Genomic DNA, 41,512 nt, shown 5'->3' with positions numbered 1-41,512 from the left:
AAGGCCTGGAGCAACGCCTGGCCGATGCCGCCGCCGCCCACCACCAGGGCATCCCCGTGCCAGTGTCCGAGGCCCTGGGGGCTTCAGGGGCTCCAGCTGCCGGGGCCGGCGTCGCCATGGGCTGGGCCACAAGGGGAATGGCTCATGATGGCTCGATGTCACTGCGCATCGGTATCTACGGGCAGGGCGCTTGGGGCCGAGCCCTGGGCCAGGTGTTCGGGCAGGGAGGCCACAGGATCAGCACCTGGTCACGCCGCGCTGGCGGCGAGCCTTCCCAGTTGCTGCCACACCAGGATGTGATCGTCTGCGCCATCGCCATGGCCGGTGTGCCGGAACTCTCCCAACGGCTTTCCCCCGTCTGGCCTTCCGGGCTGCCGCTGATCAGCTGCACCAAGGGCCTGAACCTGCAGCAACTCCTCAGCGCTTCCCAGCTCTGGCAGGGCGCGATCCCCAGCCTCTCCAGCCTGGTGCTGAGTGGCCCCAACCTGGCCGGTGAACTGGAGGGGGGGCTGCCGGCGGCCAGCGTGCTGGCTTCGCTCCACTCCGATCTGGCCCAGTCGCTGCAGCAGGAACTCAGCAGTGATCAACTGCGGCTGTACACCAACAACGATCCGATCGGCACCGAGCTCTCCGGCGCCCTCAAGAACGTGATGGCCGTGGCGGCCGGTGTCTGTGATGGGCTAGGGCTCGGAGCCAATGCCAAGGCTTCCCTGCTCACCCGTGGGCTGGCCGAGATGGGCCGCCTCAGTCAGCAGCTGGGCGGTGATCCCGACACTCTCTACGGACTGGCCGGACTGGGAGATCTGCTGGCCACGGCCAACAGCCGCCTCAGCCGCAACTACCGCTTCGGTCTGCACCTGGCGGAGGGACTCTCCGCCGAGGAGGCGATCCGGGCTATCGGTGCCACGGTGGAGGGCCCCTCTACGGCCGTCGCCGCCCTGGCCCTGGCCGAGCAGGGTGGGGTTCGCTTGCCGATCTGTGCCCAGGTGGTGGCCCTGATCGAGGGGCGCATCTCCCCGCCAGAGGCGGTGCGCGCCCTGATGGAGCGCGATCTCAAGACGGAGGAACGATGAGCAACGGCGAGCTGCCGGCGGCACTGATCACGGCGTTCGCCGAGCGTCCGCTCCAGGGCAACGGTGCCGCGGTGGTGGCCCTGGAGCAGCCGGCTTCCGCCCCCTGGATGCAGGCGGTGGCTGCCCAGCTGCGGCAGTCAGAGACTGCTTTCCTGCTGCCGCTCAGCCGGCTCGGATCTGGAGATGACGCCGCAGACGAGTGGGCCCTGCGTTGGTTCACGCCCCGCTGCGAAGTTCCCCTCTGCGGCCACGCCACCCTGGCCTCCGCCCTGGCCCTTGGCCACTGGGGACTGCTGACACCAGGCGCCTCCACCCGGCTGCACAGCCGCTCAGGGCCGCTGCTGGTGAGCCTGGGACAGACCGGTGCGGGCCGCGCCCAGCTGGTGCTCCCTTCAGGGGGTCTGGAGCCCTCACCCCTGCCCTCTGAGCTGGCTCCATCGCTGGGGGGCACCCCTCTGCGCAGCTGGCGGTCGGCCCTGGGCTACTGGGTGGCCCTGCTGCCGCCGGAGTTCCCCTTGGCCGGCCTCGATGGGGACGCTCTGGCGCAGGAGTTGCCGGCTGAGCTGCGCCAGGGCCTGGTGCTGATGCAGCCCTTGGTGGCTAGCGGCCACTGCCCCACGGTGCAGGGGCTGCCGGCCGACTATCAGTTGCGTTTCCTGGCACCGGGCCTCGGCATCAGTGAAGATCCGGTCACTGGATCGGCCCATGCTCTTGTGGCCCCGTGGTGGTGTGATCAGCTGGGGCGCGAGCGGGTGGTGGGCTGGCAACCCTCCCCCCAGGCGGGAGGGATGGTGTGCGAACGGCTGTCATCAGGCATGATCCGCCTGTCGGGTTCGGGTCAACTGCTGTGGGATGGCCGCTTGAGCGCTGGTGTCGACGCTGGACAAGACGGAGACTGGAGCTGCTGTCTGCTGCCAGGCCCGGGCTGAACCGTGTCCTCGTCACCGCGCCCCTGAGCGTGGTGGCCGTTGGCCTTGGCTTCTTTGCCCAGCAGGCCTTCACCGAGCCCCGCTCCAGCCTCGATGCCAAGGTGATGGACGCGCTGTTGCCGGCCACCGCCGCCGATGACCCCGACCGCCAGGCCGAGGCGCGGCAGCTCCAGGAGATTCAGGCCCGTCGCGCCGACACGGCCATCCCCTCATCCCCCTCCGGGACTCCCGTCAGCGGCGACCTGGCTCTGGCGGAACCGGCCGCTGGCCGGCCCGTTCCGCTGGAGGCGCGGGTGGCCCTGCTGCGCCAGGCCGGACGGCCCACGCTCTCGGGCACAGGCCCCTGGCAACTGCTGGACGGCGATGGCCGGGTGCTGCTCCGCGGTGGCGCCGGTGAGTCCGTGGACTGGAGTCGTCAGAGCAGTGCTGATCTCTGGCTTGAGAGCACCAGCGGCCAGGCGTTGCTGGTCAACGGATTGCCCTATGAGGGCCGGCTGCGCCTGCTGCGGGAGGGAGGAGGCATCACGCCGATCAACCATCTGCCTCTGGAGCGCTACATCGCCTCGGTGGTGGGCGCCGAAATGCCCAGTTCCTGGTCGATGGAGGCGCTCAAGGCCCAGGCGGTGGCAGCGCGCTCCTACGCCCTGGCCCATCTGGCCCGCCCCGCCAACCGCTACTGGCATCTGGGCGACACGACCCGCTGGCAGGCCTACCGGGGTCTGGAGTCGGTCTCGGCCCGGACCCGGGAGGCCACCGAAAGCACCAATGGCCTCATCCTCAGCTACCAGGGGGGCATCGTCGAGAGCCTCTACGCCGCCAACTCCCAGATCACCCTGGAGGCCCATGGGCATCTGGGGGCCAGCATGAGCCAGGAGGGTGCCCAGCAGCTGGCCAGTCAGGGCCAGCGCTACAACCAGATCCTCGGTCACTACTACCAGGGGGCATCCCTGGCACGGTTGCAGATCGGTGGAGCGAGCTGAGCGCTTCTGGGCTGAAGCGCTCGAGCGCAGCCGTCATGCTCTAGGGAGCGGCAACCTCGTTCCCCTTGAGACGGAGTTGATTCCCCCCCAGGGCTGGGAACCCTTTCAACTGCGCCGCCTGCTCTCCGCCACCCCGAAGCACCTGCGGGCCCAGGGGCCCAAGCCCAACCCCTTTCGCCCCTGGGATCCGCAGCTGCAGGTGTGCCTGCTGGGAAGGCGTCATCTGCTGCTGCTCAACAAATACCCCGTCCAGGCGGGCCATGTCCTGCTGATTACCCAGGGCTATGAGCCCCAGTCGGGCTGGCTCGAGGGCGGTGACTGGTCGGCCGTGGCCCGGGTGGATGCCGACACCAGCGGGCTCTGGTTCTTCAACAGTTGCGCCGAGGCCGGGGCCAGTCAGCCCCACCGCCACCTCCAATTACTTCCGCGCCATGGCGACCAGGTGGCCTGCCCTCTGGATCGGCTGGTGCGGGCCCAGCTGGCCGGAGTGGGTCGACCCTGGCCCTGGGCCTACAGGCTCAGCCCCCGCAAGCCCGGCGATGGGGCCGAAGCCCTGGCGTCGATCTACCACGCCCACGCCCTGTCCCTCGGTCTGGGTGACCCCGGCAGCGACCCCAGGCCACTCCATCCCTACAACCTGATCTTCACGGATCACTGGTTCCTCACGGTGCGGCGGGTGCGGGAGCACGTGGCGGGTTTCAGCGTGAATGCCCTCGGGTTCGCCGGCTACCTGCTGCTCAGCGAACGCTCGGAGTTGGCCTGGCTGCAACGCGAGGGCCCCTGGGCCCTGCTGCAGGCGGTGGCGGCGAGGGGCTGAGGCCTGAGTTCGATCATTCCGTGGTTTCACGGTTGCCGGAACCTGCTGGCTGGTCCGTATCTGGAAAGGGGGCAGCGACCCGGCGTCGTGGCTTCTTGATCTGACACCAACTACATCCACCTTTCTAAATTCCGATGACCAGCACTTCCCTGCTTCAACCCCGCTCCAGCCGGCCTGCCTTGAGCCGACGTCTGCGCCAGCGCAACGACAGGGTGGCCCGACACCTGGAGCTGGTGCGACCGATCGCCCACCACTACAGCTCGCTCTGCCGCGAGGGTCGCGACGACCTCACCCAGGTGGGCCTTCTGGGCCTGCTCAGGGCGGCCGAGTTGTTCCAGAGCGATCAGGGCACCCCGTTCGAGGCCTTTGCTCGCCATCACATCCGCGGGGCCATCCTTCACTACCTGCGCGACCAGGCGCCTGTGATCCGGTTGCCCCGACGTCAGCGAGAGTTGGAGGACCGCCTGCGCCGGCTGCAGCAGAGCCAGGCCGGTGCAGCTGCCGAAGGCTGCCACCGCCAGGAAGCCCTGGCCAACTCCAGCCTCCACCAGCTGCTGGGCCTGAGTGAGGCCCAGTGGCAGCGCTTCGAGCAGCTGCGTCAGCTGGGCAGGCTGGTGAGCCTGGACGGGGAAGAGGAAAAGCTCGCCGCCGCCGAACCGGAACCGGAGGACGGTCCCGGAGGCTGCGAGGCCGGTGAGCGGATCATGGCGCTGTTGGCCCAGCTGGAGCATCGCCAGCGCACAGTCGTCAAGGAGGTGGTGCTGGCGGGCCAGAGCCTCAGGGGCACGGCCCGCAAGATGCAGGTCAGCCCGATGACCGTTCATCGCCTGCTCGCCCGGGCGCTGGACACCTTGAGGCAGCGCCTGGAAGGGGAGGGATTGGGCTTCAGCCCTGCTCCTGGCCCCCATCACGGGCCATCTGCTTCTCCAGCGTGCTGATCGCGGCATTCACCGCCGCCAGTTGCCGCTCGACCCCGTCCCGCCAATAGGTGAGCATGTGCAGCTTGCGCTCCTGATGCTGACGGCGACTGGAGGCGGGGTCGCAGCCGGACGCACCGAAACAGGGCAAGGGAGGAAACATGAGAAAATGTCACGTGTACGGACGGTTCTAGCGAGCGGTCCACCCCTGATGCGCCGTCACCTCATCGCTGGGGCCACGGCGCAGGTGCCAGCGAGACCTCCCTCCAGTCAAGGGCCCTGCCCAAGCGGCTTCGGGAGCGACCACCGCAAAACCGCAACACCGTCCCAATTGAGATTTAGAGTGAGAGCATTAGGTCCCATTGGTCTCGCTGTGGTTGCCACCCTGTCCGGGGCGGCAGGCGCGGTTCTGGAGGCACCCGTTGCTCGGGCCTCCTACGTGCAGCTGATGGCTGGACAGGCTGCGCGTCCACTGCAGGGGCGTTTTAACGCCGTGCCGGTGCTCCACTCGAACCAGCCGGAAGAGGTGTTCGGCCCTGGCATCCTGGTGAACACGGCACCCGGATCAGCAGTGGCCCGGGAAACCGGCCAGAGCCTGCGCAACGCCACCTTCACCTTCAACGGTGAATTCGGTCTGCACATGCACCACAAGTATTACCCCGAGGATGCCACCCGCCTTGGCTATGGCTTGGTGCGCGGGCAGCTCACCCTGGCCACGATCGTGATGAACCCCGGCTCCAGGCCGGTCACGCTCGAATTCGACCGCGGTGCCGTGCGCAACAGTTTCGAGGCTCCCTATCTGGCCAATCACCTGATGGGGGTCAAGCCACTGGGCCCCAGGCCCTGGAACACGGGGCCAGGCGATGCCACAGCGGTGATCATGCTGCGCAACCAGCGCGACTCGAAGCTGCCTGATCGTTTCACCATCCCAGCCAACAGCCGGGCCGTTCTGTTCAACACCCAGCTTCCTGCCCGGGGCATTGCTAACGGCCTGCTCAGCGGCCGCAGTGATGGTCCATTTCAGATGGCTGTGGTGGCAGCGGAGGATCCCCGCAGCGAAGCCGATCTGCTCGCGGTTCTCGATCAGGGGGTACTGGCCCCGGGCCGCACCTACCTGAGCATGCTGCCCCAGATCCAGAACCGGCAGGTGTTCTCCCGGGTCGGTGGTGTGGCTCTCGGAGATTCCTTCCAGGCCAGCATCAGCCACGACCTGAACCAGGCCCCTTTGCATGTGCCCTTCACCAGCACCAACCGTCACCACTTCGGCACCGGTGAGATCCAGGTGAATACCCTCGCCAGCCGCATGATCGATTCCTCCCTCGACAACGTGGGCACCTATGGCGTTCGCTTCGACGTCGAGCTGAATCTGAAGGGTTCAGGCCCCTACGAACTGGTCTTCAGCCACCCCACGGCCAATGGCCGTCAGTTCACGGCGTTTCGCGGATCGATCGGGATTGAAACCGACGAGGGTTATGGCGAAGTTCATGTGGGTATGCGCTCCGGTGAAAGCCTTTCCCTCAGCCAGTTGAACCTGCGTCCCGGGGTCAACAACCGCGTCAAGGTGAGCATGGTTTATCCGGCGGATGCCACCCCTGGTCATCTGCTCAGCGTGGTGCCGGCCTATCAGCTCGCCCAGCTGCGTGAGCGCGAGCGCCAGGTTGAGATTGCCCGCGCTGCCGCTGCCGAGGCGGCAGCAGCGGCCAAGCGCAAGACCACTCCTGCAGCGGCCCCGCCGGCGGTAGCTGGTGCTCAGAGAGCTCCGGCTCCGGCTCCGGCCGCGGCAGCCCCCCGTAGTCCCGCCAAACCCGCCAGCGCCCGGCCCACTCCGCCCCCACCGCTGCCGAGGCCGGCGATCCTACCGGCCTGGTTGCCACCCCTCCCTCCGCTGAGGCTTTTGAACCAGGCGCCTGCAGGCTCCCCCACTGTGGCGGAAGTGCCCGTGCGCACATCCACCCCAGCCTCCCCCCAGGAGACTCAGATTCTGCGGGATCGCTACAACGAGGCCGCCGATGCCCAGCAACGCTTTCTCAGGCAGTTGATGGGCCGTTAAGCCCGACCTGATCAGGTTGCCGTGCCTCCCGACGACACGAAAGCGGATCGCAAAAGAATTCAGCTGATCCTGCCCGTCGCCCAGGTGGAGCAGATCGATGAGCTGTGCAAACAGCTGGGCCACCGCAGCCGTGGGGCCCTGCTTGAGCATCTCCTCGATGATCTCTTCCCCAGCACCGATGGTCTGGAGGAGGAGCGGGACGAGGATGAGACCGGGGATGAGGAGGAGCTGGATGCCTGCCGGGCCATGGTGCTGGTCACGGGCCAGGCAGGCGAGCTGCTCTCACTCGACGCAGCGGATCAAGAGCCTGAGCACTCTGATGAGCCTTCGCCAGAGCTGCTGGCCAGATCCCCCCGTCGCGAGCAGCCCCAGGAGCCGCGAGAAGCCACGGGTTCAACTGGGATCGATCTGCCTGGCTTCGTGCGGCAGTCGTCGGCGCGCCTGAGACGCAGCCTGCATCCCCGGACCGCCGCAGCCGGCGAACCGCTGCCCTCTGTGGAGGCCGCCGAACTGGATCAGGCGTTGCTCGCCGCCGATGAGCATTGGCTCAACCTCTACGGCACAGCGGCGAATGAGGCGGTGCTGGAGGCCGCCATGCTCTGGCTGGCCCGTGACATCTGGGCCCAGTCGGATCAGTCGGAGGGACGGCCCTTCACCTGGGCCCTGATGGAGCAGTGGATCAGCGGCTTCGTGAGTGGCTGGCCCCCGGGACCGCCCAGGTTCAACCGCGTGATCGTGGTCGCTGGCTTGCTGGAGGATCCTTTCAGCACCGGCACACTCACCCTGCGGGTGCCCACCTTGATTCGCCGTTTTGTGCATCGCTTCCGCCGGCGTCGTCAGGGAACCTCTTTCCAGACCCTGGAGCACACGATGACGCTGCAGGGGGCGTTGAAGGTGCTGGCCCTGCCCACGGCGCCGGGTCACCAGCTGAGCCTCAACCAGATCCGGGAGGCCTACAGAGAACAGGCCATGAGCCACCACCCCGATTCAGGAGGCAGTGCCGACGCGATGCGCCGCCTCAATGAGGCTTACCAGTTGCTGAAGGAGCTTTACCGCCGGCCGGCCTGAACGGGATCGATCCGGATGTTGCACTTGTCTCGCCTTGGACCTCCAAGTAGTCCAGATAACTGTCTTAACTGAGGGGAAAGAGACTATTTCTGAGTATCAATGAGAGGGGTGAGTCAAGCCCTTGTCCTGGTGCTCGTTCGCCTCCTGATCATCCCCAGGTCGCCAGACACTCGATCGGTGTGGTCCGGTCTCTTCTGCTGCAGGTCCTGTCCAACCACGCTTGGACAGGGAGTCCAGGGCCCTCTGCACCGCTCAAAAGCCAGTGATAGCAGTGCCTGATAATCCTGCGTACCTGCTGTAGACACAGGTACGCCATCGATTCTGTTTGTCAGCACCCTCACATTGCCCTGGGGTAGTGCCGAAATCACGTCTTTCGAGGCAGTCAGGCCTGCGTCTTGACTGTTTTGAATGCGAGGCAAGACCAGACCTGGCTTTGGTCTTGACCTGGATGAAGGAGTCCAGCTCAAGACGCGAGATGGGTCCTGAATTGAGTCCTGGATGACGCTCGTGAGTGGGGGGCCTCGGCTGGGTCATGGCTTGAGCGGGGAATTCGGGAGATCGGTGCCTCTTTCCCCGCCGCTCCAGGCCTGGCAAGGCGATCCATGGCTGGCTCAACGATGGCAGCGGCAGCCCAAGCGCCTAGGTCGCCCAGCCCCCTGAGGCCATCTCGCTTCGGTGACTGCAACAGTCAAGGATGCGTCTCGTAGTAAGACCTAAAACTGGTCTCATTCGAGATGGCCTCGACGAGGATCAAGGCATCGCTGCGGCTCAACTGAGAGTGCTGCTCGGGCTGGCGTTCGTGGCCCTGGCCTGGTTGCTCAGGTCGATCTCAGAAGCTCTGGAGCCCATGGGATTTCCGCGCCATAAAGACAGGTGCATGCATCCTGTCTATCTTGTCTGAGCCCGACTATTAGACTCGATATTGGACCACGATGAGACATCTGGGCTGCATTGAGCGACTCATCCGTCTCCTGGGAGGCCGGGCACTTCGGTCTCGTTCTGCAGGACTTGGCTTTAAACCCTTTGGGTGACGGTGTCCCGCAGTTTCGTCCTGCTTGCCTTCAAAAAATCCGTACTAGAAAGCGGGGAAAGATCCTGCTCCTGGATCTTCAAAGCAAAAGGTGAAGCCTTGAAACCGAACGCTGAGCGTGGGCTTGGCGCAGGCTCAGCCTGGGGTTTGCATGCCCTGGATCAGGTAGTCGAAGTAAGGGGCCGTACTGGCGGAATCATCGGTACCGAGCAGGGCCAGGGAGGCCTCCTTGAGGGCGCGCATGCTCTCGACCATGCCAGCCATGGGCACGCCGAGGCTGTTGTACATCTCGCGGGCCCCGTTGAGCCCGATTTCCTGGATCTTCTCGGTGCTGCCGGCCAGCACCCCGTAGGTGACCAGGCGCAGATACCAGCTGAAATCGCGAAGGCACTGGGCCCGTTGCTTCTGGCCATAGGCATTGCCGCCCTGGGCCACGTATTCCGGCTTACGGGTGAAGAGGAGGCGCGCGGCCTCATCGACGATCTTTTTCTCGTTCTCCGCCAAGGCTCGGGCCACGCGGATGCGCTGGGCACCGCCGGAGAGGTACTGCGCCATCGAGCGGAGCTCTCCGCCGCTGGGATACCGCAGCTGATCATCGGCTTGGAGGATCAGATCCCGAACGACGCTCATCGAGGACACCAGGCGCCTGACCACTTTATCGATCCGGCAACCCTCTTGCAGGAGGACGTCTTCAGATGTAACGCCCCTTTGCATCTAGGGTTTGCTTAACGTCCAAAGCGCTCCGATCCCCATGGGACTTCCTTTGCCGGTCCCAGGTACGGACCTGGATCTGTGCATCTCCGGCCTCAACCATCACGGCCAGGGGGTGGCGCGCATCTCCTCCACGGAGGAGTCGGCTCCCGACCTGGTGGTCTTCGTTCCCGAGGCCTTGCCGGGGGAGCAGGTGCGGGCCCGGGTGCACCACAAGGCCCAGCGCCACCTGGTGGCACACCCTCTCGAGCGGCGCAACGATGCCCCCGAGCGGCGGCAGCCCCCCTGCATCCTGGCCTCCGACTGCGGCGGCTGCGGCGTGCAGCACCTCAACGACCAGGCCCAGCTGGTCTGGAAGCAGGATCTGGTGCAGCAGGCCCTGCGCCGCATCGGCGGCCAGAGCCTCGAGGTGGAGCCGATCCTGGCCTCAGCTACGCCCCTGGGCTACCGCAACCGCACCACGATTCCCCTGGAGCGCTGCCCGGACGGGCAACTGCGGGCCGGTTTTTACCGCAGCGGCACCCACCGGATCGTGAACATGAACCGCTGCCCGGTGCTCGATCCCCGCATCGATCGCCTGATTGCCCCGCTCAAGCGCGATCTCGAGCAGAGCGACTGGCCGGTGGATGTCGATCTCACTGAGGGCGGCGGCTTGCGCCACCTGGCCCTGCGGGTTGGACACCACAGCGGTGAAGTGCTGCTCACGCTGATCAGCAGCCACAGCGACCTGCCTGATCTGGCGGCCATGGCGGAGATCTGGATGGAGCGCTGGCCGGAGCTGGTGGGCGTCGGCCTCAACATCCAGCCCCTGCCCACCAACACCCTGATGGGGCCGCGCACCCTCGAGATCGCGGGCCGCCCATGGCTGAACGACAGCTTCGCGGGCCTTGAGCTGCGGATCGGTCCCGACACCTTCTTTCAGGTGCACACTGCCCAGGCCGAGCGACTGGTGCCCCTGCTGATCGAGGCCCTCCGCCCTGCCACTGGCCGCCGGATCGTGGATGCCTACTGCGGTATCGGTACCTTCAGCCTGCCTCTGGCCGCCGCCGGCGCCCGGGTGCTGGGCCTGGAGCAACAACCTTCCAGCGTGGAGCAGGCCAGGCTCAATGCCGGTCTCAATGGTCTCAATGGCCTCACGCTCGAGGCCGCCGACGTGGCCCTGGCTCTGCCTGAAGCTCTCGAGGGCGCCGACGGGTTGCTGCTGGATCCGCCCCGCAAGGGTCTGCCGGAGCGGGTCTGCGAAGCGATCCTGGCCTCTCCGCCCGAGCGGGTGGCCTACCTGAGCTGCAACCCCGCCACCCTGGCGCGTGACCTGGCCAGGCTCACGGCAGCGGGAACCCTGCGCCTCCTGCGGGTTCAGCCGATCGACTTTTTCCCCCAGACCCAGCACGTGGAGGCCCTCGCCGTGCTGGAGCGCACCTGGGAGACCCCCACCACCTGAGCCCTAGGAGCGCCTGGCGGCCCCGAACTGCTTCTGCAGGGCGCCGAGGATCTTCGTATGGGCCTGCTCCACCTCCGCTTCAGTGAGGGTGCGGCGGGCGTCGCGGTAGCGCAGGCGGAAGGCCTGGCTGGCGTTGCCAGCCTCCACCTGGCTGCCCTGGTAGCGATCGATCAGCTCCGCTGTTTCCAGCAGCGGTTTGCCTGCCTTGCGGATCGCACTCAGCAGTTGGGCGGCGGTGACGGCATCGGGCACCACCAGGGCCAGGTCGCGTTCGGAGGCCGGCACGGTGGCGAAGGGTGTGAAAGCCGGCTGCCAGCGGTTGCGCCGGGTGGCGGCGCTGAGCAGCGGTGTCAGGGCGAGCTGGAACAGGTGGGTGGCCTCCGGCAGATTGAGGGCTTCCGCATGCTGTGGATGCAGCTGGCCGAACCAGCCGGCCACCCGTCCCTCCACCAGCAGCTCCGCGGCCCGGCCAGGGTGGAGCAGGTGATGATCACTGCTGGCCCTGTCTTCGCAGGGAACCTTCAGGGCGGCCAAGGCCTGCTGCAGGACACCGCGGGCTTCGAAGTAGTCGAGGCTGCGCGCTTTCCCGGCGCTGCTCCAGAGTTCCGAACGCCGCTCGCCGCAGATCACTCCGGCCAGCTCCGTGCGCTCCAGCAGGTTCTCTCCCTCGCTCTGGAAGACACGGCCGATCTCGAAGGCCCAGAAGCCCGGCATCGAGGCCTGCAGGTTGCGCCTGGCCGCCAGCAGCAATTCATCGAGCAGGCTGTCGCGCAGGTGGCCGTAGTCGGTGAGCAGGGGATTGGTGAGCCCCAGCCGGGGAGCCTGCTCGATCAGGCCCTGAGCAGGCACCAGGGAGAAGGCACAGGTTTCCTGCAGACCTGCGTGGCAGAGAGCCTGCCTCAGCCAGCGCTCGGCCTGCTGGCCAGCCTCGAGCCCGCCCGGCTCGATCGGATCGGGCAGATGGCTGGCGAAGTGGTCGTAGCCCACCAGCCGGGCCACCTCCTCAATCAGATCCACCTCCCTGGTGAGGTCCATCGAGCGGGAGGGGGGCACCGTCACCAGCCAGCCTTCGCCGTCGGCCTGCAGGCTGCAGCCCAGGGCCGAGAGGGTCTGCTCGATGCGCCCGTCGGCGAGGTCTTCCGCCTGGCCGTCCACCAGCAGCGGACCGAGCAGGTTGTGCAGGGCATCGCGGCGCAGGCGCAGGGGCTCCGCAGGCTGTTGGGGGCGCTGGTGCAGCCAACGGCCCTGCACCCGGGCGCCTGTGAGCTCCTGGAGCAGCTGCACGGCCCGGTCGGCAGCCGTCAGGGTGACCTCGCGCGGCAAGCCTTTCTCGAAGCGGGCGCTGGCATCGGTGCGCAGGCCGACGCTGCGGGCACTGCGGCGCACGGCCTCGGCGCTGAACATCGCCGCCTCCAGCCACAGGGACTCGGTATCGGCCTGCACCGCCGAATCGGCGCCGCCGATCACGCCGGCCAGGGCGATCGGCTGACCGGCGTAGGTCACCACCAGCGCTTCGGGGCTGAGTTCGTGGCTGGTGCCATCGAGGGCAGAGAAGGCTTCTCCGGTCTGGGCGGGGCGCAGGCCGAGGGCCGCCGGGTCGGCCGGCCGACCCCCCAGAACCGCCAGCCGGCCCTGATCGAAGGCATGCAGGGGCTGACCCGTTTCCAGCATCACCAGGTTGGTGATGTCGACGACGTTGTTGATCGGCCGCAGGCCGGCCCGCTCCAGGCGGCGCTGCAACCAGGCGGGCGAGGGCTCCACCCGCACGCCGGTGAGGGCCGTGAGGCTGAACAGTCCGCCGGCTTCGATCGCTGCGGCGCTGGCCGGCCCCACCGGCAGGGGCTCGTTGGGGATCACCGGGGCTGCGGGGGGCAGGCTGAGCTGGCCGCCTGTGAGAGCCGCCACTTCCCGGGCGATGCCCAGCATCGAGAGCCCGTCGGGGCGGTTGGCGGTGATGGCCAGCTCCAGCACCTGGTCGTCGAGGCCGAGGGCCGCCGCCACCGGGGTCCCCAGCGCCGGAACCACCTCCAGCAGCTCATCCAGCACGGCGATGCCATCGGAGCTGTCTGCCAGACCCAATTCCTTGAGGGAACAGATCATGCCGGTGCTGGCCACTCCCCTCAGTTCGCTGGCCTGGATGGTCAGATCCACGGCGCTGAGATGGGCGCCCACCAGGGCCACGGGCACATGGATGCCTGCGCGCACGTTGGCGGCCCCGCAGACCACCTGCAGCAGCGTTTCGGCAGAACCGGCCGGGGCCACCCTCAGCTGACAGACGCTCAGCCGGTCGGCATCGGGATGGGGCTGCCTGTCCTCCACAAAACCCACCACCACGCCCTCGGCCTGGCTCGCGAGGTCGTCGATCGCCTCCACCTCGAAACCGGCGATGGACAGGCGCTCGGCGAGCTCCTGAACCGGACCTTCGCAGGAGACCAGTTCCCGCAACCACTGGAGCGAGACCCGCATCCGCCTGCATCGACCAAGGGTCAGATCTTAAGGATCGGAATGCCGGAGCCCGGGAGGGTAGGGTGTCGGATTGTCATTACGCCTCGCATCAAGCGGCGCACGTCCTTCCTATGGCCAAGAACAAGGGCGTCCGGATCGTGATCACTCTCGAGTGCACCGAATGCCGGTCCAATCCCGCCAAGCGCTCTCCTGGGGTGTCCCGTTACACCTCCCAGAAGAACCGCCGCAACACCACCGAACGGCTGGAGCTGAAGAAGTTCTGCCCTCACTGCAACAAGAGCACGGTCCACAAAGAGATCAAGTGAGGTCAACGGGTTACCGCCATCGGCGCTGACCCCAGCAGCTCGTCCTTCATTCCCCCGTTCGTTTTCGCCCACCCATGTCCAGTTCCTTTTTCAAGAAGCGCCTCTCACCGATCAAGCCCGGTGATCCGATCGACTACAAGGATGTCGATCTGCTCAAGAAGTTCATCACCGAGCGCGGCAAGATCCTTCCCCGTCGCCTCTCCGGCCTCACCGCCAAGCAACAGCGCGATCTCACCAACGCTGTCAAGCGGGCCCGGATCGTGGCTCTGCTTCCTTTCGTGAATCCCGAAGGCTGAGCGGTCCTTCCCCTGCCCCAGCGGAGCATGGCGTTTGCAACCGGGTGATCTTGTCGGCCTGATGGGCTCGAAGGGGCCTGAACTGGCCTTGATCGAGGCCATCAACGGCAGCCGTGCCCGTCTCAAGGCCGGCTGGGACGCCCGGTCCCAGGCGATCCCCATGCGGCAGCTCGATCTGCTGGCTTCTCTGCCAGGGGTTCACGAGCCGCCCTCCCGCCTGGATCAGCCCCCCTGGCAGCTGGTCCCTTCCGCCTTGGCGGCCGCATCCCCCGGGCGACGCGATCTGGGAGCCGCCTGGCTCCTGCTGGTGGAGGCGCCCCCTGAGGAGGGGGTCAGCCTGGAGGAGTTCACCGAGCTGGTGGCCGGCGGCGACAGTCCGGCCGCCCGGGCCGCCTGCTGGTGCTGGCTGCAACAGAGTGAGCAGCACCTGTTTCGCTGGCGTCAGGGCCGGGTTCACCCCCGTTCCCTTCGTGACCTGCGCCAGCTGCGCCATGACCGGCACCGTCGGGTGCTGGACGAGCGACGGGTGCAGCGCTGGCATGGCCTGCTGAGCCAGCGCACCCCCCTCATACCCGCTGAGCTCGATCCCGCCCAGAGCCAGCAGTTGCAGCAGCTGCTGGCCTTCGCCGCCGGGGAGATCGAGGAGCTGCCCGATCCGGAGCTCCGCCGGGGCCTGCAGGCGGCGCACTGCGCCGCCGAACCCGGTGCAGTGCGCCGCCTGCTGGTGGACCTGGGTCAGTGGCAGCCGCATGCCCTGCCGTCGCTCCGCAGCAGCGTCTGGGAGCAGGGCTTCGCTCCGGCTCTGCTTGAGGACGCCGAGCAGCTGCTGGCCCAGGCCGAGCTGGAGCAACCAGGCGATGGGAGCCGCCGCGATCTCACCGCCCTGCGCAGCTACACCCTCGATGACGCCGACACCGAGGAGATCGATGATGCAGTGGCACTGGAGCTCCTGGATGGGGGCGGCCTGCGGCTGTGGGTTCACATCGCCGATCCGGGACGGCTGGTGGCGAGCGGATCCCCTCTCGACCTGGAGGCCCGGCGCCGGGGCTCCAGCCTCTACCTGGCCGCCGGGGTGGTGCCGATGTTCCCCTTGCCCCTGGCGGTGGGTCCGTTCAGCCTGCGCCAGGGGCAGCGCTGTGCGGCCTGGAGCTGTGCGGTGGAGCTGGCCGAAGACGGCAGCGTGGCCCGCCATGAACTGGTGCGCAGCTGGATCTGCCCCACCTACCGCCTCACCTACGGCGATGGCGATGCCCTGATCGATCTGGCTCCGCCCGAGGAGCCCGACCTGGCCCAGCTGCAGGGGCTGCTGGAGCGCCGCCGCCGTTGGCGCGTGGCCCGCGGCGCCCTCTCGATGGAGCAGAGCGAGGGGCGGATCCGCTGCCAGGACGATCACGCCGAACTCGAGATCACCGATCCCTCCCCGGCGCGGGCCCTGGTGGCCGAAGCGATGATCCTCACAGGTTCTGTCGTGGCCGCCCATGCCGCTGAGCTTGGCCTGGCCATGCCGTTCCGCGGGCAACCCGTGAGTGAGTTGCCGACCGAGAGTGAGCTGGAGGCCCTTCCGGATGGACCTGTCCGCCACGCGGCCCTGCGCCGCTGCCTCAGCCGCGGCAGCACCAGCGCTGCAGTGAGCCCCCACTTCAGCCTGGGGCTTCCGGCCTACGTGCAGGCCACCTCGCCGATCCGCCGTTACGCCGATCTGGTGGCCCAGCGCCAGCTGGCCGCCATCCTCTCGGGCGAGGAGCCCCTTGATGCAACCCAGATGGGGGAGCTGCTGGAGGAGCTCGATCCGGTGATTCGTGAAGGCATTCAGATCAGCCGCGAGGATCAGCGCCACTGGCAGCAGGTCTGGTTCGAGCAGCACCGCGGCGAGCGCTGGCCGGCGGTGTTTCTGCGCTGGTTGCGCCCCCAGGATCGGCTGGCCCTTGTGCACCTGGAGGCACTGGCGATGGACCAGGCCGTCCGCGCTCCGGAGTCGTGTCAGCCGGGGGATGCGCTCACGGTTCAGGTCCAGCAGGTGGATTCCCTCTCGGACCTGCTGCGGCTGGAAGCCCGTTAGGCCGGCTCCGATCCAGCCTCCAGCCGCGACACCCGCAGCCAGGGGCCCCAGGGATTGGCGACACCGATCAGGCGGACGGGCCGGGAAGACTCCTGCCGCCGCAGCCAGTGGTACAGGCCTGGCTCCAGGGTGATCAGCGGCCAGGGGCGGCCATGGCTCTCGAGGATGTAGCCACCGGCTCCATCAGGGACCAGGGTGCCGGCAAAGACTTGCTCATGGGGTTCGACCGGGGCCTGGAAGGGGCTTGCTGGTTCGCTGTCAGCCAGGGTTCCCCGTGGCTGCAGCAGCCCTGGATCCTGCAGGGCACGGCGCTGGCGGTCCTTCCACTCGGGATGGTGCCAGGGGGTGTCCCAGAGGGGCATCGGTCCGGCCGGCGCCACTGGGTCGCTGATCAGCGCCTCCTGCAGGAGGCGCACGTCGAGGGAGGCCGGAGTGGTTCCGGAGGCGACGCAGAGGCCCGCCGCCGCTCCGGCGGCCTGGCCGATGTTGAGGATCAACGGCTGCAGCCGGGTGGCGCCGTTGGCCATGTGGCTGCAGCTGATGGCCTTGTCGGCCGCCAGCAGGTTGTCGAGATCGGCGCTCACCAGCGCCCCGTAGGGGATCATGAACGGCGTGCCGCTCCAGCGGCCACCCCAGCGGCAGCTCTTGGGGGCCAGGGGCCAGTCGTCGCCGGGGTAGTGGTGGTCGTTGGCGTAGTTGCCCACCGCGATGGCGCTGCAGCGACCCTCCCCATCGAGTGGGATCGGCCCGATCCAGGCCCCGTCGTCGTCGGGGGTTCCCCTGGCGCCTGCCGGGATCAGGGGCAGCAGATCCTGCTCCAGCACCAGGCGGTGGCCCATCAGTCGCCGACCCTCGCGCCAGTAGGGCATCAGGGCCAGGGACGATGCCCCCGCCAGCGCTGAGCCGGCCCCGGGGGCTTCCGGGAACACACGAGCCGGCTGAAGCCAACCACCGGAGGCTTCCCGCAAGGCACCCAGAAAAGCCAGGCTGTGCTCCTGCATGGCTCGCTCCAGCTCCGCCTGGACAGTGGCCTCGGCGTTGAAGGCACCCTCCAGGCCGTCGTGCCAGTCGTTGCCATGCAGGGGCCAGTTGAGCATCACCAGGCCTCCGGGCAGGCGGCCGTAGCTGAGGGTGCGCTCCAGGCCGAAGTGTTCGGTGGCGCGCTCGAACGGGGCCGCCGGTATGGCTCCGCCCGGGCAGGGCCCGGCCGATTCCTGGCCCAGCACCACCCAGGTGGGGGACTGCACCGGCTGGTGCTGGAAGAAGGGATCGGTCTTCAGCCGCTCGCGGGTTGGTGCGCTGGGTTCACCCCAGTCTTCGCTGGCCTCCCAGCCCAGGCGGAAGGGCACCTGGGCAAGGGGAAGCAGATCGCCGCGATCACTGCCGTCGATGGCGAGCTGCAGGGTCAGCCGCACCAGCTCACCCTGGTGTTCCAGCTCCATCGCCGTGAGCCGTGAGCCGCTGCGCTCCAGCTGTCTCAGCCGGCAGCCGCTCCACCAGCGCAGTCGGGGCTCCGCCGCCACCCAGCCCCGCAGGACCCGCTCGGCGCTGGCGGGCCGCCAGCCGAAACAGCTCACCCAGTTGTGGTCGAGGCCTTCGGGCTCCTCCCGCTGCAGGGCCCGCAGCAGCGCACCCCAGAGCCCGCTCTGCCAGGGGCTGAGTTCATTCCCATCCGGCGCGCAGACCCCCGCCGCGCTCACCATGCCCCCCAACCAGGGCCCTGGCGTCAGCAGAAGAGTGTCGGCGCCGTTTCGGGCGGCCTGCAGGGCGGCGGTCACTCCGCCACTGCCGCCACCCCAGACCACCACCGCCGCCTGATCGTCTCGTGCTCCCATCGGGGTGGCTCACTCCACGACCCCGATTGTGCCGAGGCACTGGTCCGCTGCCGTCCTGGGGAGAACCCTGGAGAGGCACTCGGTAGGATCCGGCCCCGGCGCAGGGCCGCTCTGGCGGCGCAGCGGGCCCTTCACCAACGCCGATGACTTACACCCTCACCACTCCGCTCTATTACGTCAACGACAAGCCCCATCTCGGCAGTGCCTACACCACGCTGGCCTGTGATGCCCTGGCCCGCTTCCAGCGACTGATGGGGCGGCAGGTGGTGTTCATCACCGGCTGCGACGAGCATGGCCTCAAGATCCAGCGCACCGCCGAGGCGGCCGGGCTCACCCCCCAGGCCCACTGCGACCAGGTGAGCGATCAATACCGGGACCTGTGGCAGCGCTGGCAGATCAGCTATGACCGCTTCATCCGCACCAGCGAGCCACGCCACCGCCTGCTGGTGGAGCAGTTCTACCGGCGGGTGGAAGCGGCTGGCGATGTGGTGGAAGGTCGCCAGCGGGGCTGGTATTGCGTCGCCTGCGAGGAATTCAAGGACGATCCTCCTGAGGCCCGCGCACCCCAGTGCAGCACCCACCAACGGCCCCTGGAATGGCGCGATGAGCTCAATCTCTTCTTCCGGCTCTCCCGCTACCAGCAGGCGATCGAGGAGCTGATCCAGCGACCGGGCTTCATCGCTCCCGCCAGCCGTCGTCGGGAGGTGGAGAACTTCGTGGCCCAGGGGCTGCACGACTTCTCGATCTCCCGGCTGGATCTGCCCTGGGGCATCCCCGTACCCGGTCATGAGGGCCATACCTTCTATGTGTGGTTCGACGCCCTGCTCGGCTACCTCACGGCCCTGCTGGAGCCCGGCGATCCCCCCGACCTGGCGCTGCTGAGTCAGCGGGGCTGGCCGGCGAGCATCCACGTGATCGGCAAGGACATCCTGCGCTTTCATGCGGTCTACTGGCCGGCGATGCTGCTCTCGGCAGGGCTCGACCTGCCTGAGCGGGTGTTCGGCCATGGCTTTCTCACCCGGGAGGGGCAGAAGATGGGCAAATCCCTGGGCAACGTGCTCGATCCCGGGGAGCTGCTGGAGCGCTGCGGCCCCGATGCCGTGCGCTGGTATCTGCTGCGCGACATCCCTTTCGGCGACGATGGCGACGTGCAGCAGCAACGCTTCAGTGACCTGGTCAACAACGACCTGGCCAACACGATCGGCAACCTGCTCAACCGCACCTCCTCGATGGCCCGGCGCTGGTTCGATCAGGCGGTTCCCGCTCCCAGTGAGGCCGTGGGCAGCAGCCATCCACTGGCACAGGCGGCCCTGCTGGCCCGCGAGCAGGTGATTGAAGGCATGGAGCGGCTGGATTTCCGCCAGGCCGCCGCCGCTGCCCTGCAGCTCGCCATCAGCGCCAATGGCTTCCTCAACGACCAGGCTCCCTGGAGCCGGATGAAGCAGGAGGGTCAGCGGCAGCAGGTGGCCGACGACCTCTACGCGGTGCTGGAGGCCGCCAGGCAGGTGGCGTTGCTTCTGGCCCCGATCCTTCCCGATCTCTCTGCCCGCATGCTGCTTCAGCTCAATCAGCCCCTGGCCCCCAGTGGTGTCGTGGCTGGGGGACAGAGCGGCCCCGCTGGCGCTCAGGTCCCCTGGCAGGAGCGCCTGACCTGGGGATCCCTGGCGGCGGGCACCCCTCTACCGGAGCCGGAGCCGGTGATGGCCCGCCTGGAACTGGATGGACCGCTGTGAGGTCCTTTCTGGCACGAGCCCTGATCCTCGGGCTGCCCCTGGTGGCCTTGCTGGGCTGCGAGCGCAAAGCCACCAAGCCGAAGGACCCCCAACCCTTTGTGTTCCGTTCGCTCAACCTGCGCCAGCAGGATGGCAAGGGTCGTCCGGCCTGGGAGCTCACCAGCCCGCAGGCCCGCTACGACCTGCAGCGCCGGGTCGCCCGCGCCACTGAACCACGCGGGGTGATCTACGCCGCCGGCAAGCCCCGCTACAAGGTGGAGGCCACCAGCGGCCTGGTGATCAACGACGGCGAGGTGATCCAGCTGGAAGGCAAGGTGCGCATCCTGGTGCTCGGTCCCAGGGGCTCGGTGATCAGCGGTGATCGGGTGCGCTGGACACCAAGCCGGAAGCTGATGGAGATCGACCGGAAGCCCCTGCTCACGGAACGTCGGAGCCGCCTGAGCGCCACCACGGCCCGCTTCCTGCTCGACAAGGACAAGCTGGAGTTGCGCGGCAAGACCCGGCTGCAGCAGCCGGAGCTCGATCTGCGTGTGGCCCAGGCCGATTGGCTGGCCGACACCGGTGCCCTGGTGGCGGCAGGTCCGGTGAAGGGGGAGCGGCGCCCGGCGGGCGAGAAAGGCACCGTCCAGACCGTCACCGGTTCGGCGCTGGAAGGAAACACCCGCCAGGAGGTGGTGGATCTGCTGGCGCCAGTCCGCTTCGTCGATCCCTCCCGTAAGGCGGTGCTTGATGCCCAGCGCACCCGCTGGAACTCCAAGGAGCAGGTGCTCAGCACGGCCCTGCCCTTCACCGGCGTGGTCGATCAGCTGCATGTAGCCGGCGACTCCCTGCGGATGCTTCTGGGCGAGAAGACGGCGATCATCCCCAGCGGTTGCCGCCTGCGCCAGCCCGGCGAACGGCTCCAGGCCAGGGAATGCCGCTGGAACTGGGGCAACCAGGCCATCGAAGCCCGCGGGGGCGTTCAGCTGGAGCGGGATCAGAATCAGCAGATCACCCGCAGCGAGCAGCTGTCCGGCAAGGTCGGAGACAAGGGCCTGGCCGAGTTCACGACCCCGGGGGGACGGGTCTACTCGGAGCTGAAGGTCCCTCCTCCTTCGAAGGAGCGACGCGAGCCTGCTCCAGTGACGTTCTGAGCTTCTCGGCCCAGCCCTCGATCCAGAGCTCATCGCTGCGGCTGAAACAGCGCGGCGACCAGCCGCCGGCCAGCAGCCAGCCCTCGCCGCCGAGGGGTTGCACCAGCACGGCGGGTGTGCCCTCAGGCAGGCAGCGGAACTCGTCCCGGCCCGGGTAGAGCTTCAGGTTCACCAGGGAGACCGCCCGGCCGCTGCCGGTGGCCCGACGGCAGATCTCCCCAGGCTCGAAGGGGCAGCTCCCCAGCAGACCCCGACGCAGCAGGGTCCTTCCCCCCCAGTGGATCAGTAAGCTGGCGGCCGGGGTGGCGGTGAGCAGCAGGCGGCTCCCCCAGGCCAGCTCCAGCGCGAGCTCCTGTGCAATCTGGGAATCCAGCTCCAGCCCCTGCTCCCCCTGCAGCTCCACCCGTTCGGGGGCAAGCGGCACGGCCCGGGTCCAGAGCACGGCCACCAGCATCAGGCCCACCGCCATCAGGCTGGCGAGCACACCGGCGCGCTCCAGCGCCGGGCTCAGGTCCGCAGCGGTGAGCTGATTGAGCAGGCAGAGCCCCAGTCCGAGTAACCCTGTGGCCAGGGTGAAACGGGCCGGGGTGGGCATGGTCGACACGGGAAGGCTGAGGTTCAGCGTGAACGCTGACACGGATTCGAGCCGCCAGCCTGGCCACTCCCAGGCCACGTTGCTGGAATGGGATCTCCTTTGTTGCCCGCCCCATGGATGCCAGTCAGGCCTTTGCCGCTATCGCCCTGGCCGCGGTTGCCTGTGACGGCAGCTTGGGCCTCGTGGAGGCCAAGGCCCTGCGCGGGCTGCTGCAGTACCGCAGTCCCTACGCCGGCCTTTCCGATCTGGCCATGGGTGAACTGTTCGATTCCTTGCTGGCTGACCTGCGCCAAGGGGGACTGGAGGCGCTGGTCAGTGCCGCAGTTCCGGTCCTGAGCTTTGAGCAACGCGAAACGGCTCTGGCGGTGGCGGCTCAGCTGGTCCACAGCGACCGGGTTGTCCAGGCCAGCGAGACGGTGTTCCTGCAGAGCCTGGCGGTTCAGCTCGATTTGCCCGGAGGCAAGGCCGGACAGATTCTCGCGGCGATTGAGGCTCTCAACCGCGACAGCCTGGCCAGCTGAGGGCAAACTGTGGGCAACAATCCATTTCTGCTGCCCGTGCGTCTGCTGAACCGATTGCTGGCCGTGCTCACCGCCCTGGTGATATCCCTGCTGGCTGCCGCACCCGCCGTCTGGGCTGTGGGGATCCGTGACCTGCCCACAGCGCCCGTCTCGCAGCATCTGATCGATACGGCCGGGTTGTTCAGTCGCGCCACCTCGGCGGAGCTGGAGCGTCGCCTGGCCGACCTGGAGAGCGATCACGTTCAGGCCAGGCTGCTCACCGTTCCCCGCCTCGACTACGGCCTGGAACTCGATGCCCTGGGCCAGCAGGCGCTCGAGACCTGGTCGGCCGCTGAGCCCAGCTCAGGCGCTTCGCTGCTGGTGTTGATCGACGCCCAGACCAACACCGCTGCAGTGGTGGCCAGTCCCGAGCTGCTGGAGCAACTGCCGGCCTCGCTGTTGCGCGACACCGCCGACAGCACCATGGCCGTTCCCCTGCGGCTGGGAACCCGCTACCGCCAGGCCTCCCTCGATGCCCTCGACCGTCTGGGCACGGTGCTGCAGGGCGGAGAAGATCCGGGACCGCCCCTGGAGGAGACGGCCGCCCCCATGGTGACCAACATCCCCACCCGTGAGGAGACCGCCAACAGCAACGGCTTCCAGTGGGTGATCGTGCTGCTGGTGGTGGGCACCATTGTGCCGATGCTGACCTGGTGGGTTTTCTCCCGCTGATCACCGATGGCCCTGCGCAACTGGATGGGTACGTTCGGCAAGGCGCGCTCCAGCGATCTTGTTCATCAGCTCGAGCGTGCCTATGAGGCTGCATTGCTGATCCAGAGCATCGAGATCGAGTTCTTCGCCGATCGTCCCGTCCGTACCGACCTGGAGCTGAGCGTGCCCCGCCAGGTGCGCAACCAGATGCTGCGCCGGTTCCAGTCGGCACTGCAGATCTGCCGCGAGAGCCTCGAGCAGCTCCAGCCCCGCCGCCATGAACTGGATTCACAGCAACAGCGTCAGCTGCAGCTGATCGAGTCCGTCGAAGCCCGCTACAACTCGCGCTCAGGCTCGGCCAGCCTCAGCCGCACGCCGGAACTGTTGCCCCGCAGCCTGATGGGCGCTGTGGAGCGGGTGCGCCAGCAGTTGGATCCTGAAGCCGAGGCCACCGTGGTGGCGGGCTTCAGGCGCCGACGCGACACCACGCTGGTCTCTCTGCGCATCCTGCTGTTGCTGGTGCTGGTTCCCCTGTTGATGCAGCAGGCCAGCCGCTCGTTCGTGATCTCCCCCCTGGTGGATCGCTTCGCGCCCCATGTGCCTTTTCTGAGTTACACCAAGCCACAGCTGGAGGAGGCGGCCGTGGAGAAACTACGCATTTACAAGGCTGAGATCGAGTTCGACGCTCTGCTCAAGGGGTCTGTGCTGCCCACCAATGAGGAGCTGCACCAGGCGCTTGCGCTCCGGGCTGAAGAGCTCAAGCAGGAGGCGGACAGTCAGAGCACTCGTGCCATCAAGAACGTGATCTCTGATGTGTTTGCCATGGTGGGTTTCGTTTTGGTCTGTGTCTTCGGCCAGGAGGAAATCCGTGTCCTGCGAGGGTTCCTTGATGAACTTGTCTATGGACTGAGCGACAGTGCCAAGGCCTTCGCCATCATCCTGTTTACCGATATATTTGTTGGATTTCATAGTCCAGAGGGTTGGACTGTTTTGCTCGATGGTGTCGCCAACCATCTGGGGCTGCCGCAACGGGAGAACTTTATTCTCTTGTTCATCGCCACATTTCCGGTGATCTTGGCAACTATCTTCAAGTATTGGATCTTCCGCTACCTCAACCGTGTTTCTCCATCCTCGGTGGCCACCCTGCGCAACATGAATGGGGGTGGTTGAACAACGTGCCGGGGCTGGTTTGACCCTGGTGAGTGGCCCCAGCCGCAGTGGCAAGAGCCGCTGGGCCGAACATCTGGTGGTCGGCACTGGCCGTCCGGTGCTCTATGTCGCCACCGGAGCCCTTGCTCCGGATGATCCGGCCTGGCAGCAGCGCCTCCAACTGCACCAGAGCCGGCGACCCGGGCACTGGATCACCTGGGAGGTGGAAGGGGAGCTGGAGTCGGCCCTGGGGCGCGCCCCAGCGGATCACCTGCTGCTGATCGATTCCCTCGGCACCTGGCTGGCCCACCATCTCGATCTCGACACTGAGGCCTGGGAGCGACGGCAGCTGGGCCTTCTGGAGGCGCTGCTGAGCTGCTGCGCGCCCCAGGTGATCGTGACGGAGGAGACCGGCTGGGGTGTGGTGCCTCCCACCGTGATCGGCGGCCGTTTCCGGGATCGGCTGGGAGGGCTGCAGCAGCGGCTGCAGCCCCTGGCCCAGGCCAGCTGGCTGGTGATCCAGGGCCGCGCTCTTGATCTGCACGCCCTCAGCCAGCCGGTGCCGGGCCTGTGAGCGCCCTTCCCCGGGTGGTGCTGTTCCAGCCCCAGATCCCGCCCAACACCGGCAATGTGGCGCGCACCTGTGCCGCCACCGGGGCGGAGCTCCATCTGATCGAACCGCTGGGGTTCAGCCTCGACGAACGCCAGCTCAAGCGGGCAGGGCTCGACTACTGGCCCTGGGTGCCGTTGCACGTCCATCCCGGGTTCGAGGCCCTGAGCGCAGAGCAACGGCGGCGGGGAGGGCGGCTGCTGGCGTTGAGCAGCCAGGCTGATCAGCCCTACCAGCACTGCCGTTTCTGCAGCGATGACTGGCTGCTGTTCGGCCGGGAGAGCGACGGTCTGCCGCCGGAGCTGCTCGAGCAGGCCGACATGCGGCTGACGATCCCCATGCCTGGCTCCGTTCGCCATGGCGGCGGGGTGCGCAGCCTGAATCTCTCGGTCTCCGTGGCCGTGGTGCTGTTCGAGGCCCTGCGCCAGTTGGAGACAGGTGTCTGAGCGATCAGCCGCTCACTGGATCGTCCATGACGATCCAGTGGCTGACCCCAGAGGCTTGTGCCCGATGGTTCATGCCGCTACCCTCGGCGCGGCTCGGGGATGGTGGCTTCTCCACCGGGCCTTGTCCGACGGGTGAATTTCTGCATGAAGCCTTCGCAACTGATCCTGCCGCTGCTGGGAACCATGCCGGTTCTCTCCCTGGTGGCTGTCGGCGCCATCCCTGGCATTGCCGACGCGCGCCGGCCCGGTTTCGAAACGATGCCTGAGCGCCTGGAGATCGATCCTGCGACGGCGGCACTGCCTCCAGCAGGCCAACCCCAACTGCTCGCCTCCCTGCCCAGCTCGTTCCGCGACAAGCTCTGGGTGCGCATTCGCAACGACATCACTCTTGAAGAGCTGGCCAGCCAGTTGCGGGTTCAGGAAACCCCTCTGGCCAAGCTCAACAACGTCAATGAAGATCACGGCTTCAGCCGTGGCGACTGGGTGGTACTGCCCTCCTCCAAGGCTTCGACGGCCAAGCAGCTCGCCTCCCTCGACACCAGCGAGCTCCGGCGCTCGGCTCCTCTCAGCGAGCCACCCCCGCTTGAGTCCACCGGTGTGGTGCGCTTCGGTGACAACCTGGTGAAGCTCGCCCAGCGCTACCGGCTCAGCATCCAGGATCTGCTGCGGCTCAACCCTGGTCTCGAGGCGGCCCGTCTGGTTGAAGGAAGTCAGATCCGCGTCTCCAGGGCGGGTGCGTCCCGTTCGCGCATGGTGCTGGGTCTCAAGCCCGTGGGCAGCGGCGGCCTGAGCTGGCCAGACCTTCCCGGCTTCAACCGTCCCGGTGAGCAACCCACGGAACCCTCCCAGCTCGGCAGTGGTTGGATCTGGCCGGCCCGCGGCGTCTTCAGCTCGGGCTACGGCTGGCGCTGGGGACGGATGCACAAGGGCATCGACATCGCCAGCAATGTGGGAACGCCGATCGTGGCGGCCCAGGGTGGTCAGGTGTCCTACGCCGGTTGGCACGATGGCGGCTACGGCTACCTGGTGGAGATCCAGCACCCTGACGGCAGCAAGTCGCTCTACGGCCACAACAGTCGTGTGCTGGTGCGGGTGGGCCAGCAGGTGTCCCAGGGCGCCAAGATCTCGGAAATGGGCAGCACCGGCCGCAGCACCGGTCCCCATCTCCATTTCGAGATCCATCCCCCTGGACGTGGCGCCGCAAATCCGCTTCAATTCCTCCCCGGCAGAGCCTGATCTCCATCCTTGCCACCTCCCTCTTCCCTTGTCGGGAGAGGGAGGTCGATCGTTTAAAGTCCTTACAACGCGGCTCGGTAGCTCAGCTGGTTAGAGCGTGGGATTCATAACCCCAAGGTCGGGAGTTCAAGTCTCCCCCGAGCCATTTGTGGCGTCTGATTGAAGTCGCCCCAATCACAAGCGAATCCCAGGCCTGGCAAGGTTGGGTATTCGCCTTCTGATGCAGGGCATTGACTGGCGCGGTGGAGCCATCAGCCCCAGGCTGAGCTCAGCGCATCTCGATGGCGTTGAGGCGCTCGCGGAAACTGGCGGAGGCAGAGCCTCCTTCAGTTCCGGAGGCCGGAGGAAGGTTGGGCGCCGGGGCTGGCCCCGCATAGCGTCTGGCTCGTCCGTAGAGCTGGGGCCGCACATCCACGGCACGCACCAGGGTGCCGGTGCGTGAGCGCCCGCCCCCGTCCTCTTCGCCGGGTTCCTCCCGGTTGAGGGGGCTGGTTTTCAGCTCGCTGCGCAGCTGGTTGAGCAGGCGGAAGTGACCGGTGTTGTTGTACTTACGAAGCAGGACAGGGTCCCAGGACATCTGGAAAAGGCTGTGGAAAGGGGGCGGGGCATCAGCCGACGTCGCCTCATCCATCCTAAGGGCAACTCTTGCCAGGGTTCCGTGATAAATTGTTGCGGTCGCAAGTGGTAGTCGGTCCGAGTTCGGACTGAGCTCCCTGCTCTCTCCTTCGTCACCCCCCTCTCAAGCATGTCCCGGCTCGTCGGTCTGCAGGCCCCTGAATTCACCGCCACCGCTGTGGTGGACCAGGAGTTCCAGACGGTCACCCTCTCCCAGTACCGCGGCAAGTACGTGGTGCTCTTCTTCTACCCCCTCGATTTCACCTTCGTCTGCCCAACGGAAATCACCGCCTTCAGCGACCGCTACGGCGATTTCACCAGCCGCAACACCGAGGTGTTGGGCGTGTCGGTGGACAGCCAGTTCTCCCACCTGGCCTGGGTTCAGACCGATCGCAAGCAGGGTGGCCTCGGGGACATCGCCTATCCCCTGGTGGCCGACCTCAAGAAGGAGATCGCTTCCGCCTACAACGTTCTTGATGAGGACGCGGGTGTGGCCCTGCGCGGTCTGTTCATCATCGATCCCGACGGTGTGATCCAGCACGCCACCATCAACAACCTGGCGGTGGGCCGCAATGTCGAAGAGACCCTGCGGGTCCTTCAGGCCTTCCAGCATGTCAAGGCAAACCCCGATGAGGTCTGCCCCGCCAACTGGACACCGGGCGAGAAGACCATGAACCCTGACCCCGTCGGCAGCAAGGAGTTCTTCGCCGCGGTCAACTGAGCGGTCAACCGACAGCTCACCCCCAGTGGGCAGTGGAACACCGCATCAATCGTGGGGGCCCATGAGCCCCCTTTTTGCTGCCTGCCTGAGGCGGACGACTCAGTTCAGCAGGCTGGCCAACAGGCGCTGGCCATCGATCCCGCCTGTGCGGGGGTCGCAGGCCCGCTCCGGGTGGGGCATCAGCCCGAGCACGTTGCCGGCAGGGTTGCACAGACCTGCCACATCACCCACGGAACCGTTGGGATTGTTCTGGTAGCGAAGAACCACCTGGCCGGCCTGCTCCATGGCCGCGAGGGTGGCCGGCTCGCACTGGTAGCGGCCTTCGCCATGGGCGATCGGCAGGTTGATCACTTCGCCCTCCCCGTAGCTGGAGAGCCAGCAGCAGCCACCAGGGCGCACCGTCAGGGCTGTGGGCTCACAGACGAAGTGGAGTCGGCTGTTGCGAGTGAGAGCACCGGGGAGAAGACCGAGTTCGGTGAGCATCTGAAAGCCATTGCAGATCCCCAGTACCGGGCCGCCCCTGGCTGCAAATTCAGCCACCTCCTTCAGCACTGGAGCAAAGCGGGCGATCGCGCCGCAGCGGAGGTAGTCGCCATAGCTGAAGCCTCCGGGCAGCACCACAGCATCCAGGCCAGTCAGGTCCCGCTCCTCGTGCCAGAGGAAGCGGGTCGGAATTCCCAGGCAGCCCTCAGCCGCCCAGCCCACGTCCCGGTCGCAGTTGGAGCCGGGGAAGACCACCACACCGATCGTCATGCCGATTGGCCCGTCCCATTGGCGGGGATCTCGCTGAGCTCCATTTCCCAGTTCTCGATCACGGGATTGGCCAGCAGCCGGTCGCTGAGCAACTCAACCCGCGAGCGGGCCGTGTCGGCATCGGCCGCTTCAATCTCCAGCTCCACCGCCTTGCCGATGCGCAGGCGATTCACTCCCTCCACCCCCAGGCGGCTGGAGGCGGCGCGGGTGGCCTCCCCGGCCGGATCGAGAACCGAGGGCCTCAGCGAGACCAGCACACGGGCGTGAAAGCGGGGCACCAGGCAGCCAGGGCGTTTGTTAAATCTTGGCAGCCCGTGTTCCCGCTCCGCCAGCCCCAGCTCCAGCTTGAAAGGGTGAGACGGAGGAGACCCAAGCCATGCAAGCCCCACCCCTGGCGCTGCCTGTACGGCGGCCCCTGTCAGCCTTCGCCGCGCTGACCCTGGCGGCGGTCGTGGTGATGGGGCTGGGCTGGGTCTCGCGAACGGCGTTGGGGGCCGAACCTCCGGCCTACAAGCTGGAATGCCGTCTTGAGAATGGCCCCTGGCACCCCTGTGTGATGACAGTGGAGTCGGTGGGGGAGCGCTGGCAGATCGACCTTGAGGGTCTTCGGGTCATATTCCGCCACGACGGTCGCGGCTCTGTGGAGATGCGCCGCTCCAGCGGCCCCTGGCAGCCGGTGAGTGGCCGCTGGCAGGACGACCATGCCCTCTGCTGGGACGGGGTCTGCGCCAAGGGTTCCTTCCCGCTGGATTGAGGGCCGCCTCAGGCCCGGGTGCTGAGGGCCGCGCCGCCCAGTGCTTTCTCCAGCCGTCCTCGGTCGAGGTGCAGGCCCAGCACCACCAGCTCCAGGCCTGGGCTTCCTTCGGCTTTGGGCTCTCCGGGATGACGGTCGTACCAGCAATCGAGCCGCGGACCGACCGCCTGGATCTGCAGGGGCCTTGGCTTGCCGCTCTGACGCAACCAGCCCTTGAGTCGCAGGATCCCCTGCTCCACGATCTGCTCGATCAGAAGGCGTTCCAGGGCCTGCCTCTCGAAGTCGCCCGGCAGCTGCAACGCCAGCGACTGCATCGGCACATGACTGTGGTCGTGGTCGTGCGCTTCGTCGCTGTGGGCGTGGTCGTGGTCATGGTCAGCGGGATGACCCTGCTGATCCGAACGGTGCCCAGAGGCCGGCTCAACGCGCTCAAGACCGAGCATGAGCTCGGCAGGCACTTCTCCGCGCACCATCGGCAGCACCTGTACTCCAGGTCGGCAAAGCGGCGCCAGTTGTTGTTGAACGGCCTCACTCTGGGGACCATCGAGCCGATCGGCCCGGCTCATCAGCACCAGGTCCGCCGCCGCCAGCTGATCCCGGAAGAGGTCCTCGAGGTCGCTGAGGTGGTCGAGGCTGGGGTCGGCCGAGCGCTGACGCTCCAGGGCCGCAGGGTCGCCCACCACGCTGCCCTGAGCCAAGGCTTCGCCATCGACCACAGCCACCACGCCATTGACGCGGGTGCGGGTGCGGATCTCAGGCCACTGAAAAGCCTGCACCAGCGGCTCGGGCAGGGCCAGACCGCTGGTTTCGACCACGATGCCGTCGAGGTGATCGGCCTTGGCCAGCAGGATCTGCATGGTGGGCAGGAACTCGTCCTGGACGGTGCAGCAGAGGCAGCCGTTGGCCAGCTCCACCAGCCGACCTTCCAGCTCGTCTTCGGGGCAGAAGCCGCAGCTGCGCAGCAGGGCTCCATCAATGCCCACTTCGCCGAACTCATTCACCAGCACTGCCAGGCGCTGTCCGCTGTGGAGGAGCAGCTGGCGCAGCAGCGTGGTCTTGCCGGCGCCCAGAAAACCGGTCACGACAGTGACCGGCAGCCGCGGGCTGGCGAGCGGGGCCGGCGGGACTGCGGTGGGGATTGCCATCGTCAGGGCACCAGCTGGGTCCAGGCGAACGTGGCGCCGATGCCGATCATCACCCCGGCCACCAGTCGCAGGTTGGCTGCCTCAAGCCCCCGGGCCCAGGAGCGGACCAGGGTGACGGCCGTGATCAGCAGGGCCCCTTGGCTGATCAGAAGCCCGAATAGATAGAGAACCTGGGCTGAGAACGACCAGCCCAGCACCGGCTGGCTGAGGACACTGCCGTGCAGGGCGATGGCGGGAAGCAGGATCCAGCGTGGCCAGCGGCCCAGCACCACCAGAGCGGTGGCCACGAGCGAGAGGGCTACCAGCAGTTCGCTGCCGGGCGGCACCGGCAGCACCAGGCCCAGGGCGGTGGAGCCCAGGCCGATCGCCAGCAGGGCGATCACCCAGCGCAGAGGCTGTTGCAGCCCCACCAGGCCGAGGCTGAGCAGAAAGAGGAGATGGTCAGGGCCGAGCAAGGGATGGCCCAGCCCACTGAGGAAACCAGCCATGGCCCCTTCCCTCAGTCCGAAGGCCTCCATCAGGTGGTGGGCCGAGGCGGGAGCAGCCAGCAGCGAGAGCAGCAGCAGGGGCACCAGCCCGGCCAGGGTGATCAGATTCCCGGGGGTGGGCCTAGAGCTGGCTCCGTGAGGGGTGGTTTGGTTGGGTCGGGGAGAGAATCGGGAGTGCCGTGCTGGCTGCCGTAGCCGAGCCGGATCCCGTGACAGGAAGGTCATGGTCTGGAATTCCGGTCCGCGCCGGCACGAGAGGGAGTACCGGCGGGTGTTCTGACTGGCTCGTGCGGCGGTTGTCGACCGGAGCACGGGCTTCACAGCTGCGGGACAGCGCCGGACTCACACCGGACTTTCCCCCTTGCCCCCGGTGGCTGTTCACCACCGGAACCGGACCCGAATGTTACCGGCAGCCCAGGCTTTCGACCGTGGACACCCCAGTGCTTGGGTTGACGCCATCGGCGCGGGAGCAGAGGGCCTTGACCTGGGAGAGATCCAGCACGGCGTCGCTGAAATCGGCCCCCTCGATCTGGGCACCGGTGAAACGGCTCTGCATGAGCATGGCGTTGCGCAGTACAGCCCCGCTCAGATCGGCCCCATCGAAGCGGGTGGCGAAGGCCACGGCGTCTTCGAGGTTGGCTGCGCTCAGGTTGGTGTTGGTGAGATCACTGGAGTTGAACACCGCCCCGCGCAGATCGCTGCCGCTGAGGTCGAAGCCGCCCATTGAGGCTTTGAGGAACTCCTGCTGACGCAGGTCACGGCCGTGCATGTCGGGCTGAAGATCCTGCAGGGCACGCTGGCCCCGCAGCTCCGGTGCCGTGATCGCAGCGGCGCTCCCCACCCCCATCAGCAGCGAGCTGCCCATCAGCAGGATCAGTCCGGCCAGCAGCGACCACCAGCGTCGGTGGATGCGCTGCCCAAGAGAAGGGTGGGGCCTGGACACCCGAAGAGCAGACGGCACTGCGCACGTAGCGTGACGGCTCAAGCTATGGCACATGAGCATGTCGCTGCGGGTGGTTGTTCCACCCCACCCCCTGATCGCCCACTGGCTCACTCTGCTGAGGGATCAGGACACCCCCTCGCCGCTGTTCGCCACCGCCATGGCCGAGCTGGGTCGCTGGCTCACCTATGAAGCCGTACGCGACTGGTTGCCCCAGCGATCCCTGCAGGTGCAGACCCCTCTGGCCGTCACCGACGGCATGGTGGTGGACCCGTCGGTGCCTGTGCTGGCGGTGCCGGTGCTGCGTGCTGGCCTGGGGCTGTGGGCCGGAGCCCAGGCAGTGTTGCCCTCCGCCCGGGTCGCCCATATGGGCCTGGTGCGGGATGAGCGCACGGGCGAGGCCAGTTGCTACCTCGACGCGCTGCCGCAGAGGATCGGCGAGCGGGTGGGGGTGATGGTCTTCGATCCGATGCTGGCCACTGGCGGCAGCCTGATCCAGGTGCTGGAGCGCCTGGAGGCCCGGGGGGTGAGCGGTCAGCGGTTGCGGGTGATCACGGCCCTGGCAGCCAGCCCCGGGCTCGCGACCCTCGGCAAGCGTTTCCCGAATCTCAGCGTGTACACCGCCTGCATCGATCCCGAGCTGGATGAGGCCTTCCGCATCGTGCCCGGACTGGGGGATGCGGGTGATCGTCTCAATGGCTCCCAGTCGCCGGCGTTTCCAGCGGAAGCTCAGGCCTAGGCTCCCCCGATTCCCCTTTCGCCTCGTCACTCCATCGCATGGCCGTCGCCCCCGCCCCCGGCAGCCCCCTGATCCTGGGCTCCAATGCCGGTGCTGGCCGGGAGCGCAGCCTGCGCGGCACGGTGCGGGTGCCGGGCGATAAGTCGATTTCCCACCGGGCTCTGCTCTTCGGTGCCATCGCCGAAGGCGAGACCCGTATCGAGGGCCTGCTCCCCGCCGAAGATCCCCTCAGCACCGCCGCCTGCCTGAGGGCCATGGGGGTCTCGATCGGTCCGATCCAGGCCGGTGAGCCGGTGCTGGTGCAGGGGGTCGGCCTCGATGGCCTCCAGGAGCCCGACGACGTGCTCGACTGCGGCAATTCAGGCACCACCATGCGCCTGATGCTGGGGCTGCTGGCGGGCCGCACGGGCCGCCATTTCGTGCTCAATGGCGATGCCTCCCTGCGCCGGCGGCCGATGGCCCGGGTGGGCCAGCCGCTGGCCGGCATGGGCGCGTTGATCCGCGGCCGGGCGGGCGGCAACCTCGCTCCGCTGGCGATCGAAGGCTGCCAGCTCCATGGCGCGGTGATCGGCACCCCCGTGGCCTCGGCCCAGGTGAAATCGGCCCTGCTCCTGGCGGCCCTCACGGCCAGCGGCTCCACCACCGTGATCGAGCCGGCCCGCTCCCGCGATCACAGCGAGCGCATGCTCAGCGCCTTCGGCGCCAAGTTGGACGTGGGTGGTGACATGGGGCGGATGATCTGTCTTCATCCCGGGGCCAGCCTGCGGGGGCTTTCGGTGGTGGTCCCCGGAGACATCAGCTCGGCAGCCTTCTGGCTGGTGGCCGCCGCCATCACCCCCGGGGCCGAGATCACCGTGGAGAACGTGGGCCTCAACCCCACCCGCACCGGCATCCTCGAGGTGCTTCAGCAGATGGAGGCCCGGCTGGAGGTGCTCAATCCCCGCGATGTGGCTGGTGAGCCGGTAGGGGATGTGCGCGTCAGCCATGGTCCGCTGAAGGCGTTCGAGATCGGTGGCGACCTGATCCCCCGGCTGGTGGATGAGATTCCGATCCTGGCGGTGGCGGCCTGCTGCGCTGAGGGGGTGAGCCGCATCCGTGATGCCGAGGAACTGCGGGTGAAGGAAACCGACCGGCTGGCGGTGATGGCCCGGCAGCTCGGGGCGATGGGAGCAGCCCTGGAGGAAACTTCCGACGGTCTGGTGATCGAGGGTGGACGCCCGCTCCATGGCGCCGAGGTCGACAGCGAAACCGATCACCGCGTGGCCATGAGCCTGGGGGTGGCCGCCCAGGTGGCCGTCGGCATCACCCGGCTGCACCGCTGCGATGCGGCAGCGGTGTCGTATCCAGGCTTCTGGGACGATCTGGCGCGCCTGCAGGGCGAACCCTCCGGCCAGGCGGGGTGAAGCCCGGGGCGCCGGCGGCGGCCCATCTCAGCCCCCGCTTCACCGATGACGGCAGTTTCAGCCTGCACAGCACGGAGTTTGCCGAGGGGTTCCACTGCCGCAGTGGCGCCCTGCTCGAGGCGCGGCGCACCTATGCGTACCCGGCCCAGCTGGAGCGCTTCAGCGCCGGGACGGAGCTCTGGGTGCTGGATGTCTGTGTGGGGATGGGCACCAACAGCGCCGCCCTGCTCGAGCTGGCGGCCCCCCTGGGGTTGCGCCTGCGCTGGTTCGGTCTGGAGATCGATCCTGCCCCCCTGGCTCTGGCCCTTGCGGAGCCTTCCTTCCTCCAGCAGTGGCAGCCAGCGCTCGGGCTGGATCTGCTCCTGCAGCTGCGGGACACCAGCCGCTGGCTGAGCCCTCACGGCTGGGGAGAGCTGCTCTGGGGTGATGCCCGCCAGGAGATCAAGGCGGTGCTGGCACAGGCCGCAGGGCGCTGCGATCTGGTGATGCTCGATGCCTTCTCGCCGCGCCACTGTCCCCAGCTCTGGAGTCAGGAGTTCCTGGCTGCGCTGGTCGCGCTGCTGGCTCCCCACGGGCGTCTGCTGACCTACTGCTCGGCCGCTGCCCCCCGCCGCAGCCTGGCTACGGCCGGCCTGCAGCTGGCGGCGCTGCGATCCGAAGCCGCCGGTGCCGGCGACAGTGCCGGTAGCCCTCCAGGTCAGGCTTGGAGCCATGGCACCGTGGCCGCTCCGGCGCTGGAGGTGTCTTCGCCTTGGTGGCGGCCCCTGTCGCTGATGGAGCGGGAGCATCTGGCCAGCCGGGCCGGCGAGCCCTATCGCGACCCAGGGGGCAGCGCCGAAGCGGCCGAGATCCTGGCCGATCGCCAGCGGGCCCAGACCCTCAGTGGGGCGGAGCCGGCCAGTGCCTGGCGGCGGCGCTGGGGTCTGCATGGACAAGACCGGTAGATTCCGACGCCAGATGCCTTGATCCGCCGATGCTCGCCGTTGCCGTGCTGGCCGCTGGAAAGGGCACCCGGATGAAGAGCGATCTGCCCAAGGTGCTGCAATCCCTGGCGGGAGCCACCTTGGTGGAGCGGGTGCTGGCCAGTTGCCGCCACCTCGATCCCCAGCGGCAGGTGTTGATCGTGGGCCACCAGGCCGAACGGGTGCGCACCGCCCTGGCCGATCTGGACGGCCTGGAGTTCGTGCTGCAGCATCCGCAGAACGGCACGGGCCATGCCGTGCAGCAGCTGCTGGCTCCTCTGGAGGAGTTCGAGGGGGAGCTGCTGGTGCTCAATGGCGATGTCCCCCTGTTGCGGCCCGCCACCCTGGAGGCGTTGCTGGAGCGCCACCGGGCCTCCGGGGCCGCGGTGAGCCTGCTCACGGCCCGGCTGGCTGATCCCAGTGGCTATGGCCGGGTGTTCACCGATGACCAGGGCCAGGTGGAGGCGATTGTCGAGCACCGCGACTGCAGTGAGGATCAGCGCCGCAATGACCTCACCAATGCCGGCATCTACTGCTTTAACTGGCGCGCCCTGGCGGCGGTGCTGCCGCAGCTGAGCACCGACAATGACCAGGGGGAGCTCTACCTCACCGACACCGTGGCGATGCTCCGGCCCGCCGAGCACATGGAGGTGGAAGACCCCGCCGAAATCGCCGGCATCAACGACCGTTTGCAGCTGGCCCAGTGTGAGGCGGCCCTGCAGGAGCGGCTCCGCTGCCACTGGATGGCGGAGGGTGTGAGCTTCGTGGATCCCGCCAGCTGCACCCTCAGTGAGGGCACCCGCTTCGGCCGGGATGTGCTGGTGGAGCCCCAGTGCCATTTCCGGGGCAGCACCAGCATCGGCAGCGGCTGCCGCATCGGCCCCGGTTGCCTGATCGAGGACAGCCAGCTCGATGACGGCGTGGAGGTGCTCTACTCCGTGCTGCGCGACGTGAGTGTGGCCGGGGGGTGTGTGGTGGGGCCCTTCGCCCAGCTGCGTGCGGGTGCGCGGCTGGAAAGCGGCTGCCGCATCGGCAATTTCGTGGAGGTCAAGAACAGCCACCTGGCCGCCGGCTGCAAGGCCAACCACCTCAGCTATCTCGGCGATGCCGATCTGGGGACCGGGGTGAACGTGGGGGCCGGCACGATCACCGCCAATTACGACGGCGTGCGCAAACACCGCACCGTGATCGGCGCCGGCAGCAAGACCGGCGCCAACTCGGTGCTGGTGGCACCGATCGTGCTGGGTGCCGGCGTGACCGTGGGGGCCGGCTCCACCCTCACTCGCGACGTGCCGGACGGTTCCCTGGCCCTGGGCCGTGCCCGTCAGCTGATCAAGGCCGGCTGGAGCCCGCCGCGGGGCTGAGCCCCCGCTCCAGCAGCGGCAGCAGGCGCTCCAGGGCCACCCCCCGGCTGGCTTTCAGCAGCAGGTGGTCGCCGGGCTCCAGCCAGCCCAGCAGCGTCTGGGCGGCGTCCTCCGGGGAATCAACTCGTTGCAGGCGTGGCAGGCCGGCAGCCCCCGCCAGCAGTGCCTCCCCTTCAGCGCCGCCCGCCACGATCACCAGCCCATCGAGCCCGAGGGCTCTGGCCCGCTCTCCCACCCGGCGGTGCAGCTCGGTGCTCTGCTCCCCCAGCTCGAGCATGGTGCCCAGTGCCGCGAAGCGCCGCCCCCCCTGGGACGCCAGCAGATCCAGCGCAGCGAGCATCGCTTCAGGGGAGGCGTTGTAGGTCTCATCGAGCACCTCGATCTCCCCGAGGCGGATCCGCCGGCTGCGCCCGCCCGGCAGGGCCACCTCCAGACGGCTCAGCTGCAGGGGATCCACCCCCAGTTCGCTGGCCACGGCCAGGGCCAGCAGCAGGTTGCGGGCGTTGTGGCGGCCCGGCAACGGCAGCTCGGTGCTGTGCTCCCTGGCCCCCGGCTCCGCCCGCCCCCAGATCAACCGGTCGCCGTCGGTGCCGGCCCGGAGGCGGCCCAGCAGCTGGCCTGGCTGGGGGCCCGTGGGGTCGTCCTGGAGGGCGACGCGGATCACTCGCCCGCTCCAGACGGCGGCGAGGCTGGCTTCGAGCAGGGGGTCACCGGCCGGGATCACCACCAGACCATCGGGGCGCAGGGCCGCGACGATCTCGCACTTGGCGGTGGCGATGGCCTCGCGGCTGCCCAGCCGGCCGATGTGGGCCGTGCCGATGTTGGTGATCACCGTGATGTCGGGCTCGGCGCAGCGGCTGAGTCGCTCAATCTCCCCCAGACCGCGCATGCCCATCTCCACCACAACGGCCCGGTGCTCCCCGCCGGCCTTGAGCAGGGTGAGCGGCACGCCGATGTCGTTGTTCTCGTTGCCCACACTGGCGAGCACCGGACCGAGGGGGGACAGCACGGCGCGGATCAGCTCGCGGGTGGTGGTCTTGCCGGCTGAGCCGGTCACGGCGATCACCGGCGCGCTGCCCTGACGGCGCCAGAGGCGTCCCAGCTCCTGGTAAGCCGCCTGGGTGTCATCCACCAGCCAGATCCGGCCGCCGCTGGAGCGCACCAGGGCCTCGGCCTGCTCGGCGCTGAGGCGGTCGCGCTGGGCCAGGACGGCCAGCGCCCCCTGCTCCAGGGCCGCTGCCAGGAAGCCGTGGCCATCGAAGCGCTCCCCCACCAGGGGCACGAACAGGCAGCCGGGTTCCAGCTCGCGGCTGTCGGTGCCGATGCGGCTGAAGCTGGCCGCCTGATCGGCGGGAGCCGCTTCGATCGGCCTTCCCCACAGCTCCACCAGGTTCGCCAGCCGCATCGCTTCCGCCCGCTTCGGATCAATCGAGCAGAATCATGCCGCCGCCCACGACGGCATTCCGGCCCAGCTCGGCGCCGCTGGGGGCGAACAGGCGCAATTGCTCGTAGCCGAGGCCGAGGGCCTGCTGCCACCACTGCTGCGCCAGTCGTTGCCGTTCGCGCTCAGGCAGGACCTGGAAGGCCTCCGAGATCCGCAGGTTCAGCAGCAGGGCGCTGCCGCCTGTTGGCGCCGCCAGCACCAAGCCCGAGTCGTCGCTGAACCCCTGCGGCAACAGGATCGGGGCGCTGCTGGCGCTGGGGGCAGCCTTCGCCTTCGGGGGCAGCGGCTCGGGAGGCGTTTCCACCGGGGCCTGAACCGGATCAAAGGCTGGATCAATGGGTAGCGGGGGCGATGGGACCGTTGGCGATCGAACGGATGGCGATGGCCCTGACCCATCCAGCCCCACTGGCCTCTCCACGCTCGGTGAGTGCAGCTGCCGAACGGCCCATCCCCCGGCCAGGCCCAGCAGGAGCAGTGCCGACAGCAGCAGAGCAGGCCAGAAGAGAGTGGCCTGACCCCGGGGCCAGAACGGAGGTGTGGGCAGATCCCCCTGCCATTGGCGGCGCCAAAGTCTTCTCAGGGCCAGCACGCAGCTGGCGTAAACGGCGCGCAGATCCCTCCCCAGTGCCCGCCAGGGACTTTCGTAGACGACCGGCAGCTCGGAGCCCGGGCGCTCCATCCTCAGCCCTGGCCGCGGCGCAGAAGGACGGAGAGGGGATTGCGGGGACCGCCGCCGCCTTCCGGCCTGGGGGGCTGGGCCGTGGCCTCACCGGCCTGGCCGAGGCTGGGGTCGGCCTCCTGACCGAGGGAGAATTGCTCCACATCGGCGGCCGAGGGAGTGGGTTGTTTGACCCCACGCACATCGCGGTACATGGCGTCGTAGTCGAGCGCCGAGCGGGTCCAGCTGTGGTCCACCGCCATGGCGCGCAACTGCAGCTCCCGCCAGCTGTGGCTGTGGCGATAGGCCTCCCAGGAGCGCACGATCGCGGTGTAGAAGTCGACCGGCTCATAACGATCGAAGCAGAAGCCCGTGCCGCTGTGGTCGGCGGGCACATGGGGCTGGACGGTGTCGACCAGGCCGCCCACCTTGCGCACGATCGGGATGCAGCCGTAGCGCATCGCCAGCATCTGGCTGATGCCGCAGGGCTCGAAGCGGCTGGGCATCAGGAAGGCATCGGCGCCGGCATAGATCAACCGCGCCAGGGCATCGTCGTAGGTGAGGAACACGGAGAAGCGGCCGGGATGACGGGCGGCCATCTGCCAGAGGCCCGATTCATAGTTGCGGTCGCCTGTTCCCAGCACCACGATCTGGCTGTCGGAATAGGCCAGGACCCGGTCGGCCACCTGCAGCAGCAGATCCACACCCTTCTGATCCACCAGTCGGCTCACCATCCCCATCAGATAGGTGTCGGCATTGACCCCCAGCCCCATGCGCTCCTGTAGCACCCGCTTGTTGGTGGCCCTCGGAGCCATGTCGGTGGCGCTGTAGCAGGCGGGCAGCAGGCTGTCGGTGGCGGGGTTCCAGGCTTCGGTGTCGATGCCGTTGAGGATGCCGCGCAATTTTCCGCTGATGTAATTCAGCAGGCCATCGAGGCGTTCGCCGTATTCGGGCGTGCGGATTTCCTGGGCATAGGTGGGGGAGACGGCGTTGACCCGATCGGCATAGAGCAGAGCGGCGGCCATGGTGTGATCCCCCTGCATGTACCAGGGAATCCAGGTCATGCGCTCGAGTTTCCAGCGCCAGGGGCCCTGATATTCGAGGTTGTGGATGGTGAAGACTGTGCTGATCTCGGGGTCCTGGTGCATCCAGACCGGGATCATGCCGGTGTGCCAGTCATGGCAGTGAAAGACCTCCGGCTTCCAGTGGTTCCAGGCGAATTCGGCGGCGGCGTTGGCAAAGAACGTGAAGCGCCAATCCTCATCTTCTCCGCCGTAGATGCGCTCCGGATCGAACACCGGATGTCCGACCAGATAGAGCGGCAACCCATGGGTGGGATGCCGGGTTTCATAGACGGCGAAGTCGTTGCCCATCGCCCGGCCGCGCCAGACGGGTTCGCTGGGGATCTCCAGGCGGCTCCAGAGCTTGCCGTAGCCCGGCATGATCGTGCGCACGTCGTGGCCGAGGGCCGCCACCGCTGGCGGCAGAGACCCCACCACATCGCCCATGCCCCCCACCTTGATCATCGGGGCGCACTCGGCGGCGGCGAACAACACGCGCATGGGGAGAACGCAGGGGAGGGCCGAACTCTACGTTTGTTGCTCCGGGTGACCCCTTCAGGGCAGCACGGTGACCACAGTGCCCATGCGCACCAGCTCAAAGAGGTCGCGCACGTTCTCGTCATACATGCGCACGCAGCCGTGGGAGACGGCCTGGCCGACGGTCTCCCGCTGGGGGGTGCCATGGAAGCCGGCGGTGACGCAGCCCTTCACCTCCAGGTGCTGCTGACCGTTGAACCCGCGCTTGCCGGCGCAGTCGCGGTGGAAGCCGATCCAGCGGCTACCCAGGGGGTTGTTCGGACCGGGGGGGTAGAGCTTGCCGCTCACCGGGTGCTTCCAGACCGGATCGGGCGCCATCTCGATCACCTGGAAGCGGCCAAGAGGCGTTTCCCAGCCGGGCATGCCCACGGCCACCGGGAAACGGCGCAGCTCTCGGCCATCCTCGATCACCACCACCTGCCGCTTGCTGCGGTGGAGCACCAGGCTGCGCTCAGGACCCGGGGACGCGATCGCCAGGGTGGCGCTGGAATTGGCCTGAGCTGGCGTCTGTGTCTGCGGCTGGGGGTGAGGTTGTGGTTGAAGGGCCGGGGTGTGGGGGAGCTCGATCGGCGGATGCCACGGCCGTGGAGCGGAGACAAGGGGCTGCACCTCTGCCAGGGCACCGGTCGGTGACAGCAGGCTGCCACCGAGCAGCAGGGTCGCCAGCGGGATTGTGAAGCGGAAAGGCACGGCCGGGCGTTGGGTCACAAGCTCTTCAGACCTAGGCTAACCATCGCGGTCTCGACAGGACCGTGATGGCCAGGACTGCGATTCAGAGGATGCAGAGGAAACAATGGGCTGGCGCCCCGGAGAGTCCTTGCTCTCTCTGGAGACCATGACCCCCTTCCCCGACTATCCGACTCCCGCCGATGAGGAAGAGCGGCTGCGGTCGCTGGAGAGGACCCTGCTGCTCGACACCGAATCGGACGCGGACCTCGACCGCATCACCACCCTGGCCTCCGAGACCCTGGACACACCGATCGCCCTGATCTCGCTGGTGGATCGGGAGCGTCAGTGGTTTCTGTCCAGAGTGGGTCTCGAGGCCTCCCAGACACCCCGGTCCATGGCGTTCTGCGCCCACGCGATCACCCAGTGCTCGACGCTGGTGGTGCCTGACGCCCTGGACGACCCCCGCTTCAACACCAATCCGCTGGTGGTGTCGGAGCCGAAGATCCGCTTCTATGCCGGCGCCCAGCTCAGGCCTCAGGACGGGCAAGCCCTTGGCACCCTCTGTGTGATCGATCGGACACCCCGCCAGTTCAGCCCACGGCAGCTGCACTGGCTCCAGCTCTTCTCCGAACAGGTGAGCCGGGAAATCGAGCTGCGCCAGCGGCTGGCGCGTTGTCCCATCACCGGGTTCTTTCGCCGCAGCGCATTCGAAGTGCTCTGTCAGAAGGAGTTCGAGCGGGCCCGGCGCACCCAGGGCTCCCTGACCCTGCTGCTGCTCAGTGTTCAGAATCTCGACCAGGTGCGTGGGCTGGCCGAGGCCACGGCTCCCGATGGTCTCGTCGGTGAACTCGCCGAGCGCTTCACAGCGCTGGCGATGGAGCCCGATCTCCTGGGCCGCTATTCCGATGCCTGCTTCGCGATGCTTCTGGTCGGGGCTTCGCAGCAGCGGGTCGAGGCCGTGTCCGAAACCCTGCGAGGTGCCTTGGTGCGCTCTCTGCATCCTCAGCTGTTGATCGGCCTGAGTCGCCTGGAGGCGGATGACCTGAGCGCCGCTGACCTGCTCATCCGCGCCGATAACGACCTGTTCCTGGCCAGGGCTGGGGAGCCGATCAATCCCTTGCCGGGCCCGTGAAGGGTCGGCCGGTGGTCCTGCCTGTTCTGGTGTCGAC

General features: G+C 67.8%; 41 protein-coding genes, 1 tRNA gene and 1 riboswitch. Of the genes, 27 read left to right on the top strand and 15 right to left on the bottom strand.

Annotated elements, in window-relative coordinates:
- From WH5701_RS07135 to WH5701_RS15715, 5 genes are all read left to right on the top strand, one after another.
- The coding region (locus tag WH5701_RS07135; RefSeq protein WP_006171462.1) for an NAD(P)H-dependent glycerol-3-phosphate dehydrogenase at positions 1–1,073 on the top strand (1,073 nt) is incomplete at its 5' end.
- Positions 1,070–2,002, top strand: coding sequence for a PhzF family phenazine biosynthesis protein (locus WH5701_RS07130; protein ID WP_006171461.1), 933 nt, complete (start codon positions 1,070–1,072; stop codon positions 2,000–2,002). The genes WH5701_RS07135 and WH5701_RS07130, both read left to right, overlap by 4 nt.
- 32 nt (positions 2,003–2,034) lie before the next feature.
- Positions 2,035–2,982, top strand: a complete 948-nt coding sequence (locus WH5701_RS07125) for a SpoIID/LytB domain-containing protein (protein ID WP_232201803.1) — start codon at positions 2,035–2,037, stop codon at positions 2,980–2,982.
- Entirely contained in the window at positions 2,969–3,799 is an 831-nt protein-coding gene (locus WH5701_RS07120) for an ATP adenylyltransferase (protein ID WP_006171459.1), read from the top strand. The genes WH5701_RS07125 and WH5701_RS07120 overlap by 14 nt, the downstream gene beginning before the upstream one ends.
- 134 nt (positions 3,800–3,933) lie before the next feature.
- Positions 3,934–4,737, top strand: a complete 804-nt coding sequence (locus WH5701_RS15715; RefSeq protein WP_006171458.1) for a sigma-70 family RNA polymerase sigma factor — start codon at positions 3,934–3,936, stop codon at positions 4,735–4,737.
- Here WH5701_RS15715 and WH5701_RS16775 read toward each other — a convergent pair.
- Positions 4,685–4,879 carry a hypothetical protein gene (locus WH5701_RS16775; RefSeq protein WP_006171457.1) on the bottom strand — a complete coding sequence of 65 codons (195 nt, stop codon included), beginning with the start codon at positions 4,877–4,879 and terminating at the stop codon, positions 4,685–4,687. The two genes, WH5701_RS15715 and WH5701_RS16775, sit on opposite strands and share 53 nt — an antisense overlap.
- Positions 4,880–5,089: 210 nt before the next feature.
- Here WH5701_RS16775 and WH5701_RS07105 point away from each other — a divergent pair, with 210 nt between their 5' ends.
- Together WH5701_RS07105 and WH5701_RS07100 are read left to right on the top strand one after the other, a co-directional pair.
- Positions 5,090–6,766, top strand: a complete 1,677-nt coding sequence (locus WH5701_RS07105) for a DUF3370 family protein (RefSeq protein ID WP_006171456.1) — start codon at positions 5,090–5,092, stop codon at positions 6,764–6,766.
- 21 nt (positions 6,767–6,787) lie between these two features.
- A complete protein-coding gene (locus WH5701_RS07100) occupies positions 6,788–7,834 on the top strand; it encodes a J domain-containing protein (protein WP_006171455.1) in 1,047 nt (348 codons plus the stop codon).
- A 1,165-nt stretch (positions 7,835–8,999) separates the two neighbouring features.
- Here the strand turns inward: WH5701_RS07100 and apcD are convergent.
- Positions 9,000–9,494, bottom strand: coding sequence for an allophycocyanin subunit alpha-B (gene apcD, locus WH5701_RS07095; protein WP_037979751.1), 495 nt, complete (start codon positions 9,492–9,494; stop codon positions 9,000–9,002).
- Positions 9,495–9,615: 121 nt separating this feature from the next.
- Here apcD and rlmD point away from each other — a divergent pair, with 121 nt between their 5' ends.
- Entirely contained in the window at positions 9,616–11,016 is a 1,401-nt protein-coding gene (rlmD, locus tag WH5701_RS07090) for a 23S rRNA (uracil(1939)-C(5))-methyltransferase RlmD (protein ID WP_037979748.1), read from the top strand.
- A 3-nt stretch (positions 11,017–11,019) separates the two neighbouring features.
- Here the strand turns inward: rlmD and pheT are convergent, their stop codons facing one another.
- Positions 11,020–13,482 carry a phenylalanine--tRNA ligase subunit beta gene (gene pheT, locus WH5701_RS07085; RefSeq protein WP_006171449.1) on the bottom strand — a complete coding sequence of 821 codons (2,463 nt, stop codon included), beginning with the start codon at positions 13,480–13,482 and terminating at the stop codon, positions 11,020–11,022.
- Positions 13,483–13,592: 110 nt separating this feature from the next.
- On the opposite strand from pheT, the gene rpmG reads away from it, so the two are divergent.
- From rpmG to WH5701_RS07070, 3 genes are all read left to right on the top strand, one after another.
- On the top strand, positions 13,593–13,787 hold the full coding sequence (gene rpmG / locus WH5701_RS07080) for a 50S ribosomal protein L33 (protein WP_006171446.1): 195 nt from the start codon (positions 13,593–13,595) through the stop codon (positions 13,785–13,787).
- A 74-nt stretch (positions 13,788–13,861) separates the two neighbouring features.
- Positions 13,862–14,083, top strand: a complete 222-nt coding sequence (gene rpsR / locus WH5701_RS07075) for a 30S ribosomal protein S18 (RefSeq protein WP_006171444.1) — start codon at positions 13,862–13,864, stop codon at positions 14,081–14,083.
- A 61-nt stretch (positions 14,084–14,144) separates the two neighbouring features.
- On the top strand, positions 14,145–16,142 hold the full coding sequence (locus WH5701_RS07070) for an RNB domain-containing ribonuclease (protein ID WP_050751395.1): 1,998 nt from the start codon (positions 14,145–14,147) through the stop codon (positions 16,140–16,142).
- Here the strand turns inward: WH5701_RS07070 and WH5701_RS07065 are convergent.
- Positions 16,139–17,977 carry an FAD-dependent oxidoreductase gene (locus WH5701_RS07065; protein WP_037979745.1) on the bottom strand — a complete coding sequence of 613 codons (1,839 nt, stop codon included), beginning with the start codon at positions 17,975–17,977 and terminating at the stop codon, positions 16,139–16,141. The genes WH5701_RS07070 and WH5701_RS07065 overlap by 4 nt on opposite strands.
- A 143-nt stretch (positions 17,978–18,120) precedes the next feature.
- On the opposite strand from WH5701_RS07065, the gene metG reads away from it, so the two are divergent.
- Together metG and lptC are read left to right on the top strand one after the other, a co-directional pair.
- Complete coding sequence (metG, locus tag WH5701_RS07060) at positions 18,121–19,710, top strand: methionine--tRNA ligase (protein ID WP_006171439.1); 1,590 nt, start codon at positions 18,121–18,123, stop codon at positions 19,708–19,710.
- Positions 19,707–20,843 (top strand): LPS export ABC transporter periplasmic protein LptC, encoded by a 1,137-nt coding sequence (lptC, locus tag WH5701_RS07055; protein WP_006171438.1) that lies wholly within the window; start codon positions 19,707–19,709, stop codon positions 20,841–20,843. Before metG ends, lptC begins: the two co-directional genes overlap by 4 nt.
- On the opposite strand, the gene WH5701_RS07050 is transcribed toward lptC, so the two are convergent.
- The gene (locus tag WH5701_RS07050; RefSeq protein WP_050751489.1) at positions 20,755–21,438 is read right to left on the bottom strand and encodes a cofactor assembly of complex C subunit B; all 684 of its coding nucleotides are present in this window, start codon (positions 21,436–21,438) and stop codon (positions 20,755–20,757) included. The genes lptC and WH5701_RS07050 overlap by 89 nt on opposite strands.
- Positions 21,439–21,551: 113 nt before the next feature.
- Here WH5701_RS07050 and WH5701_RS07045 point away from each other — a divergent pair, with 113 nt between their 5' ends.
- The 7 genes from WH5701_RS07045 (at position 21,552) to WH5701_RS07015 (ending at position 26,235) form a co-directional block, all read left to right on the top strand.
- Positions 21,552–21,959, top strand: a complete 408-nt coding sequence (locus WH5701_RS07045; protein ID WP_006171435.1) for a tellurite resistance TerB family protein — start codon at positions 21,552–21,554, stop codon at positions 21,957–21,959.
- A gap of 9 nt (positions 21,960–21,968) precedes the next feature.
- Positions 21,969–22,670 (top strand): photosystem II repair protein Psb32, encoded by a 702-nt coding sequence (gene psb32 / locus WH5701_RS07040; protein WP_006171434.1) that lies wholly within the window; start codon positions 21,969–21,971, stop codon positions 22,668–22,670.
- A gap of 6 nt (positions 22,671–22,676) precedes the next feature.
- Positions 22,677–23,819: a proton extrusion protein PcxA gene (gene pxcA, locus WH5701_RS07035; protein ID WP_006171433.1), complete on the top strand. Its 1,143-nt coding sequence runs from the start codon at positions 22,677–22,679 to the stop codon at positions 23,817–23,819.
- Entirely contained in the window at positions 23,806–24,372 is a 567-nt protein-coding gene (locus WH5701_RS07030) for a bifunctional adenosylcobinamide kinase/adenosylcobinamide-phosphate guanylyltransferase (RefSeq protein WP_006171432.1), read from the top strand. The genes pxcA and WH5701_RS07030 overlap by 14 nt, the downstream gene beginning before the upstream one ends.
- On the top strand, positions 24,369–24,854 hold the full coding sequence (locus WH5701_RS07025) for a tRNA (cytidine(34)-2'-O)-methyltransferase (protein ID WP_006171431.1): 486 nt from the start codon (positions 24,369–24,371) through the stop codon (positions 24,852–24,854). Before WH5701_RS07030 ends, WH5701_RS07025 begins: the two co-directional genes overlap by 4 nt.
- 144 nt (positions 24,855–24,998) lie before the next feature.
- Positions 24,999–26,090, top strand: a complete 1,092-nt coding sequence (locus WH5701_RS07020) for a M23 family metallopeptidase (RefSeq protein WP_006171430.1) — start codon at positions 24,999–25,001, stop codon at positions 26,088–26,090.
- Positions 26,091–26,161: 71 nt separating this feature from the next.
- A tRNA-Met gene (locus tag WH5701_RS07015) sits at positions 26,162–26,235 on the top strand.
- A 123-nt stretch (positions 26,236–26,358) separates the two neighbouring features.
- Here the strand turns inward: WH5701_RS07015 and WH5701_RS07010 are convergent.
- Entirely contained in the window at positions 26,359–26,667 is a 309-nt protein-coding gene (locus WH5701_RS07010; protein ID WP_006171429.1) for a hypothetical protein, read from the bottom strand.
- Positions 26,668–26,835: 168 nt separating this feature from the next.
- Here WH5701_RS07010 and WH5701_RS07005 point away from each other — a divergent pair, with 168 nt between their 5' ends.
- Complete coding sequence (locus WH5701_RS07005; protein ID WP_006171428.1) at positions 26,836–27,426, top strand: peroxiredoxin; 591 nt, start codon at positions 26,836–26,838, stop codon at positions 27,424–27,426.
- 99 nt (positions 27,427–27,525) lie between these two features.
- Here the strand turns inward: WH5701_RS07005 and purQ are convergent, their stop codons facing one another.
- Complete coding sequence (gene purQ / locus WH5701_RS07000; protein ID WP_006171427.1) at positions 27,526–28,179, bottom strand: phosphoribosylformylglycinamidine synthase subunit PurQ; 654 nt, start codon at positions 28,177–28,179, stop codon at positions 27,526–27,528.
- On the bottom strand, positions 28,176–28,457 hold the full coding sequence (purS, locus tag WH5701_RS06995) for a phosphoribosylformylglycinamidine synthase subunit PurS (RefSeq protein WP_006171426.1): 282 nt from the start codon (positions 28,455–28,457) through the stop codon (positions 28,176–28,178). Before purS ends, purQ begins: the two co-directional genes overlap by 4 nt.
- A 98-nt stretch (positions 28,458–28,555) precedes the next feature.
- Between purS and WH5701_RS06990 the strand changes: the two genes are divergently transcribed.
- Positions 28,556–28,933, top strand: coding sequence for a hypothetical protein (locus tag WH5701_RS06990; protein WP_006171425.1), 378 nt, complete (start codon positions 28,556–28,558; stop codon positions 28,931–28,933).
- 8 nt (positions 28,934–28,941) lie between these two features.
- On the opposite strand, the gene cobW is transcribed toward WH5701_RS06990, so the two are convergent.
- The 3 genes from cobW to WH5701_RS06975 form a co-directional block, all read right to left on the bottom strand.
- A complete protein-coding gene (cobW, locus tag WH5701_RS06985) occupies positions 28,942–30,078 on the bottom strand; it encodes a cobalamin biosynthesis protein CobW (RefSeq protein ID WP_050751393.1) in 1,137 nt (378 codons plus the stop codon).
- Positions 30,079–30,080: 2 nt separating this feature from the next.
- On the bottom strand, positions 30,081–30,650 hold the full coding sequence (locus tag WH5701_RS06980; RefSeq protein WP_006171423.1) for a HupE/UreJ family protein: 570 nt from the start codon (positions 30,648–30,650) through the stop codon (positions 30,081–30,083).
- 164 nt (positions 30,651–30,814) lie between these two features.
- Positions 30,815–30,976: riboswitch (cobalamin riboswitch) on the bottom strand.
- Positions 30,970–31,431 carry a pentapeptide repeat-containing protein gene (locus WH5701_RS06975; RefSeq protein WP_006171422.1) on the bottom strand — a complete coding sequence of 154 codons (462 nt, stop codon included), beginning with the start codon at positions 31,429–31,431 and terminating at the stop codon, positions 30,970–30,972. (Overlaps the previous riboswitch by 7 nt.)
- A 130-nt stretch (positions 31,432–31,561) precedes the next feature.
- Here WH5701_RS06975 and upp point away from each other — a divergent pair, with 130 nt between their 5' ends.
- The 4 genes from upp to glmU are packed head-to-tail and all read left to right on the top strand — an operon-like array spanning position 31,562 to position 35,974.
- Positions 31,562–32,245, top strand: a complete 684-nt coding sequence (upp, locus tag WH5701_RS06970) for a uracil phosphoribosyltransferase (protein WP_006171421.1) — start codon at positions 31,562–31,564, stop codon at positions 32,243–32,245.
- Positions 32,246–32,283: 38 nt separating this feature from the next.
- Positions 32,284–33,648, top strand: coding sequence for a 3-phosphoshikimate 1-carboxyvinyltransferase (gene aroA / locus WH5701_RS06965; RefSeq protein ID WP_006171420.1), 1,365 nt, complete (start codon positions 32,284–32,286; stop codon positions 33,646–33,648).
- Positions 33,645–34,592 (top strand): MnmC family methyltransferase, encoded by a 948-nt coding sequence (locus WH5701_RS06960; protein WP_006171419.1) that lies wholly within the window; start codon positions 33,645–33,647, stop codon positions 34,590–34,592. The genes aroA and WH5701_RS06960 overlap by 4 nt, the downstream gene beginning before the upstream one ends.
- Positions 34,593–34,621: 29 nt before the next feature.
- Positions 34,622–35,974: a bifunctional UDP-N-acetylglucosamine diphosphorylase/glucosamine-1-phosphate N-acetyltransferase GlmU gene (glmU, locus tag WH5701_RS06955; protein ID WP_006171418.1), complete on the top strand. Its 1,353-nt coding sequence runs from the start codon at positions 34,622–34,624 to the stop codon at positions 35,972–35,974.
- Here glmU and murF read toward each other — a convergent pair.
- Genes murF through WH5701_RS06935 form a run of 4 tightly spaced genes read right to left on the bottom strand, consistent with a single transcriptional unit; the run spans position 35,943 to position 40,382 of the window.
- Complete coding sequence (murF, locus tag WH5701_RS06950; protein ID WP_006171417.1) at positions 35,943–37,379, bottom strand: UDP-N-acetylmuramoyl-tripeptide--D-alanyl-D-alanine ligase; 1,437 nt, start codon at positions 37,377–37,379, stop codon at positions 35,943–35,945. The two genes, glmU and murF, sit on opposite strands and share 32 nt — an antisense overlap.
- 19 nt (positions 37,380–37,398) lie before the next feature.
- Positions 37,399–38,097, bottom strand: a complete 699-nt coding sequence (locus WH5701_RS06945) for a hypothetical protein (protein ID WP_006171416.1) — start codon at positions 38,095–38,097, stop codon at positions 37,399–37,401.
- A gap of 2 nt (positions 38,098–38,099) precedes the next feature.
- Complete coding sequence (gene glgA, locus WH5701_RS06940) at positions 38,100–39,638, bottom strand: glycogen synthase GlgA (protein WP_006171415.1); 1,539 nt, start codon at positions 39,636–39,638, stop codon at positions 38,100–38,102.
- Positions 39,639–39,692: 54 nt separating this feature from the next.
- Positions 39,693–40,382, bottom strand: a complete 690-nt coding sequence (locus WH5701_RS06935) for a L,D-transpeptidase (RefSeq protein WP_006171414.1) — start codon at positions 40,380–40,382, stop codon at positions 39,693–39,695.
- Positions 40,383–40,509: 127 nt separating this feature from the next.
- Here WH5701_RS06935 and WH5701_RS06930 point away from each other — a divergent pair, with 127 nt between their 5' ends.
- Positions 40,510–41,475 carry a GAF domain-containing protein gene (locus WH5701_RS06930; RefSeq protein WP_071934275.1) on the top strand — a complete coding sequence of 322 codons (966 nt, stop codon included), beginning with the start codon at positions 40,510–40,512 and terminating at the stop codon, positions 41,473–41,475.
- The last annotated feature ends 37 nt before the right edge of the window (positions 41,476–41,512 follow it).

Source organism: Synechococcus sp. WH 5701 (assembly GCF_000153045.1).
Lineage (GTDB): Bacteria > Cyanobacteriota > Cyanobacteriia > PCC-6307 > Cyanobiaceae > Regnicoccus_A > Regnicoccus_A antarcticus.
Note: the sequence above shows the minus strand (reverse complement) of the source record. Positions and strands in the feature narration are given on the sequence as shown.

Bases quoted from the DNA above. Each gene is read 5' to 3' on its own strand.
- WH5701_RS07130 (WP_006171461.1), top strand. From the start codon at position 1,070: ATGAGCAACGGCGAGCTGCCGGCGGCACTGATCACGGCGTTCGCCGAG.
- WH5701_RS15715 (WP_006171458.1), top strand. From the start codon at position 3,934: ATGACCAGCACTTCCCTGCTTCAACCCCGCTCCAGCCGGCCTGCCTTG.
- WH5701_RS16775 (WP_006171457.1), bottom strand. From the start codon at position 4,879: ATGTTTCCTCCCTTGCCCTGTTTCGGTGCGTCCGGCTGCGACCCCGCC.
- apcD (WP_037979751.1), bottom strand. From the start codon at position 9,494: ATGAGCGTCGTTCGGGATCTGATCCTCCAAGCCGATGATCAGCTGCGG.
- rlmD (WP_037979748.1), top strand. From the start codon at position 9,616: ATGGGACTTCCTTTGCCGGTCCCAGGTACGGACCTGGATCTGTGCATC.
- pheT (WP_006171449.1), bottom strand. From the start codon at position 13,482: ATGCGGGTCTCGCTCCAGTGGTTGCGGGAACTGGTCTCCTGCGAAGGT.
- rpmG (WP_006171446.1), top strand. From the start codon at position 13,593: ATGGCCAAGAACAAGGGCGTCCGGATCGTGATCACTCTCGAGTGCACC.
- rpsR (WP_006171444.1), top strand. From the start codon at position 13,862: ATGTCCAGTTCCTTTTTCAAGAAGCGCCTCTCACCGATCAAGCCCGGT.
- WH5701_RS07070 (WP_050751395.1), top strand. From the start codon at position 14,145: ATGGGCTCGAAGGGGCCTGAACTGGCCTTGATCGAGGCCATCAACGGC.
- WH5701_RS07065 (WP_037979745.1), bottom strand. From the start codon at position 17,977: ATGGGAGCACGAGACGATCAGGCGGCGGTGGTGGTCTGGGGTGGCGGC.
- metG (WP_006171439.1), top strand. From the start codon at position 18,121: ATGACTTACACCCTCACCACTCCGCTCTATTACGTCAACGACAAGCCC.
- WH5701_RS07050 (WP_050751489.1), bottom strand. From the start codon at position 21,438: ATGCCCACCCCGGCCCGTTTCACCCTGGCCACAGGGTTACTCGGACTG.
- WH5701_RS07045 (WP_006171435.1), top strand. From the start codon at position 21,552: ATGGATGCCAGTCAGGCCTTTGCCGCTATCGCCCTGGCCGCGGTTGCC.
- pxcA (WP_006171433.1), top strand. From the start codon at position 22,677: ATGGCCCTGCGCAACTGGATGGGTACGTTCGGCAAGGCGCGCTCCAGC.
- WH5701_RS07030 (WP_006171432.1), top strand. From the start codon at position 23,806: ATGGGGGTGGTTGAACAACGTGCCGGGGCTGGTTTGACCCTGGTGAGT.
- WH5701_RS07020 (WP_006171430.1), top strand. From the start codon at position 24,999: ATGAAGCCTTCGCAACTGATCCTGCCGCTGCTGGGAACCATGCCGGTT.
- WH5701_RS07010 (WP_006171429.1), bottom strand. From the start codon at position 26,667: ATGTCCTGGGACCCTGTCCTGCTTCGTAAGTACAACAACACCGGTCAC.
- WH5701_RS07005 (WP_006171428.1), top strand. From the start codon at position 26,836: ATGTCCCGGCTCGTCGGTCTGCAGGCCCCTGAATTCACCGCCACCGCT.
- purQ (WP_006171427.1), bottom strand. From the start codon at position 28,179: ATGACGATCGGTGTGGTGGTCTTCCCCGGCTCCAACTGCGACCGGGAC.
- WH5701_RS06990 (WP_006171425.1), top strand. From the start codon at position 28,556: ATGCAAGCCCCACCCCTGGCGCTGCCTGTACGGCGGCCCCTGTCAGCC.
- cobW (WP_050751393.1), bottom strand. From the start codon at position 30,078: ATGGCAATCCCCACCGCAGTCCCGCCGGCCCCGCTCGCCAGCCCGCGG.
- WH5701_RS06975 (WP_006171422.1), bottom strand. From the start codon at position 31,431: ATGGGCAGCTCGCTGCTGATGGGGGTGGGGAGCGCCGCTGCGATCACG.
- upp (WP_006171421.1), top strand. From the start codon at position 31,562: ATGAGCATGTCGCTGCGGGTGGTTGTTCCACCCCACCCCCTGATCGCC.
- aroA (WP_006171420.1), top strand. From the start codon at position 32,284: ATGGCCGTCGCCCCCGCCCCCGGCAGCCCCCTGATCCTGGGCTCCAAT.
- glmU (WP_006171418.1), top strand. From the start codon at position 34,622: ATGCTCGCCGTTGCCGTGCTGGCCGCTGGAAAGGGCACCCGGATGAAG.
- murF (WP_006171417.1), bottom strand. From the start codon at position 37,379: ATGCGGCTGGCGAACCTGGTGGAGCTGTGGGGAAGGCCGATCGAAGCG.
- WH5701_RS06945 (WP_006171416.1), bottom strand. From the start codon at position 38,097: ATGGAGCGCCCGGGCTCCGAGCTGCCGGTCGTCTACGAAAGTCCCTGG.
- glgA (WP_006171415.1), bottom strand. From the start codon at position 39,638: ATGCGCGTGTTGTTCGCCGCCGCCGAGTGCGCCCCGATGATCAAGGTG.
- WH5701_RS06930 (WP_071934275.1), top strand. From the start codon at position 40,510: ATGACCCCCTTCCCCGACTATCCGACTCCCGCCGATGAGGAAGAGCGG.